The sequence below is a fragment of the Serratia sp. HMSC15F11 genome (assembly GCF_001808215.1).
GTDB classification, from domain to species: domain Bacteria; phylum Pseudomonadota; class Gammaproteobacteria; order Enterobacterales; family Enterobacteriaceae; genus Serratia; species Serratia nevei.
Genome location: NZ_KV792494.1, coordinates 78,205 through 134,196 on the forward strand (window position 1 = coordinate 78,205; position 55,992 = coordinate 134,196).

53 protein-coding genes are annotated in these 55,992 nt (G+C 60.8%); 30 read left to right on the forward strand and 23 right to left on the reverse strand.

What is annotated here, in order from left to right; translation table 11 throughout:
- Positions 1-561: 561 nt before the first annotated feature.
- From HMPREF3138_RS18885 to HMPREF3138_RS18900, 4 genes are all read left to right on the forward strand, one after another.
- A complete protein-coding gene (locus tag HMPREF3138_RS18885; RefSeq protein WP_038878402.1) occupies positions 562-1,209 on the forward strand; it encodes a helix-turn-helix transcriptional regulator in 648 nt (215 codons plus the stop codon).
- Between the two features lie 139 nt (positions 1,210-1,348).
- Positions 1,349-2,536, forward strand: coding sequence for an MFS transporter (locus HMPREF3138_RS18890; protein ID WP_038878400.1), 1,188 nt, complete (start codon positions 1,349-1,351; stop codon positions 2,534-2,536).
- Entirely contained in the window at positions 2,533-3,645 is a 1,113-nt protein-coding gene (locus HMPREF3138_RS18895; protein ID WP_038878399.1) for a class II histone deacetylase, read from the forward strand. Before HMPREF3138_RS18890 ends, HMPREF3138_RS18895 begins: the two co-directional genes overlap by 4 nt.
- A 94-nt stretch (positions 3,646-3,739) precedes the next feature.
- A complete protein-coding gene (locus HMPREF3138_RS18900) occupies positions 3,740-4,546 on the forward strand; it encodes an alpha/beta hydrolase (RefSeq protein WP_038878395.1) in 807 nt (268 codons plus the stop codon).
- A gap of 39 nt (positions 4,547-4,585) precedes the next feature.
- Here the strand turns inward: HMPREF3138_RS18900 and HMPREF3138_RS18905 are convergent, their stop codons facing one another.
- From HMPREF3138_RS18905 to HMPREF3138_RS18915, 3 genes are all read right to left on the reverse strand, one after another.
- A complete protein-coding gene (locus HMPREF3138_RS18905) occupies positions 4,586-4,951 on the reverse strand; it encodes a cupin domain-containing protein (RefSeq protein WP_015376517.1) in 366 nt (121 codons plus the stop codon).
- An 18-nt stretch (positions 4,952-4,969) separates the two neighbouring features.
- On the reverse strand, positions 4,970-6,271 hold the full coding sequence (locus HMPREF3138_RS18910) for an NAD(P)/FAD-dependent oxidoreductase (protein ID WP_038878391.1): 1,302 nt from the start codon (positions 6,269-6,271) through the stop codon (positions 4,970-4,972).
- 101 nt (positions 6,272-6,372) lie between these two features.
- Entirely contained in the window at positions 6,373-7,131 is a 759-nt protein-coding gene (locus HMPREF3138_RS18915) for a helix-turn-helix transcriptional regulator (protein WP_038878388.1), read from the reverse strand.
- Positions 7,132-7,361: 230 nt separating this feature from the next.
- On the opposite strand from HMPREF3138_RS18915, the gene HMPREF3138_RS18920 reads away from it, so the two are divergent.
- Positions 7,362-8,489 carry an iron-containing alcohol dehydrogenase gene (locus HMPREF3138_RS18920; protein ID WP_038878385.1) on the forward strand — a complete coding sequence of 376 codons (1,128 nt, stop codon included), beginning with the start codon at positions 7,362-7,364 and terminating at the stop codon, positions 8,487-8,489.
- Positions 8,490-8,623: 134 nt separating this feature from the next.
- Here the strand turns inward: HMPREF3138_RS18920 and HMPREF3138_RS18925 are convergent, their stop codons facing one another.
- On the reverse strand, positions 8,624-9,553 hold the full coding sequence (locus HMPREF3138_RS18925; protein ID WP_038878382.1) for a LysR family transcriptional regulator: 930 nt from the start codon (positions 9,551-9,553) through the stop codon (positions 8,624-8,626).
- A 135-nt stretch (positions 9,554-9,688) separates the two neighbouring features.
- Here HMPREF3138_RS18925 and HMPREF3138_RS18930 point away from each other — a divergent pair, with 135 nt between their 5' ends.
- The 6 genes from HMPREF3138_RS18930 (at position 9,689) to HMPREF3138_RS18955 (ending at position 17,919) form a co-directional block, all read left to right on the forward strand.
- On the forward strand, positions 9,689-11,029 hold the full coding sequence (locus HMPREF3138_RS18930) for an omega-aminotransferase AptA (RefSeq protein ID WP_038878379.1): 1,341 nt from the start codon (positions 9,689-9,691) through the stop codon (positions 11,027-11,029).
- A gap of 10 nt (positions 11,030-11,039) precedes the next feature.
- Positions 11,040-12,548: a CoA-acylating methylmalonate-semialdehyde dehydrogenase gene (locus HMPREF3138_RS18935; protein ID WP_070559227.1), complete on the forward strand. Its 1,509-nt coding sequence runs from the start codon at positions 11,040-11,042 to the stop codon at positions 12,546-12,548.
- A gap of 259 nt (positions 12,549-12,807) precedes the next feature.
- On the forward strand, positions 12,808-14,100 hold the full coding sequence (locus HMPREF3138_RS18940) for an MFS transporter (protein WP_048233743.1): 1,293 nt from the start codon (positions 12,808-12,810) through the stop codon (positions 14,098-14,100).
- Positions 14,101-14,119: 19 nt separating this feature from the next.
- Positions 14,120-15,298: an amidohydrolase gene (locus HMPREF3138_RS18945; RefSeq protein ID WP_038878371.1), complete on the forward strand. Its 1,179-nt coding sequence runs from the start codon at positions 14,120-14,122 to the stop codon at positions 15,296-15,298.
- Between the two features lie 132 nt (positions 15,299-15,430).
- Positions 15,431-16,807, forward strand: coding sequence for an APC family permease (locus HMPREF3138_RS18950; protein ID WP_038878368.1), 1,377 nt, complete (start codon positions 15,431-15,433; stop codon positions 16,805-16,807).
- A gap of 2 nt (positions 16,808-16,809) precedes the next feature.
- The gene (locus HMPREF3138_RS18955) at positions 16,810-17,919 is read left to right on the forward strand and encodes a DmpA family aminopeptidase (protein WP_038878365.1); all 1,110 of its coding nucleotides are present in this window, start codon (positions 16,810-16,812) and stop codon (positions 17,917-17,919) included.
- Positions 17,920-17,955: 36 nt separating this feature from the next.
- Here the strand turns inward: HMPREF3138_RS18955 and HMPREF3138_RS18960 are convergent, their stop codons facing one another.
- From HMPREF3138_RS18960 to HMPREF3138_RS18980, 5 genes are read right to left on the reverse strand one after another with little or no spacing between them, the layout of a single operon-like run.
- On the reverse strand, positions 17,956-19,206 hold the full coding sequence (locus HMPREF3138_RS18960; RefSeq protein ID WP_038878362.1) for a phospholipase D-like domain-containing protein: 1,251 nt from the start codon (positions 19,204-19,206) through the stop codon (positions 17,956-17,958).
- A complete protein-coding gene (locus HMPREF3138_RS18965) occupies positions 19,199-19,849 on the reverse strand; it encodes a MotA/TolQ/ExbB proton channel family protein (RefSeq protein WP_019454931.1) in 651 nt (216 codons plus the stop codon). The genes HMPREF3138_RS18960 and HMPREF3138_RS18965 overlap by 8 nt, the downstream gene beginning before the upstream one ends.
- 46 nt (positions 19,850-19,895) lie before the next feature.
- Positions 19,896-22,139: a TonB-dependent receptor family protein gene (locus tag HMPREF3138_RS18970; protein WP_070559229.1), complete on the reverse strand. Its 2,244-nt coding sequence runs from the start codon at positions 22,137-22,139 to the stop codon at positions 19,896-19,898.
- A 39-nt stretch (positions 22,140-22,178) separates the two neighbouring features.
- Positions 22,179-22,925 (reverse strand): energy transducer TonB family protein, encoded by a 747-nt coding sequence (locus HMPREF3138_RS18975; protein WP_038878357.1) that lies wholly within the window; start codon positions 22,923-22,925, stop codon positions 22,179-22,181.
- 1 nt (position 22,926) lies between these two features.
- Positions 22,927-23,334: an ExbD/TolR family protein gene (locus HMPREF3138_RS18980; protein ID WP_038878355.1), complete on the reverse strand. Its 408-nt coding sequence runs from the start codon at positions 23,332-23,334 to the stop codon at positions 22,927-22,929.
- 529 nt (positions 23,335-23,863) lie between these two features.
- Between HMPREF3138_RS18980 and HMPREF3138_RS18985 the strand changes: the two genes are divergently transcribed.
- Positions 23,864-24,166, forward strand: a complete 303-nt coding sequence (locus HMPREF3138_RS18985; protein ID WP_033651388.1) for a DUF5862 family protein — start codon at positions 23,864-23,866, stop codon at positions 24,164-24,166.
- A gap of 171 nt (positions 24,167-24,337) precedes the next feature.
- On the opposite strand, the gene HMPREF3138_RS18990 is transcribed toward HMPREF3138_RS18985, so the two are convergent.
- The 3 genes from HMPREF3138_RS18990 to HMPREF3138_RS19000 form a co-directional block, all read right to left on the reverse strand.
- Positions 24,338-25,258 (reverse strand): L,D-transpeptidase family protein, encoded by a 921-nt coding sequence (locus tag HMPREF3138_RS18990; protein WP_038878352.1) that lies wholly within the window; start codon positions 25,256-25,258, stop codon positions 24,338-24,340.
- A 233-nt stretch (positions 25,259-25,491) separates the two neighbouring features.
- Positions 25,492-26,367, reverse strand: coding sequence for a helix-turn-helix domain-containing protein (locus tag HMPREF3138_RS18995; RefSeq protein WP_033652832.1), 876 nt, complete (start codon positions 26,365-26,367; stop codon positions 25,492-25,494).
- Positions 26,368-26,377: 10 nt separating this feature from the next.
- Entirely contained in the window at positions 26,378-26,755 is a 378-nt protein-coding gene (locus HMPREF3138_RS19000) for a hypothetical protein (protein ID WP_038878350.1), read from the reverse strand.
- Between the two features lie 120 nt (positions 26,756-26,875).
- Here HMPREF3138_RS19000 and HMPREF3138_RS19005 point away from each other — a divergent pair, with 120 nt between their 5' ends.
- Complete coding sequence (locus HMPREF3138_RS19005) at positions 26,876-27,697, forward strand: AraC family transcriptional regulator (RefSeq protein WP_019453262.1); 822 nt, start codon at positions 26,876-26,878, stop codon at positions 27,695-27,697.
- 38 nt (positions 27,698-27,735) lie between these two features.
- On the opposite strand, the gene HMPREF3138_RS19010 is transcribed toward HMPREF3138_RS19005, so the two are convergent.
- The 7 genes from HMPREF3138_RS19010 to HMPREF3138_RS19040 all read right to left on the reverse strand — a co-directional run bounded on the left by HMPREF3138_RS19010 (position 27,736) and on the right by HMPREF3138_RS19040 (position 34,968).
- A complete protein-coding gene (locus tag HMPREF3138_RS19010; RefSeq protein ID WP_038878347.1) occupies positions 27,736-28,872 on the reverse strand; it encodes a porin in 1,137 nt (378 codons plus the stop codon).
- Positions 28,873-29,243: 371 nt separating this feature from the next.
- Entirely contained in the window at positions 29,244-30,014 is a 771-nt protein-coding gene (locus HMPREF3138_RS19015) for a 3-hydroxybutyrate dehydrogenase (RefSeq protein ID WP_038878344.1), read from the reverse strand.
- A gap of 12 nt (positions 30,015-30,026) precedes the next feature.
- Positions 30,027-31,418 (reverse strand): GntP family permease, encoded by a 1,392-nt coding sequence (locus HMPREF3138_RS19020; protein ID WP_038878340.1) that lies wholly within the window; start codon positions 31,416-31,418, stop codon positions 30,027-30,029.
- A 45-nt stretch (positions 31,419-31,463) separates the two neighbouring features.
- Positions 31,464-32,387, reverse strand: a complete 924-nt coding sequence (locus HMPREF3138_RS19025; RefSeq protein WP_038878337.1) for a 3-hydroxyacyl-CoA dehydrogenase family protein — start codon at positions 32,385-32,387, stop codon at positions 31,464-31,466.
- Between the two features lie 18 nt (positions 32,388-32,405).
- Entirely contained in the window at positions 32,406-33,590 is a 1,185-nt protein-coding gene (locus tag HMPREF3138_RS19030) for an acetyl-CoA C-acetyltransferase (protein WP_038878334.1), read from the reverse strand.
- Between the two features lie 14 nt (positions 33,591-33,604).
- Positions 33,605-34,258 carry a CoA transferase subunit B gene (locus HMPREF3138_RS19035; RefSeq protein ID WP_038878331.1) on the reverse strand — a complete coding sequence of 218 codons (654 nt, stop codon included), beginning with the start codon at positions 34,256-34,258 and terminating at the stop codon, positions 33,605-33,607.
- 11 nt (positions 34,259-34,269) lie between these two features.
- Positions 34,270-34,968, reverse strand: coding sequence for a CoA transferase subunit A (locus tag HMPREF3138_RS19040; RefSeq protein ID WP_004933280.1), 699 nt, complete (start codon positions 34,966-34,968; stop codon positions 34,270-34,272).
- 168 nt (positions 34,969-35,136) lie between these two features.
- On the opposite strand from HMPREF3138_RS19040, the gene HMPREF3138_RS19045 reads away from it, so the two are divergent.
- Positions 35,137-36,036, forward strand: coding sequence for a LysR family transcriptional regulator (locus HMPREF3138_RS19045; protein WP_038878327.1), 900 nt, complete (start codon positions 35,137-35,139; stop codon positions 36,034-36,036).
- A gap of 7 nt (positions 36,037-36,043) precedes the next feature.
- Here HMPREF3138_RS19045 and HMPREF3138_RS19050 read toward each other — a convergent pair whose 3' ends face one another.
- Both HMPREF3138_RS19050 and HMPREF3138_RS19055 read right to left on the reverse strand, forming a co-directional pair.
- Positions 36,044-36,343 (reverse strand): helix-turn-helix domain-containing protein, encoded by a 300-nt coding sequence (locus tag HMPREF3138_RS19050; RefSeq protein WP_019453270.1) that lies wholly within the window; start codon positions 36,341-36,343, stop codon positions 36,044-36,046.
- Between the two features lie 3 nt (positions 36,344-36,346).
- The gene (locus tag HMPREF3138_RS19055; RefSeq protein WP_038878324.1) at positions 36,347-36,697 is read right to left on the reverse strand and encodes a type II toxin-antitoxin system RelE/ParE family toxin; all 351 of its coding nucleotides are present in this window, start codon (positions 36,695-36,697) and stop codon (positions 36,347-36,349) included.
- A gap of 271 nt (positions 36,698-36,968) precedes the next feature.
- Here HMPREF3138_RS19055 and HMPREF3138_RS19060 point away from each other — a divergent pair, with 271 nt between their 5' ends.
- The 3 genes from HMPREF3138_RS19060 to HMPREF3138_RS19070 are packed head-to-tail and all read left to right on the forward strand — an operon-like array spanning position 36,969 to position 38,778.
- Positions 36,969-37,973 (forward strand): hypothetical protein, encoded by a 1,005-nt coding sequence (locus tag HMPREF3138_RS19060; RefSeq protein ID WP_038878320.1) that lies wholly within the window; start codon positions 36,969-36,971, stop codon positions 37,971-37,973.
- A 3-nt stretch (positions 37,974-37,976) separates the two neighbouring features.
- Positions 37,977-38,369 (forward strand): hypothetical protein, encoded by a 393-nt coding sequence (locus HMPREF3138_RS19065; RefSeq protein ID WP_038878318.1) that lies wholly within the window; start codon positions 37,977-37,979, stop codon positions 38,367-38,369.
- Positions 38,370-38,382: 13 nt separating this feature from the next.
- On the forward strand, positions 38,383-38,778 hold the full coding sequence (locus tag HMPREF3138_RS19070; protein WP_038878315.1) for a hypothetical protein: 396 nt from the start codon (positions 38,383-38,385) through the stop codon (positions 38,776-38,778).
- Positions 38,779-39,202: 424 nt separating this feature from the next.
- On the opposite strand, the gene HMPREF3138_RS19080 is transcribed toward HMPREF3138_RS19070, so the two are convergent.
- Complete coding sequence (locus HMPREF3138_RS19080) at positions 39,203-39,502, reverse strand: hypothetical protein (RefSeq protein ID WP_080213355.1); 300 nt, start codon at positions 39,500-39,502, stop codon at positions 39,203-39,205.
- Positions 39,503-39,747: 245 nt separating this feature from the next.
- Between HMPREF3138_RS19080 and HMPREF3138_RS19085 the strand changes: the two genes are divergently transcribed.
- The 13 genes from HMPREF3138_RS19085 to HMPREF3138_RS19145 all read left to right on the forward strand — a co-directional run bounded on the left by HMPREF3138_RS19085 (position 39,748) and on the right by HMPREF3138_RS19145 (position 54,798).
- Positions 39,748-41,118, forward strand: coding sequence for a glutamine synthetase family protein (locus tag HMPREF3138_RS19085; RefSeq protein WP_038878305.1), 1,371 nt, complete (start codon positions 39,748-39,750; stop codon positions 41,116-41,118).
- A gap of 29 nt (positions 41,119-41,147) precedes the next feature.
- Positions 41,148-41,558 carry a GNAT family N-acetyltransferase gene (locus HMPREF3138_RS19090; RefSeq protein ID WP_038878303.1) on the forward strand — a complete coding sequence of 137 codons (411 nt, stop codon included), beginning with the start codon at positions 41,148-41,150 and terminating at the stop codon, positions 41,556-41,558.
- A gap of 13 nt (positions 41,559-41,571) precedes the next feature.
- Positions 41,572-42,261 (forward strand): trehalose-6-phosphate synthase, encoded by a 690-nt coding sequence (locus HMPREF3138_RS19095; protein ID WP_038878301.1) that lies wholly within the window; start codon positions 41,572-41,574, stop codon positions 42,259-42,261.
- Positions 42,262-42,856: 595 nt separating this feature from the next.
- On the forward strand, positions 42,857-44,467 hold the full coding sequence (locus HMPREF3138_RS19100; RefSeq protein WP_204275924.1) for an ABC transporter permease: 1,611 nt from the start codon (positions 42,857-42,859) through the stop codon (positions 44,465-44,467).
- A 15-nt stretch (positions 44,468-44,482) separates the two neighbouring features.
- Positions 44,483-45,274: an ABC transporter ATP-binding protein gene (locus tag HMPREF3138_RS19105; RefSeq protein WP_038878297.1), complete on the forward strand. Its 792-nt coding sequence runs from the start codon at positions 44,483-44,485 to the stop codon at positions 45,272-45,274.
- Between the two features lie 32 nt (positions 45,275-45,306).
- Positions 45,307-46,389 (forward strand): porin, encoded by a 1,083-nt coding sequence (locus HMPREF3138_RS19110; RefSeq protein ID WP_038878294.1) that lies wholly within the window; start codon positions 45,307-45,309, stop codon positions 46,387-46,389.
- A gap of 585 nt (positions 46,390-46,974) precedes the next feature.
- Complete coding sequence (locus HMPREF3138_RS19115; RefSeq protein ID WP_038878291.1) at positions 46,975-47,754, forward strand: ABC transporter ATP-binding protein; 780 nt, start codon at positions 46,975-46,977, stop codon at positions 47,752-47,754.
- Between the two features lie 112 nt (positions 47,755-47,866).
- Positions 47,867-48,559, forward strand: coding sequence for an MgtC/SapB family protein (locus HMPREF3138_RS19120; protein ID WP_019453282.1), 693 nt, complete (start codon positions 47,867-47,869; stop codon positions 48,557-48,559).
- 27 nt (positions 48,560-48,586) lie between these two features.
- A complete protein-coding gene (locus HMPREF3138_RS19125) occupies positions 48,587-49,471 on the forward strand; it encodes a LysR family transcriptional regulator (RefSeq protein WP_038878288.1) in 885 nt (294 codons plus the stop codon).
- 261 nt (positions 49,472-49,732) lie between these two features.
- The gene (locus HMPREF3138_RS19130) at positions 49,733-51,913 is read left to right on the forward strand and encodes a carbon starvation CstA family protein (RefSeq protein ID WP_038881924.1); all 2,181 of its coding nucleotides are present in this window, start codon (positions 49,733-49,735) and stop codon (positions 51,911-51,913) included.
- Positions 51,914-52,127: 214 nt separating this feature from the next.
- Positions 52,128-52,331 carry a YbdD/YjiX family protein gene (locus HMPREF3138_RS19135; RefSeq protein ID WP_004953088.1) on the forward strand — a complete coding sequence of 68 codons (204 nt, stop codon included), beginning with the start codon at positions 52,128-52,130 and terminating at the stop codon, positions 52,329-52,331.
- A 21-nt stretch (positions 52,332-52,352) separates the two neighbouring features.
- Positions 52,353-53,315: a GTPase gene (yjiA, locus tag HMPREF3138_RS19140; RefSeq protein ID WP_038878279.1), complete on the forward strand. Its 963-nt coding sequence runs from the start codon at positions 52,353-52,355 to the stop codon at positions 53,313-53,315.
- A gap of 580 nt (positions 53,316-53,895) precedes the next feature.
- Positions 53,896-54,798, forward strand: coding sequence for a LysR family transcriptional regulator (locus HMPREF3138_RS19145; RefSeq protein WP_038878277.1), 903 nt, complete (start codon positions 53,896-53,898; stop codon positions 54,796-54,798).
- On the opposite strand, the gene HMPREF3138_RS19150 is transcribed toward HMPREF3138_RS19145, so the two are convergent.
- Positions 54,782-55,780 carry an amidohydrolase family protein gene (locus HMPREF3138_RS19150; RefSeq protein WP_038878276.1) on the reverse strand — a complete coding sequence of 333 codons (999 nt, stop codon included), beginning with the start codon at positions 55,778-55,780 and terminating at the stop codon, positions 54,782-54,784. The two genes, HMPREF3138_RS19145 and HMPREF3138_RS19150, sit on opposite strands and share 17 nt — an antisense overlap.
- Positions 55,781-55,992: the final 212 nt, after the last annotated feature.

Below are 55,992 nucleotides of genomic sequence, written 5' to 3' on the forward strand. Positions count from 1 at the left end.
CCAACCAACCAACCAACCAACCAACCAACCAATAAGAAACTATAGAGCATTTTTATCATATTCTGACAACAAAAATCAGAATAGTGTTCTGAAATATCAATCGAATGCCAGATTTAATCGTATCCATTTCCTCTTTCAACACCATCATTGGGTCCATCGCCCACGACGCCGCCCCTCAATGTGCCATCATGCCCACTCGTGGCAAACGAGACATCAAATGCAATTGCAATCGTTCCTAAGAACGAGACATTCCCTTCCCTAGCATTACCATATCCCAAGGAAAATGATAGAACAGCGACTGGCTGCAAGAAAAAAATCTTTAAGTTCAAAGGAAAAGTATTCGCAGATAGTTAATACATTAACAAATGTACCTTTTCGAAACCGATCAACCATCTAAAAAGCATGACTTTTTATTTGTTATTTATGTATTTTATTGCAACCCACCTCACGTTGTTAATATGTTTTTATTGTGTTGCCAAATTGCTACAACTATGCTTGTATCGTTCATATCTTGACCGCCAACCTTCTCCAGATTGAATGATAAAGGGAGGAACACGAATCATGCACAGCACCGCATCCGATGCCTTTATCAACAGTTGTTTGGCGACCATCACGCACCTGATCCCGGTGTCCGCCGGGGTGTTTTATCTGGTCGATCGCGACCTGCGGCCGGATCACTACATCCTGCACGGCATGCCCGATAAAACGCATCAGCAGTATCTGAACCACTTCCAGCAGATAGATCCGCTGCAGCCGGCCAATTTCCATCGCCAGGACATCACCATGGTCGGCATGAGCCCGGCGGCGATCGCCGGCAACCGCCGCTATTACCACGACTTTATGCTGCCGAACGACATGCGCGACATGACGGAGATCTTCATCCGCCAGCGCAAGCGCATCGTCGCCGGGGTATCGCTGATCCGCGATACGCCGTTCACTGAAGTGGAGCGCGGCCGCCTGCGCGCGGTGCTGCCGCTGATCGAGCTGGCGACGCGCGATCTGCTGCCCGACGGCGAGGCGCAGCTGCTGACAGCCAAAGAGCAAGAGATCGTCAACATGGTGCGCGAAGGCGCCAGCAATAAGCGCATCGCCCTGAAGCTGGGCATTTCGCTGTCCACGGTGAAAACCCATATGCGCAATATTTTCGCCAAAACCGACGTGGTGAACCGCACCGAACTGGTCGCCGGCGGCTTTCTCGCCCACGGTTAACGCCCGATAACGGCCGCCGCTGCCGGCGGCCGGAAAATAATGCCAAAACATATTCGCCATTTATGGCGCGGCCTCCCCCTGCCCGCAATCGGGCCGGGCGGGATATTTCATCGTCACTCAACGCTTGGGGAAAAGGTTTATGTCCAGTGATTCAGTTTCCGCGCCCGCCGTCGGCGCGGCGCTCCCCTGCCCGCCGCGGCTGCTGACCGCCATTATCGTCTTCGCCGCCATCGCGCCGGGCATTCTGATGACCGCCCCCGCCGTGGCCGCCCAGCTCGCCGCACAATGGCAGCTCGGCCCGGCGCAGATCGGCCACCTGTTCTCCACCGAACTCGGCGCCATGAGCCTGGCCACGCTGCCGGCGTGGTGGTGGATCGGGCGCATCAACTGGCGGCGGGTCGCTACGCTGTCGGCGCTGGTGTTTATCGTCGGCAACCTGGCTTCGGCGCTGGTGCAGGATTTTACCCTGCTGCTGCCGCTGCGCTTTATCGCCTCACTGGCGGGCGGCACCCTGATGATCCTGTGCATCACCTGCGCCGCCGGCACCGCCAATCCCAGTCGAGTCTATGCCTTCTGGGTGCTCGGCCAGCTGGTACTGGGCGCGGTCGGGCTGCTGGTGCTGCCGCCGCTGTTCGCGCACTTCGGCCTGATGGCGGTCTACCTGATTCTGGCGGCCATCATGCTGTGCTGCCTGCCGCTCATCCCGGCGTTCCCCAACGGTTTCACCGCCGCCCGCACCGCCCGCAGCGGCCCCGCCGCCTCGCCGGCGCGCAAGCTGTGCGCCGTGCTGGCGGTGCTGACCTTTTACATCAGCCTGAGCGCGGTCTGGACCTTTATCGGCGGCATCGCCGCCGGCGCCGGGCTGTCGCCGGCCCACAGCGGCCAGGTGCTGGCCGTCGCCACCTTGCTAGGCATCGTCGGCGCGGGGGCTGCGGCGCTGATCGGCGCGCGCTTCGGCGGTGGACGCCTGATCGTGCTGGGGTACGCCCTGCTGCTGGCCAGCGTGGCGCTGCTGACGGGCCAGCCCCTGCTGCTGCGCTTTGCCCTGGCCGCTCTACTGTTCAAATTCACCTGGACCTTCGTGCTGCCGTTCATTCTGGCGCGCGTCGCCGGGTTGGATAACGACGGCAAGCTGATGAACGGCATCAACCTGGTGATCGGCGGCGGCATGGCCATCGGCCCCACGCTGGCCGGTTCTCTGATCGAATTTTCCGGCGGTTTCAACGCCTTGCTGTTCGGCGCGCTGGGCTGCGCGCTGCTGTCACTGCTGTTGATTTCGCTGGCTTCACCGCGCGCACCGCGCCGTATAACAGGAGGAGAAAGGTGAAAAGAACAACCGGTTTCTTGTTTGATGAACGCTGTTTCTGGCACAGCACCGGCCTGCACGCCACCACCCTGCCGGTCGGCGGCTGGGTGCAACCGCCTTCGGGCGCCGGCCACGCCGAGTCGCCGGAAACCAAACGGCGCATGAAGAACCTGATGGACGTGTCCGGCCTGTCGCGCCAGCTCACCCTGCTGAGCGCCGAACCGGCGACGGAAGAAGACCTGCTGCGCATTCACCCCGCCCACTATCTGCAGCGTTTCAAACAGGTGAGCGACAGCGGCGGCGGCCTGCTGGGGGAAGAGGCGCCGCTGGGGCCGGGCAGCTATGAAATCGCCAAGCTCTCCGCCGGGCTGGCCTGCGCGGCGGTGGAGGCGGTGCTGCAGGGCGAGCTGGATAACGCCTATGCGCTGTCACGCCCGCCGGGCCACCACTGCCTGCCGGATCAATCGATGGGCTTCTGCTTCCTGGCCAATATTCCCATCGCCATCGAGCGCGCCAAGGCCCGCTATGGCCTCGGTAAGGTGGCGGTGCTCGACTGGGACGTGCACCACGGCAACGGCACCCAGCACATCTATTGGCAGCGCGGCGACGTGCTGACGCTGTCGCTGCATCAGGACGGCTGCTTCCCAGCGGGCTATTCCGGCGAACGAGATCGCGGCGAAGGCGACGGGGCGGGCTGCAACGTTAACGTGCCGATGCTGGCCGGCGCCGGCGACGACGGCTACCTGCACGCCATGCGGCGCATCATCATCCCGGCGCTGGAAAAATTCGAGCCGGAGCTGATCATCGTCGCCTGCGGCTACGATGCCAATGCCCTCGATCCGCTGGCGCGCATGCAGCTGCACAGCGACAGCTTCCGCGCCATGACCGCGCTGGTGCAGGACGCCGCCGACCGGCTGTGCGGCGGCAAGCTGGTGATGGTGCACGAAGGCGGCTATGCCGAATCCTACGTGCCGTTCTGCGGGCTGGCGGTGATGGAACAGCTGAGCGGCGTGCGCACTGAAGTGCAGGATCCGCTGCTGGCGTTTATCCAGCAACAGCAGCCGCGCGACGCCTTCAACCGCTTCCAGCGCGAAGCGCTCGACGAGCTGGCGCGCCAGTTCGGCCTGTAATCCCCTCTTTGCGGGCGCCGCACCCGGCGCCCCTGACAACCTCGCCACCAGCCGCTACGCTGAAGGGCAACCCTACCACCATGAGAACAATAAGATGCCCGAACAAACCGTCAGCTTTATCAAAGGCCGTCACGGCGCCATCGCCGTGCACGACTGGGGAAACGACCAGCCGCGCTATCTGGCGCTGCTGATACACGGCTACGGCGAGCATCTCGGCCGTTACCAATACGTGGCGCGCACGCTGCAGGCACAGGGCGCGCGGGTGTTTGGCCCCGATCACCTCGGCCACGGCCTGTCGCAGGGCGAACGCGTGCTGATCGAAGATTATGACGCCGTGGTCGACGACGTGCAGCGCGTGGTCAGCCATTTCCGGCAGCAATACCCCACCTTGCCGCTGGTGGTGATCGGCCACTCGATGGGCGGCATGATCGCCACCCGCTACGTGCAGCGCTACGGCGAGGAGGTGCGTGCGCTGGTGCTGTCCGGCCCGCTGCTCGGCGACAGAACGGCGATCTCCGATCTGGCCGAACTGCCGACGATCCCCGACGCGCCGCTGGATACCGCCACCTTGGCGCGCGATCCGGCGGTCGGCGCGGCGTATCAGGAAGATCCGCTGGTGTGGCACGGGCCGTTCAAGCGCCCCACCCTGCGCGCCATGCAGCGGATCCTCGCCGCCATCAACGCCGGGCCGGGCTTCGGCGCGCTGCCCACGCTGTGGATCCACGGCGACGACGATCGGCTGGTGCTGATGAGCGAAACACAAACCGCGCTCGCTCGTCTGCGCGGCGACGATTTCGAGCGGATGATCAATGCGGGTGGGCGGCACGAGAGCTTTAACGAAACCAATAAGGATCAGATCCTCAAGCGGGTGACCGATTTTACTGCGCGGGTGTTAGGCTAAGGCGCTCCCCCTCAGCGGGCCGAGGGGGGCATGACGGCGTCAGCCTTCGACGATGGCGAGATAGTGTTTGACGAAGCGATCCGAGGTGATGTCCCAGCGCACCGGGGTACCCTTCTCGACGAACCAGGAATCGCCGGCCTGATACTGCACCGATTCGCCGGTGCGTTCGTTGGTCAGGGTCGCGCTGCCTTCCCACACCGTGGCGTGCTCGGCGAACGGATACTCCATCACGAAGCTGCCGCGGGTGCAGCTGAACACGCCGCAGTTCAGGTTGTCGGTCGGTTCGCCGAAAATGCTGGCCACGCCGACGTTTGGCGTGCCGGCGATCACCGTGGCGCCCAGGTTGCTGACGCTGCCGATCTCCAGCAGTTCCGGCAGCGGTTGTTTAAGCAGTAACGGTTTCATGTGATTCTCCTCTGAGGGTTAACGGCGGCCTTTCCAGTAGCCGGATGTCTGGTGCCAAACCTTACCGGCGGTGGTCATCACCCGCCGCAGCTTGTCCTTGCCGAAGATGTTGACGTGCGGGATCGAGCTCATCAGATCGTAACGATCGGATCCTTCGCTCATGCCCTCCGCCAACACCTTGCACACGATGTGGCTCGGCGTCACGCCGAAGCCGGAGTAGCCCTGTACGTAAAACACATTATCGCGATCCGGCAGCGTGCCAATCTGCGGGAACAGGTTGGCGCTGCAGCAGAGCGGGCCGCCCCAGGCCAGATCGATCTTCACGTCTTTCAGGTACGGGAACACCTTCAGCATCAGGTTGCGGTTCCAGGCCTTGAGATCCGACGGGAAATATTCGATCAAGCGGGTGGCGCTGCCGAACAGCAGCCGGTTTTCGTTGGTCACCCGGTAATAGTCGATCACCGGGCGGATGTCGCTGTAGGCGCCGCGGATCGGGCTGATCTGGCGGATCAGATCGTCAGACAACGGCTCGGTGGCCAGCTGGAAAGCGTAGGTATTGATGGTCTTGCGGTAGATCTGCGGCTCCATGCCGTTGAGGAAGCCGTTGCAGGCCCACAGCATCTTGTTGGCGCGTACCGAGCCCATGGCGGTACGCACCGTGATGCGCGGGCCATACTCCACGTTGAGCACGCTGCTGTTCTCGAAGATTTTCACCCCGTAGCCGCTCAGCGCCTTGGCCTCGCCCAGCAGCAGGTTGAGCGAATGCACGTGGCCGCCGCCCATGTGTTTCAGCGCGCAGGTGTAAGCGTCGGAGCCCACCACCTGCTTCACCTCCGCCCCGGTGTAGAGCTCAATCTCCTCCTGCGGCGCTACCGCCTTGAATTCCTTCAGCCAGCCGCGCAGGGTCTTCTCCTGGCGCGCGTTGCTGCCGAGATAGCCGTAGCCGAAGCAGAAGTCGGCGTCGATGTCATATTTCTTGATGCGCTCGCGGATAATGCCGGCGCCGAGGTTGCTGATTTTGAAGATGGTTTCCAGCCCGGCCGGGCCAACGTGGCGCTTGATCTTCTCCAGATCGTGGCCGATGCCGGCCATCACCTGGCCGCCGTTGCGCCCGGTACCGCCGTAGCCCAGATAGCGGCCTTCGAGAATGGCGATGTTGGTGATGCCCCTCTCAGCCAGCTCCAGCGCGGTGTTGATGCCGGAGAAGCCGCCGCCGATGATCACCACGTCGACGTCCAGATCCTCTTCCAGCGTCGGGAAGCGCAGATCGTATTTTTTGGTCGCCGCGTAGTAGGTTAAGGACTCGATTTCGTTGTTCACTGCCGCACTCCCGATTGCCTATGCCATGACATCGGATTATCGGGAGCCGGCAGCCGTGCCGCTATGTCCCCTTAGGGACATTCGCTACAAAAAATTAACATTCACGCGCTGCGGCGCTGCGGGGCGGTCAGCAACAGGCTGAACAGTTCGGCCTGCGAGCCGATGTTCAGCTTGCCGTAGATGTTCTTGCGGTGATTTTTTACCGTGCCGAGGCTGATGAACAGCCGGTCGGCAATCTGCTGCGAACCGCAGCCAGCGAGGATCAGATCGACGATCTCGCGCTCGCGCGGCGTCAGCAGATAACGCGCCTGCGCGCCATCGTCGTTCCCCGTGTCGGCCTCCGCCGGCGCCGCCACCACTTCGCCGTGCAGCCGCGCCACGCTTTTCACCAGCGTCAGCGCGCTGCGCAGATCCGCACGCTGCGGGTAGCGCACCGCCACCGTGCGGCACGCCGAGCCGAAGAACACCCCCAGCCCGCGCTCCGGCGTCAGCTGCAGCAGCACGCCGGCCTCATCGTGCCAGCCGGTCTTGCGATAAAAATTACGGTAATAGTCGCTGTGATAAAACCCGCAGGGTGCCAGCTGGCGCAGCGTGAGCACCTCGCCTTCGCCGCCGTCGTTCAGCGCGCGGTAAAACGGATCCTGCAGATAGGCGCCCTGTTGATAGATCTGGTTAACCGCATCGCTGTTTTCCCGTTCGGTTTTGATCAGGCAGCGCGGCGGCCGGCCACGTTCGAAGGCATAGACGATGGCGTTGTCGAAGGCGAAAAACCCTTCCAGCCAATTCAACAGGCTGGGATAAAAGCGCGGGCTGGCCACCGCATCGATCACCGCAGACAAGCGTTCAACCTGAATATCCATACCCGCCTCGCCATTATTAATACATTAACAATCTACCGATTTCGGATGGGGGTTGGCCGCATGGCAGCCAGTACTGTTAAAAAAAGCATCCGGCGCGCCGAAATGCAAGAACGCGATCGTTTACATGTTAAACAACTCACAAGTTGCCGCAGCGGGGAAAGCGGTGGCCGCTCCGCGCCCGCTGGCTTATGCTGTGGCATCGCGCCCTGCAACGCCGCCAAGGAGACCTCATGTCCGTCAGCCACATCATCGCCAACCACCAGACCTGGTTCGGCCACGGCAGCATCCAGCAACTGCCGCCGCTGCTGCTTGCCGATCCGCAGCCGACGCTGCTGTTCAGCTGCCGATCTTTTCTCAATGGCCCGGTGTACGCCGGCCTGCGCGAGTCGCTGGCGCCGCTGCTCATCGGCACCGAGATCGTCAGCCACGAGGCGTCGCCGCAGGAAATAGACGCCTGGGTGGCGCGCTGGCGCGGCCAGGCGCGGCGCGTGGTGGCCATCGGCGGCGGCAGCGTGCTGGATGCCGCCAAGGCGTTCTCCGCGCTGGTGGAGCATCCGCTGCCGACGCTGCGCTATATGGAAAAAGTGGGCGACAGCAAAATCAGCGGCGCCACCCTGCCGCTGATCGCCATTCCTACCACCGCCGGCACCGGCAGCGAGGTGACGCAGAACGCGGTGATCACCGACACCCAGGTCAGCAAAGTGAAGGCCTCGCTGCGCCACAATAACTTCGTGCCGCACACCGCCATTCTCGATCCGCAGCTGCTGGCGGGCGCGCCGGACAAGGTGCTGGCCTACTGCGCCATCGACGCTTTCACCCACCTGTTCGAGGCCTATCTGTCGAAAACCGCCGGCGCCATGACGCGCGACATGTCGCTGAGCGGCATCCGCCACTTCCTTGCGGCCTGGCCGGCGCTCAACCGCAGCGACGCGGCGCGCGAAGCGATTATGCAAGCTTCGTACCTTGGGGGGCTGACGCTGAGCGCCGCCGGGCTGGGGGTCATTCACGGCATCGCCGGCGAGATCGGCGCGCTGCGCGACTACCACCACGGCCAGGTCTGCGGCCGCCTGCTGCTGCCGTTCCTTGCCCTGCTGGAAAGCAGCGAACAGCCGCAGCAACGCGCGCTGATGGCCGAACTGGCCGCGCGCCTGTACCCGCACTGGCAGGGCAGCCCAGAGAGCTACCTGACCGATTTCATCACCCGCCACGCCATCGCGCCGTTCTGGCAGGACGATTTGCCGATTTCCAGCCAGGAATTGGCGGTGGCGCTGGAGAAATCCAACAGCAAGAATTCCTGGATCGACTATGCGCCGGCACAGCGGCAACGGATGATCGAAGAGGCGTTTCGCGTCGAATGATTATATAATCAGATCAACGCACTAGCAGGAGTAAGGAAATGGGCATCATCGGCTGGATCTTCGCCGGCATCGCGGTCGGCATCCTGGTCGGCGCGCTGATCAGAATCTTCGGCAAGAAGAAAGAGCAGTAAGCGTCACGCTGTTCCGTGGGCCGCCAGCAGGCACTCATGGAACAGCTTCACCACCCGCTGCGGCACCGGCGAGCGGCGCAGCACGCTGGAGTATTCGCAGTGATAGCGGAACAGTGCCGGTTTGATCGCCCGCATCATATTCTGCGCCACGAAAAACGCCGCGTAGTGATCGGGTAAAAAGCCGACGTATTTGCCGGACAGGATCAGCGTGGCGATCGACTCCTGCGCGAACCCCGTCGCCTTGCGATGCAAATGTTGCTGCAGGCTCAGTTCCATATTCGGCGAATGGTAGCCTAATCCGGCGAAGGCATAATTGTGCAGCAGATCCCAATTTAATGTTTCATGGGGGGCGGAAAATAATTCATGCTGCGCGCCGCAATATAAGAACATCCTCTCACTGAATAACGAATGATAAGATAAACTTTCCGCGCTGCGGTGCATGGGAATAACGCCAACCTGAAATTGCCCGTCAATGACGCCGCGTTCAATGGTATTAATCGGCTCCACGTACATTTGCAAAGAAACCTCCGGCGCACGCTCGCTGAATAACGCGATGGCCCGGCCGATCTGCGCCTGCGGATTGCTGACCGTATGATCGAATATCGCCACGTGCAGCTGCCCGCCCATGCGCTGGTGCACCTCGTCCACCCCGCGCCGGAACGCCTCGGTGGCCGCCAGCAGGTTGACCGTTTCCTGGTAGATCAACAGCCCCTCGTCGGTGACCGCAAAGCCCTCGCGCCCGCGCTGGCACAGCGTCAGGCCCAGCCGCTGCTCCAGATCCTTGATGTGCTTGCTGATGGTCGACAGGCTGATGTTCAGCTCCAGTTCGGCGGCGCTCATGCCGCCGCAGTCGACCACGGCCTTGAATACCCGCAGCAAACGCAGATCCATATCCGACAATTGCCCTAACAGCGCGCGCTTTTTTACTTGCATAAAACCTTAAGTAAGTTTCGACATATGATTATTCACAGTAGAGAACAAGCGGTACATAGTCAATTTCGCACAACAATTCGTTAACAACTCGGTTTATTTCATTAATCGCTCTTATTTTCCTGTTCGGAGGAAAACATGGCCGCTGAAAATCACCCGCTAAATAGTCTCGATGCTGAAGGGTTAGAAGCCCATTGGATGCCTTTTACCGGTAACCGTAATTTTAAAGCGCAGCCGCGCATCATTACTCAAGCCGCGGGGGCGTATTACACCAGCCATGACGGCAGAAAGATTTTCGACGGCCTGTCCGGATTATGGTGTTGCGGATTGGGGCACGGCCGGCAGGAAATCACCGACGCCGCCCAGCGCCAGCTGGCGACGCTGGATTACTCGCCGGCGTTTCAGTTCGGCCACCCGCTGTCGTTCGAACTGGCCAACAAGATCAAGGCACTGACGCCGGCGGGGCTGGATTACGTGTTCTTCACCGGCTCCGGTTCGGAAGCGGCGGACACCTCGCTGAAAATGGCGCGCGCTTACTGGCGCGCCAAAGGCCAGGCGGGCAAAACCTGCTTTATCGGCCGGGAAAAGGGCTATCACGGCGTTAACTTCGGCGGTATCTCGGTCGGCGGCATCGCCGGCAACCGCAAGACGTTCGGCGCCGGTGCCGAGGCAGACCACCTGCCGCACACCCTGCTGGCCGGCAACGCCTTTTCACGCGGCATGCCGCAACAGGGGGCAGAGCTGGCGGAAGAGCTCAACCGCATCATCGCGCTGCGCGACGCCTCAACGATCGCCGCGGTGATCGTCGAACCCTTCTCCGGCTCCGCCGGGGTGATCGTGCCGCCGGTCGGCTACCTGCAGCGCCTGCGCGAAATCTGTACCCAGCATGACATCCTGCTGATCTTCGACGAAGTGATCACCGCCTTCGGCCGCTGCGGCGCGATGACCGGCGCCGAGGCGTTCGGCGTCACGCCGGACATCATGAACATCGCCAAACAGGTGACCAACGGCGCGCAGCCAATGGGCGCGGTGGTGGTGCGGCCGGAGATCTACCAAACCTTCATGAACGGCGGCGAGCCGGACTACCAGCTCGAATTCCCGCACGGCTACACCTACTCAGCCCACCCGGTCAGCTGCGCGGTCGCGCTGGCGACGCTGGACATCCTGCAGCGCGAACAGATGGTGGAGCGCGTACAGGCGCTGGCGCCCTACTTCGAGCGCGCGGTGCACAGCCTGCAAGGGGCCAAACACGTCGCCGACATTCGCAACATCGGCCTGGCGGCCGGCATTACGCTGACGGCGCGGCCGGGCGAACCGGCGCGGCGCCCCTTCGAGGCGGCGATGCGCTGCTGGGAAAGCGGATTTTATGTGCGCTACGGCGGCGACACCCTGCAGCTGGCGCCACCGTTCATCAGCAGCGAAGCGCAGATCGATGCGCTGATCAACGCCGTGGGCGACGCCCTCAACGCCACCGAATAAGGAGAGAACCATGACCATTCCCCATTGGATCAACGGCGAGCCCGCCGCCGCCGGCGAACGCAGCCAGCCGGTTTACGACCCGGCCACCGGCCAATCGGCGCAGGAGGTACAGCTGGCCGACCGCGCCACGGTGGAGCGCGCCATCGCCGCCGCCGAACAGGCCTATCCCGCCTGGCGCGACACCCCGCCGCTGAAGCGCGCGCGCATCATGATGAAGCTCAAGGATCTGCTGGAACAGCACGCCGACGCCATCTGCCAACTGATCACCGCCGAGCACGGCAAGGTGCTCAGCGACGCCCTGGGCGAACTGCAGCGCGGCATCGAGAATATCGAATATGCCGGCTATGTGCCGGAGCTGCTGAAGGGCGAACACAGCAAAGAGGCCGGCCCGGGCATCGACAGCTGGAGCGAGTTTCAACCGCTGGGAGTGGTGGCGGGCATCACGCCGTTCAACTTCCCGGCGATGGTACCGCTGTGGATGTGGCCGATGGCGGTGGCGTGCGGCAATACTTTCGTGCTGAAGCCTTCCGAGCGCGTGCCTTCCGCCGCGCTGTATATCGCGCGGCTGGCGGCGGAAGCCGGGCTGCCGCCGGGGGTGCTCAACGTGGTCAACGGCGATCGCGAAGCGGTGGAGACGCTGCTGCATGACGGGCGCGTCAAAGCGATAAGCTTCGTCGGCTCGACGCCGGTCGCAGAGCACATCTACCACACCGGCTGCGCGCAAAACAAACGGGTGCAGGCGTTGGGCGGCGCCAAGAACCACGCGGTGGTGCTGCCGGACGCCGATATCCCCGGCGCGGTCGGCGCGCTGATGGGGGCCGCCTTCGGCTCCTGCGGCCAGCGTTGCATGGCCATCCCGCTGGTGGTGGCGGTGGGCGACGGCACCGCCGAAGCGCTGATCGCCGGGCTGCGGCAACAGATGGCCGCCATGCGCGTCGGCCCCGGCAGCGACAACCGCAACGACATGGGGCCGCTGGTGACCCAACAGCATTATCAGAAGGTAAAAGGCTATATCGATCAGGGCGTGGCCGAAGGCGCCGAGCTGCTGGTGGACGGCCGCGAACTGAGCGTGATCGGCGCAGACGGCCGCCCCAGCCAGGGGTATTTCCTCGGCCCGACGCTGTTCGATCGCGTGACGCCCGGCATGCGCATCTATCAGGAGGAGATCTTCGGCCCGGTGCTCGGCGTGGTGCGCGCGGCGTCGCTGCCGGAGGCGATGGCCCTGATCGACGCCCACGAATACGGCAACGGCACCTGTCTGTTTACCCGCGACGGCGAAGCGGCGCGCTACTTCTCCAGCCGCATCCAGGTCGGCATGGTGGGGATCAACGTGGCGCTGCCGGTGCCGGTGGCCTACCACTCGTTCGGCGGCTGGAAACGCTCGCTGTTCGGCGATCTGCACGCCTACGGCCCGGACGCCGTCAGGTTCTACACCAAACGCAAGACCGTGACCCAGCGCTGGCCGGCCTCCGGCGATGCCCGGCGCGCCAGCTTCAGCTTCCCATCGGGGCAGGGGTAACCTGTTCTCCCATTTGTGAATTCAAATACATAAGAAGGATACAAACACCAATACCAGGGAACCCCTGACTTCCACTAGCGCAGTGTCATAAGAACCGAGTCGCCAAACACATGCCATCGCCGTTGCTCCTGCGTGATGTCTTGGCGACTAACAATAATTTACTGATGTGTTAATGGAGACTTTCATCATGCACCAGCAACCTGACCCTCCGCAGTTTAAAAATAGCATGGGTATTCACGATGCTGCAGGGAGCCGCGCCATGCCGTGTGCTCATGATCAGATTGAGCTGACAACCCAACCCAATAACTATCGATTGATCATGGCAGCCAGCCTGGGGAACGGGCTGGAAATCTTCGACTTCACGGTTTACAGCTTTTTTGCCATGGTCATCGGCAAATTATATTTCCCCAGCGATACCGCCTACGGCTCATTGCTGATGGCAGTTGCCGTCTTTGGTGTGGGTTTTGTCATGAGGCCTTTGGGCAGCGTGTTACTGGGCGGTTATGCCGACCGCCAGGGCCGCAAAGCCGCGATGCTGGTGACTATCATGCTCATGGGCATCGGTACCGCACTCATCGCGTTCGCGCCGACTCACGAGCAAATCGGCTGGTTGGCGCCGGTGCTTATCGTCATTGGCCGTCTTTTACAGGGGTTTGCCGCCGGGGGGGAGGTCGGGTCAGCGACCACGCTGTTGCTGGAGTCCGCCGGCGCCAATCAGCGCGGATTCTTTGTTAGCTGGCAGTCTATCAGCCAAGGGATTGCCGCCCTGTTTGGCGCTTCACTAGGCTTGTTATTAACCTCCAGTTTATCTGAGGAATCGCTTTACAGTTGGGGTTGGCGTGTTCCCTTCATCATCGGCCTGCTCATCATCCCAGTCGGGGTCTATATTCGTCGCCATGTTGAAGAAACCTTTATTGGTGCTCAACAGAACGAAGGGAATGCTGCCCACCCCGCGCAGCAAATGCTGACGAGCTACCGCCGCGATTTAATTCTCGGCGTGATGATAATCATGTCCGGTACGGCGATGATATATATCGTACTTTTCTATATGCCGACTTACATGATCCAAACCCACCACATTGCCGCTCCCATCGCTTATTTGTTCAGTTGCCTCGCCGCCGTCATCCAGGTGATTTCGGTTTACTTCGCAGGACGCTATGTCGATCGGTTCAAGAATCATAAAAACGCCATGATTTTCTCCATTGTGGCGGGCATCGTCATGGCCTATCCCACCTTTTGGTTTCTCGGCATGGCTGATTCACTCTGGCTGGCCGTCGCATGCCGTCTGCTGCTGATTGTCGCATTGGGCATCAATATGCTTACCAGTACCCTCCTGATCGTCGAAGCGCTACCTCGGCCAGTCAGGGCGACCGGTATGTCAATGATCTACGCACTGGGCGTGACGCTGTTTGGCGGCACAGCACAGGTCGCGGTGACCTGGCTGCTCAGTGTCACCGGCAACCCCATGGCACCGGCATGGTACCTGATCGGTATGTTGGCCATCAGCCTGATCGCCACCTGCTTATTCAAGCAACGTGACTATGAACAATGATAAATAAGGAGTTGGCAGCATGATCGATTGGAAACAACATTGCGTTCCCGGCCTGCTTGATTCTTTTGAAGAAATGCGGCGCATACGGCAGGATATTCATCAACATCCTGAATTAGGTTACCAGGAACATCGCACCAGTAAGATAGTCGCAGATTACCTGGCGCAGTGGGGATATAAAGTGACCTGCGGCCTTGGCGGTACCGGTGTGGTCGGCACGCTCAAGGTGGGAAAAGGAGAGAAATCCCTCGGGCTGCGAGCCGATATGGATGCGTTGCCGATGAGCGAAGCCGAGGGATGTCCGTATGTCAGTCGCCACGCTGGCGTCATGCATGCCTGCGGCCATGATGGGCATACGGCGACCCTACTGGCCGTTGCCAGGCATTTGGCACAAACCCGCAGCTTTTCGGGCACGCTTAATCTTATCTTCCAGCCGTCCGAGGAGAGCGGTGCCGGCGCAGAAGCGATGTTGCAAGATGGGCTAATGGACATCGCCCCTTGCGACATGCTGTTCGCCTGGCATAACTACCCTTCCCCCACGCTGCAATTCGGTCAGATGAGTATCGGCATGGGGGCTGTCATGGCCTCAGTAGACAGCCTGCACATCCATATCACAGGCAAAGGCGGTCACGCCGCCTCACCGCATTTTACCTGCGATCCGATCGTTGCGGCCGGCGCCATGATCCAGGCGTTACAAACCATCATTGCACGCAACGTCAATCCATTTGACTGTGCCGCCGTCAGCATTACCAGCATTCATGCCGGTACCAATTTCAATGTGATCCCCGGCGAATTGGAAATGAAGCTTTCGTTGCGTAGCTTCGATAAGCAACAGCGGCAACTGATAGTCACCCGCGTCAATGACATCGTGCAGCATCAGGCCGCCTGCTTCGGCGTCAACGCAAAAATCAGCGAAGCGGCCATAAGTTATCCGTCACAGATCAACCACGAGGAGCCGACACGCCTGGCTCGGGCCGTAGCGGTGCAGCATTTCGGGGCCGGCAACGTGGTTTTAGATCATCCTCCCATCCTCGCCGCCGATGATTTCGCCTTTATGGCTCAACGAGTGCCGGCCTGTTACATCAACATCGGCGCCGGTGACTCAGCGCCGTTGCATAACACGCATTACGACTTTAACGATGCGCTGATACCGGTCGCCGGGAGTCTATTGGTTTATCTGACACAGGCGCAATTACGTTGATACACCATGCCGGGGTGCTCACTATAAAACGTCCGAGACTTCCCCGGCATTTCCGCGCGCTCCATTTGATTCCTGCGTACAGCCTGTGCAGCAAAACAATAATTCACCCAAGCGTTAATGGAGTAGTTCCCAATGAAAGAGTCCGCCCCTGAACACACCTTCAAAGGCAATCTCAGCGTCCTCGACGTGGTGATGATCACCGCGTCCGGCGTGACGCCGGCCAGCTCCATCTTCGTCATCGCCCCGCTGGCGATCGCCAGCGCCGGCAGCGGCGCCTTTCTGTCGTTTCTGATCGCCGCCTGCGTCGCCGCCGCCATCGCGCTGTGCTATGCCGAGCTCGGCGCCGCACACCCCAGCGCCGGCGGTGAGTACAGCATCATCAAGCGCCTGTTCGGCACCCTGTGCGGGTTGCAGACCTACCTGTTTATCCTCAGCGCCTCGCTGTTCGTGCCGGCGGTGCTGGCCACCGGCGCGGTGCCCTACCTGAACACCGCGCTGGGCACTCAGTTCGACGCCTCGACCGCCGGCATGCTCACCGTGCTGGTCGGCGGCATCTGCGCCATTTTCAACATCAAGGCCAACGCCCTGCTGACCGGCGCCTTTCTGGTGGTGGAAGTGGCGGTGCTGGCGCTGATCGCCTGGCTCGGCTTCAGCCACCCGCATCAGAGCACGGAGATCCTCACCGCGCCGGTGATGCTGGACGCGCAGGGCAGCCTGGCGCCGGTGTCGCTGCCGCCGATCGTCGCCATGGTCGGGGTCGCGCTGTTCTCCTACAACGGCTACGGCGCGGCGGTGTACATGGCGGAAGACATGCGCGAACAGGGCAGGCCGATGGCGATCGCGATCATGCTGACGCTGGTCATCGTAGTGCTGGTGGAACTGGTGCCGTTCACCGCCCTGCTGATCGGCTCGCCGTCGCTGACCGAGATGGCCAAACAGGCCGATCCGGTCGGCTATGTGGTCACCCAGCTCGGCGGCCCGACGCTGGCGCGGGTGGTAAGCGGCGCGATTTATCTGTCGGTGTTCAACGCCATCATCGCCATCGTGGCGCAGTTCAGCCGCATGATGTTCGCCAGCGGGCGCGACGGTTTCTGGCTGCCGACGTTTAACCGGGCGCTGAAAATCATCCACCCGCGCTTCGGCACCCCCTGGATCGCCACCCTGCTGTTCGGCGTGCCGTCGGCGCTGCTGGCGTTTTGCTCCGATCTCGAATCGCTGACCTCGTTCACCGTGATCCTGCTGCTGCTGGTGTACATCATCATGGCGGTGGCGGCGCTGATCAGCCGCCGTCGCCGCCACTTCCACCACCCGTACCTGATGCCGCTGTGGCCGCTGCCGGTGGTGGTGGCGCTGCTGTGCTGCCTGTACGTGCTGTGGACGATTTTGATCGCCAGCAGCCTGAAAGACTTTATTATCATTGCCGGCATTATCGGCTTCGGGCTGGCGCTGAACCATCTGCGCGGCCGCCAGACGGCGCCCCTCGCCGCCCCCTCAATAGAAGGAGAATAACCATGACGCAGCGCGCTCAGGATCTGGGCATTATCATCGGACAGGGCACGCCCGGCCCGCTGAACGCCATCACCGACGTGCCCGGCGTGCGCGTTGGCCATGCCAGCATTCATGCCGATTTGGCGGACGGGCGCAGCGTGCGCACCGGCGTGACGGTGATCGAACCGCGCCCCGGCTCCGCCCGCCACGCCCCCTGCTTTGCCGGCGTGCACGTGCTGAACGGCAACGGCGACGCCACCGGCCTGGAATGGGTGCGCGAAGCGGGCCTGCTGACCAGCCCGATCGCCTTCACCAACACCCACAGCGTGGGCGTGGTGCGCGATGCGCTGATCGCGCTGGAGCGTGAAGCGCTGCCCGCGAGCGACAATGCGGTGTACTGGAATATGCCGGTGGTGATGGAAACCTTCGACGGCCTGCTCAACGACATCAACGGCTTTCACGTCAAGGCCGAGCACGTGCGCCAGGCGCAGCAGGCGGCCCGGGGCGGCTTGCCGCAGGAAGGCGCGGTCGGCGGCGGCAGCGGCATGATCTGCCATGAATTCAAAGGCGGCAGCGGCACCGCGTCGCGCCGCTTGCCCGCCGATCAGGGCGGCTGGACGGTGGGCGCCATCGTGCAGGCGAACCACGGCAAGCGCGAATCATTGCTGGTCGGCGGTTACCCGGTAGGCCGGCATCTGGGGCATCTCCCCTCGCCGTTCACGCCGCAGTTGCCGCATCCCGGCATGGGCTCCATCGTGGTGGCGCTGGCGACCGACGCGCCGCTGCTGCCGCACCAGTGTGCGCGGCTGGCGCAGCGCGCCAGCATCGGCATCGCCCGCACCGGCGGCGGCACCGAGGACTCGAGCGGCGACATTTTCATCGCTTTCGCCACCGGCAACGACGGCCTGCCGCCCGCCGACTACGCCAATAAAGGCGCTTTCACCACGCCGCTGCGCATGGTGAACAACGACTACATTTCGGCGCTGTTCGCCGCGGCAGCGGAAGCGGTGGAGGAAGCGATCGTGAATGCGTTGCTGGCGGCCAATACCGTCAGCGGCAACGGCCACCGGGCGGAAGGGTTGAGCGCCGAGCAGCTGGTGACGGCGCTGGAGAAGGCCGGCTGGCGACGGTAAAAACACAGGGCGCGGGGATTAACCGCGCCCTGCTTATCAGGATTCGCCGCCCGGCTTGGGCTGCGGGTAGTCGTAATCCAGCCGCAACGGTTCGGCGTAGACGCTGTTCCACAGCTGTTGGTACAGCTTGTCCAACCGCCCGCTCATCGCCGCGCTGTGCATCACCAGCTCCAGATTGCGCGAGTTGTCCAGATAGCCGCCGGTCCAGTTGCTGGTGCCCACCCAGGCAATCTCATCGTCGATGGTCATCAGCTTGCTGTGGATCACCCGGGCAAACGGAATGAAGCCGCTGCTGGCCGGTGGAATGGTCACCACTTTGATCTGCACGTTCGGCACCAGCGCCAGGCTCTTCAGCCAGGCGATATCCGGCTTTTTGGTGTTCCAGTTGGCCACCATCAGCTCGATCTGCACCCCGCGCGCCGCCGCGCTGCGCAGCGCGTTGTCGATCACCGCATAAAAGGGGCGGCTGCGTTCGGGGCCGAACGACAGCGGTGCGTAATCCATCACCTGCACCCGCACCCGCCGCTTGGCGCCGGCCAGCAAGCGCGGCAGCTCGGCCTGCGAGTCGATCACCCCCGCCGGGTTGTAGGCGCGCGGGCTGGCCACCAGATAGTTGCCCTGCGTCGGCGCCGTCGTCGGCGAATCGGGCAGCGGCGGCACCGGCTTATCCTGCGCCAGCAGCGCCTGCGCCTGCCAATCCTGCTCGAAGATCGCCTGGATCTGCCCCACCACCTTGGCGTCGCTGATGCGCAGCCCGGTTTCGTGAATATGCTCCAGCGCGCGCCAGTCGAAGTTCTGGCTGCCGACGAACGCCTGTTCGCCGTCCACCAGCAGATACTTGGCGTGCAGGATGCCGCCGCTCAGCTTCTGGTAAGGAATAATGCGCAGCTCCAGATTGGGGATCGCCTTCAGCTGTTCCAGCGTCTCGGCGGTAGAAATGCGAATGCCCTTATCTTCCACCAAAAAGCGGATTTTCACCCCGCGTTCGCCGGCCGCCTTCAGGTGCTGCAGCACGCCATCCAGCAGCGAACCGTCCTGATTCGCCACGTAGAACTGCCCCAAATCGATGCGGGTTCTCGCCGCGTCGAACATCTCGCGCCACACCTCGGCGGTGTTGCGTAGGTCGTCGGCCTGCAGCGCGGTTTCCACCGGCGCGGTGTACACCAGCTCGTAGCCGGGAATCGCAAAACGCGCCGCAGCGCTCTGGCTCAACATCAACAAACAACCGCCCCACAATGCCGTATAAAGGCGGCCGAGCGGCCGCCGTACTGGATGGCCATTAGGCATAGCGCGGCGCTCCGCTGTCAACCCATTGTTCGCCGCTGCCGCTCTCCGGGCGGCTGGCCGGTTGGCCGGCGCGGATCAACAGCACCTTCAGCAGTTCGTTGATGCGCTCCATGCGGCTCTGCAGGAAGTTGTTGGCCACCAGGCACAGCAGCGCGATGGCGATGCCGAGGCCAGTGGCATACAGCGCGGTGCCCATCCCGGCCGACACCAGGCTCGGCTCGGACACCCCCGAGGCGGCCAGCGCCTTGAAGGTTTCGATGATCCCCATCACGGTGCCCAGCAGCCCCAGCAACGGCGCGGCGGTGACCACGGTTTCCAGCAGCCACAGGCCGCGCGCCATCGGCGGCTTGCTCAGCAGGTACTGGGCGTCGATCAGATCGCCGATCGCCTCGCGGTCGCCGGCGCGGTGCTTCTGCGCCAATACCGGCGCGATCACCGCCATCGGCAGGCTGTTGCGCTGGGTCAGCTCGTCAGGCAGATCGGCGGCGCGACGCACGTCCGGCGTCAGCGCCTGCTCCAGCCGGCGCGCCTGGCGCTGGGTATAGGCGAAGTACAGCGTGCGTTCGATGATGATCACCAGCGCGATCGCCAGCGCGGCGTACATCACGTAGAAAATAATGTCGTGCAACAGATTGGCGTCCATACAGGGCTCCTCTTCCCCGCCGCCCGTCAGGCGGCGGGATATTCAGTTAAAAGGTGGCTTCCAGCGAGACGCTGAAGGTGCGTTCTTCGCCGACGTTGTAATACGGCGTGCTGGCCTTCACGCCGCCGTAAGGCGCCGCGTTAAAGGTGGTAGTGCGCACCGAGGTCAGGTATTCCTTGTCAAACAGGTTGCTGATGCCAAAGCGCAGCGCGGCGCTTTTGACGATTTTCTTGTCCACCGGCAGATGCACCCCCGCCGCCAGATCGAACACCGTGCGGCCGCCGATCTTCTCGTCGTTGGTCAGATCGCCGTAGAACGAACTGACGTACTTGCCGCTGACGCTGCCGTAATACAGCCCGTCGTCATAACCCAGCGTCATGTTCAGCAGGTTTTTCGGCACGTTCGGCACCTCTTTGCCGGAGGTCGGCAGCGGCAGCCCGCCGTTGCTGACAATGTCGCTCTTCTGCTTCGACTCGGTGTAGGTATAAGAGGTGTAGTAGTTGAAGTTATGCGGCAGTTGGCCGCTCCACTCCAGCTCCAGCCCTTTGTTCTCCACGTTGCCGATGTTCATCATCTCGTAGTCGCCGGCCGAGTTGGTGGTGGAGATTTGGCGATCGCTGTAGCGCATGTAAAACAGCGTGGCGCTCAGCAGCATGTCTTCCTGCTGGAAACGCCAGCCCAGTTCGTGGTTCCAGCTCAGTTCCGGCTTGGTGCTGAGCGAGTCGCCGACGTTGTACAGCACGTAGTTTGGCGGCGTGCGCATGTTGCGCGTCAGGTTGTAGAACACCTGGTTTTCCTGATTCACCTTATAGCTGGCGCTGAAGTTCGGCAGGAATTCATGATAGGTGGCTTTGCGCTTCTCCGGCACGTTGTACAGGCTGCCGCGGTTGTCCCCTTTGCGCTCCACGTACTGATAGGCCAGGCCGCCGACGAAGGTCCAGTCCGGCGTGGCGAACCAGGTGTCCTGCAGCCACACCTTCTGCGCCGGGGTGATGGTGTACTGGTTGCGCCCCTGAACGGTGTTGCCGTTGGCGTCCTTCACCTGATCGGATCCGCCCGGCTGGCCCCAAATCTGCGACGGGTTACCGTCGCCCTTGATGCTGATGAACGGCTGGGTCTGCAGCTGACGCGCGCGCTCATACCAGTAGCCGACGTCCAGGCTGTGCTGCTCGTTGATGTCCCACTTCAGCTTGGTGGTGATGTCAGGCCGCCAGGTTTGGGTCCACGACGGGCGGTAATAGGTGTTGGATTTCAGGTTGCTGAGATCGTACTGCCCGGCCTTGCTGGAGGTGTTGGACAGCACCGACGCCGTCTGGCCGTTGAAGCTGCCGCCGTTGCCCCAGTAGTAATACGGCTGCAGAGTCAGCGACAGGTTATCGCGCAGCTGCAGCTTCTGGGTGAACGACAGCGTGAAGTTTTCGAACGGGTTGCGTTCAATCTTGTAATACTTGTTCAACTGCCCTTTGTTGTTGTACTCCGGCGTGGTGGCATAGTCGGTGTCACGGCCGTCGTTTTCGAACTGCGCCTTGCTCAGGGTGTTGTAGTTGGTGTTGTTCTGGCGGTTGTACTTCATCACCAGATTGCTGCTGTTGCCGTTGCCGTCTTCATACAGCGAGTTCATCTCGAACTTGTCGGAGTACAGCCGCCCCTCGCCGCGCCACTTCTTCGCTTCGGTGTGCGAATAGGAGAGCCAGTTGCTGAAGCCGTTGTACTCGCCGGTGTCCAGGCGGGCGAAGGTTTTGCTCAGGCTGTTGCTGCCCAGCGTTTGCTTGACGAAACCGCCGAAGTCTTTCGCCGGGCGGCGCGTTACCAGGCCGATGTTGCCGCCGCTGGAGCCGATGTGCGGGCCGTCCGCTTCGGAAGAGCCCTGGGTGACGAACACCTCTTCCAGGTTTTCCGCATCGCCCAGCAGGTTCGGGTATACCGCGTAGTTGCCGGAGTCGTTGATCGGGATGCCGTCCATCGACAGGCCGATCTGATCCGAGTTCATGCCGCGCATGGTGTAGTCCACGCCGCTCAGGCCGCTGGCGTCATTGCTGTTGACGTTGAGGCCCGGCGTGAACTTCAGCTTGTCGATGGCGTTGGCCGCCGACGGCATTTTATCCATCGCCTCTTTGGTGACGGTGGAACGCGCCTTGGCGCTGTCATCCTGCACCATCATGCCGCCGCCGAGCGACTGCCCCTTGACGCTGATGGTGCCGACATCGGTGGCGTCGGCCGCCAGCGCGGCACCCGGCAGCATCGCCGACATCACCGCCAGATAGATCCCAGAACGATTAAACGATTTCATTGTGTGCATCCCATAAAAATCAAACGATTAACCCTTGCGCTAAGGCGCCTGATAATTGAACGTTGCGGTAAATCTTTTGGTTGTTTGCCCGGCGAACGCCTCGCTCGGGAACGGCTTCACTGAACTGATGCTTTGCAGGCTGCTCATCGCCGCGCGGTTCAGCAGCATGCTGGCGGCTTTGTTGGCGATGCCGGAAGAGAGCACCCGCCCGCTGCGATCGACCTCCAGCCACACTTCGACGTTGCCCTGCGGGCGCTCGAGCGAGGCCTGGCGACCGCTCGGGTAGCGCTTGCGCTGTTCCAGCTCGCGGCGCAAGGCCAGCAGATAGCCGTTTTCAATCGCCTGCGCGTTCACCTTCGGCGCCACCGGGGCGGCCGGGGCGGGCTGCGCCGCCGGTTTGCTGACCAGCGCGCGCGGGGCGGCAGGCGCCGGCGTCGCTTTAGGCTTCTCTACCGGTTTGGCTTTCTCCTTCACCGGTTTGGGTTTGGGCTTCGGCTGCGGTTTCGGCACCGGCTTGGCTTCCACGATCGGTTCCGGCGCCGGCACCACCGGTTCGGGGATCGGCTCCGGCTCGGGCGGAGGCGGTTCGGGCTGGGGGTCCGGCGGCGTTTGCGGTTGGGGTTCAGGCGCCGGTTCAGGCTCCACCAGCGCCAGTTCGATGGCGGTTTCGTCGTAGCGCGGCTGGATCTTCAGCGCCGCCTGCTGGCTGGCGAACAGCAGGCAACCGGCGACAATCAGCGCCGGCAGCCAGCTGAAAAGATGACGTGAGCGATAGAGCAGATACATGTCACAGCTTCCGTGTCGCGATGGAGACGGAGAGAAAACCGCCCTGGCGCAGGTTGTCCATGACCGCCACCAGCCGCTCGACCGCCACGCCCTTGTCGCTGTTGACGATGATGGTGGTGGTCTGGTTGGCCTGCTGCTGTTGCTTCAGCGTATTAACCAACGCGTCGAGCGCGATCGGCTGGCCATCCAGCTGCAGCTGCTCGTCGGCCCCCAGCGTGACGATCGCTTTTTTCTGCGGTTTCAGCTGCTGCGCGCTGCCGGCAGACGGCAGCTGCGTTTTCAGCCCGAGCGCCGGAATGACGTTCAGGCTGATCAAGACGAAAAACACCAATAAAAACATCATCACGTCGATCATCGGGATCAGCTCGATGTGCGCTTTATTCTTTTTCGGTTCGTTCCAGTTACGCATGACACTCCCTCCCAAAAGCGAAGCAGCCAATATAGGAGGGGTTTGTTTACCTTTTGTTACGCTTGTGTGATCTTATTTTCACAGTGTGGATTTTTTGCGAGAATTCTTTCAATGACGGGAGGCGAGCGCGGAGATATAACCCATTAATTAGTTATAGTTTTTAATGGAATAATCACAGGGCGGACGCATTCGCCTAACGGGTAACAGAGCCTGAAATGTGAAAATAGTGACAGCCACAGCGGACCCACGGCAACGACAAGAGGAAATCGCCTCAGCCCGTCCGCAATAAGGGCATGATGGGTTCTCCAGTGATATCGCCTTTTTTAACCAAGAACATTCTCAACCCCTGTCATAAAAATATCGACAAAAAATAAATATTCGCATATATAACCAAACAATATTTCTCATTGGATATATTATTGCCAACAGATTATCAGCTGTTATATTTTTAAAGTGAAATAGCGCTACGGCGTTATTTTCGAATTTAATCAAACCCACTAAGTCGCCCTTTTATTTATAAGGATTGTATATGAAAGTACTTAGTCAATATGAAGAACAGTACGTTAGCGGTGGCGATCTGAACGCGGCCTGGGATGGGCTGCTGGACGGCGCTATGACCGGCGCGCTGATTGCAGGCAAATCCGCAGGCGCAGGTGGCTTTATTGCCGGTGCCGTCGGCCAACTGGTCGGCACCCTCATCGGCGGCGTTGCAGGCGGTGTGGGGCTGGGGCTTTATGGCCTGACGCATACGCAGCAGGAAGTGGCGGACTACGCAAAACATTTCCGTGAAACTATCGGCTCCACCTCGACCTCAGTCGGCGGCAGCCTGTAATAGAAATAAAATGGCCGCCGACACGGCGGCTATTTTATTTCTGACGCGCGGGGAATAAAAAACCGTTAATCACGGTGACGCGCCCGGCGTAAATATCCTGACAGCACTTCAGGCCATAAAAAAAGACGCCCGCAGGCGTCTTCTTGGCATTGTCACTGAAGCCCGAGGCGATCAGTTCACTTTCACCGGCATACCGGAACGGGCCTTGATCGCCGCGTCCACTTCGCTCTGGTTGACGCCGGCGTCCATCAGCACTTTGCCGACCGGCGCGGAGATGGTCAGCGGCACCGGATCTTTCGATTGCAGCTGCTCTTCGTTGGCCGACAGCGGGTTGTGCACTTCCACGTAGCGCGAGCCGTCCGGTTCGACGGTGGCTTTCATCGGTTCGTTGATGAACTGCACGCGGGTGCCGACCGGCACTTTCTCGAACAGGTACTTGATGTCGTCGGCGCGCAGACGCACGCAGCCGTGGCTCACGCGCAGGCCGATGCCGAAGTTGGCGTTGGTGCCGTGAATCGCATACAGGCGGCCAACATACAGCGCATACAGCCCCATCGGGTTATCCGGGCCGGCCGGGAACACCGCAGGCAGAATTTCACCGTCGGCCGCATATTCGGCGCGCATCTTGGCGGTCGGCGTCCAGGTCGGGCCGTCTTTCTTGCGTTGTACGGTGGTGGTCCAGTTCAGCGGGGTGTCTTTACCCAGCTGGCCGATACCGATCGGCAGCACCACCACGGTGTTGGACCCTTTCGGGTAGTAGTACAGACGCATCTCGGCGCTGTTGATGATGATGCCTTCACGCGGCGCGTCCGGCAGGATCAGCTGCTGCGGGATGGTCAGGGTGCTGCCGGCCTTCGGCAGGAACGGATCCACGCCCGGGTTGGCCTCCAGCATGTTGCTCAGCCCCATCTGATACTGGGCGGCGAAGCTTTCCAGCGGCAGTTTGCTGTCTTCCGGTACGGTGATTTGGATATTCTCGCCCACCAAACGGCTGTCTTTTGGCGGCAGCGGGTAGACGACGGCGAAGGCAGCCTGGCTGAATGCAACCAGTGCCGTAAACAGGGTTAATAACGCGCGAATGCTCATTTTCATCTTCGTGTTGGTCAAGGCCACTGGCGATTATGGATATCGGTTTCTACGGCCACTTTACCCCGTTGCATTTCAGCCGGCAGCCAACGGCGCTGCGGCCTGAAAAACCAGGGGGGATTTGACCGGATGCGCATTATATGTGCACATCAATCAAAGTGTGAACCATTACCGATGTAATATCGCAATTTTTTGTAACCTGACGCGCCACGAAGGCGACTTTTTGCGAGAACCGCCGCCTAACCGGCGGCGGCCAACGCTTCCACCCGCCGAATAGGGATCAGATATTCGCAGCGGATCGCCGCGCCGCCGAGCGGGCAGCTGCCCTCCTGCGCCGGGTAGAAACGCTCGATATCCTGCCCCGGCCGGCGGACGGCGTTCATCTGCGGCATCGCGGTGTCGTACAGCCGCACGATAAAGTTTTGTAACCCTTCCGCCTGCCCTTGATAGGTGAAGCGGGCATACTCCCCCTGTTCGATAGTCACCCGCTCCCCCATCGCCCCTTCGTCCGGCAGAGCGGCGGTATAGGCCATGCGCGGATTACCCCGGCGTTGCCTGTCAACCTCCAGACTGGTGAGGCCGTATACCACCTCCGGCAGCGCCTGCGGCTGCAGCAGCTGCCGCCAGGCGTGGCGGCGCAGCTCGCACTTGGAAGCCGCCAGCTGCCCCAGCGTAAAGCTGCGGCGCTGGGTGTTGCCCACCAGCTGCATGGCGGGCAGCGTCACGATGTCGGCCTGCGGCAACGGCGTTTCGGTCAGCCGCAGCGGCGGCTGCAGGCCGTAGCTCGACCAATCCTGGCTGCGGCGATAGCTGGCCGGCGGCAGACCGAACTGTTTGCGGAAGCAACGGGTGAAGGTCTGCTGCGAATCGAACTGGTAAGTATCGGCGATGCAGGCCACGCTGGTGCCGGTCAGGCGCAGTTCGCGCGCGGCGGCGGTCAGCCTTCTGCGGCGGGCGTAAGTGCCGAGAATATGGCCGGTATGTTGCTTGAACATCCGCTGCAAATGCCACTTGGAGTAGCCGGACTTGGCGGCAATGTCGTCCAGCGTCAGCGGCTGATCCAGGCTCTGCTCGATCCAGGCCAGCAGCTGTTCAATCACCTGTTGCTGGTGCATGGTATTCCCCTTATTTTAACAATAACGTCTGCGCCAATACCCGCCCTGCGGCTGCATCGGCGGCCACCAGCACCGGATAACCCCAGAACTTGGCGCCGTATTCGGCGAATTCTTCCGCCGCCGCGCGTTTGGCGTCGTCCGGTTCCAGCATGATCATGCCTTTCACCCACAGCTTCAGCGCCTCGCGGTTATCGCGTTTCCACAGCGCGACCTGGGTGCGGGCATCGCGGTCATGTTCTTGTTCTTCATCGCCGACGCTGCGGTCGGTCATCAGGACAAAGGGTTCGGCGCGCGCCAGCAGCGCGCTGAATTCGGCCAGTTCGGCCTGGGTATCGCGCCCGTTTTGGCGCATCCATACCAGCGGAAAATCGGCGGTATCCAATGACATAATCAGTTTCCTCAGGAAAGGGTGTAGGACTGGCGCTTACTTTATCGGCACCGGCGCTAGACCACATTGCGCAATCAGGACATAATACTTTTCAATTCCGCCAAATTGAGAATTGTTCTCATGAAAGTACAGATCCCCCGCCACTGTCTGGATATCGATCAGGTGCCACGCCCGCTGTTTGCCCTGCAAGGTTCGACCCTCGAACAGGACTGGGAAGTGGAGCCGCACCGCCATCAGAAGGCGCAGCTGATCTACACGGTACGCGGCATGATCCGCTGCGAAGTGGAAAACGGGCTGTGGCTGGTGCCGCCGCAGTGCGCGCTGTGGATGCCGGGCAACGTGTTGCACAACGCCCAGGGCGCCGGCTCCACCGAGGCCTACTGCCTGTTCGTCGATCAACATGCCGCCGCCGGTCTGCCGCAAAACTGCTGCACGCTGTCGGTCTCGCCGCTGCTGCGCGAGCTGCTGCTGCAGGCCAGCACCTTCGAGCCGCTCTACGACGAACAGGGCGCCGAAGGGCGCCTGACGGCGGTATTGCTGGACCAGCTGGCGGCCGCGCCGATCGAGAACCTGCATCTGCCGGTGTCCGACGACGCGCGCATTCGGCAGTTGACCGAAGGCATGCTGAGCAGCCCGGCGGACAAATCCACCCTCGGGCAGTGGGCGCAGCGCATCGGCATGAGCGAGCGCTCCCTCAGCCGCACCTTGCAACAGCAGATGGGTATGAGCTTCGGCCACTGGCGGCGCCAGCTGCACGTCATGCTGGCGCTGCAGCGCCTGACGCAGGGCGAGAGCGTACAGACGGTGGCGCTGGATCTGGGCTACGAGAGCGCCAGCGGCTTCGTCACCATGTTCAGAAAGGCGGTAGGCAAACCGCCGGCGCGCTACCTGGCGGAGCGCAACGCCTCTGGAGAGACCCTGGGCGGCGCAATTACCATGTGAAAAAGCCGGCGCAGGCGCCGGCTTGAAGCAGGTGAGAATCAGAAGTCGTAGAACACCGTAATCCAGGTGGAGTCCGGCTCGTTGTCGCTGCTGTTGGCCAGCGTGCGCTCCACATACACCGACAGACCGTAACCGATGGTGGTGCCCGCGCCGAGGTAAACGTGGTTGGCGTGATACGCCTCGTCACCCTTCAGCCGCAGCGAGTCCGCCGCCACGTAAGGCTGGATCGATTTGAGGAACGGCTTGTCGATATTGAAGGTGTAACCGACGAAGCCTTCCAGCCCGTAGCCGTCACCGGCGAAGAAGTGCGACAGCGTGCGCTGGCGGGTGCTCGGCACATAGTCTTTGTAGTAGCTGGCGGTGCCGACGATGTACCAGTTGTTCGGCTGCCAGGTTAACGCGGTGCCGGACAGCTGCTGGTGATAATCCTTTTCGCTGTACAGATTGTCTTTGATCTTCGCGTCGGTATAACTGTAGGCCGCGCTGAAGGTGAAATCCTTCGTCACCTTGTAATCGAAGCCCAGCCCGCCCCCGCCCTTGCGGCGATAAATCAGGTTATCCGCGGTGTGCAGATCGTCTTCCGGCAATAAATAGTTGGCGTACAGCGTTACCGGCCCGAAATCATTGGTGTACTTGATGCTGTTTTTCGGTTTATTGCCGCCGTCGTAGTCGCCGGAAATACCGATGCCGGTGCCACCCGCATGGCCATCGTTATCCCAGACGTCGCTTTTGATGCCGACCACCGAATAATAGATGCCGTATTGATGGCCGTAGGTCAGGGTGCCGTAACGATCGTCTTTGAAACCGGCGTACAGCTGGCGCTGATAGTCGCGCTTGCCGTCTTCGTTATAGTGCCCGTCCCAGCTGAGCGCATGCGCCAGATCGACGCCCCACTCGTAGTAGCCGATGATCGAAGTGTCCTGCGTCAGCGCATAGTCGCCGCTGAAGCGAAAACGCGTGCCGCCGTCGTGGCCATTTTTGTCATAGCCCGGCTCCGGGCCGTTATTGAAGATCCACTCGGGGCGAATACTGCCGCCCACTTTTATACTGAGCGGCGCCAGCAACACATTGCTCTGCGGGTTTTTATCCAGAATGGTGATCTCGGCCTGTGCGCCGGCGGATAACGCCGACAGCAAGACGCCGCCAATGAATATTGGCGTTGTATTTTTTCTCATTATTACCCCTGCCCGAAAAAATTATTGTTATAAACACGGTGGTCTTAAGCCACGCAGAAATAATTAACCGATGTGAACAGCGCACGCAAGATATAAAGATTCACGCCATAACCTGTCATTATTTCAGGTTGGATTTAATTTCAGCAAAAACGTGTTCATATGTAACGCAGAGAAAAATAATGTAATAACCGCAGCACGAAATAAACCAATCCGCACGTTTCACCCAAAATAAACCGGCGTGATTATCCGGGAATAAAAATAGCAAATAACAAATAAATATTATTGCCGCAGATAAACCGTCACGCAGGGGAATTAACTGATGGCGGGAAATAACGACGGAGCGCGTTGCGCGCTCCGAGAGAGAGAATTCACTACTGCGCCAGCCAACCGCCGTCCATGTTCCAGGCGGCGCCGCGCACCTGCGCCGCCGCATCGCTGCACAGGAACAGCGCCAGCTCACCGAGCTGCTCTGGCGTAACGAACGCTTGCGAAGGCTGCTTCTCCGCCAACAGCTCATCGCGCGCCCGCTGCGGGTCGGTCCCGGCGGCAATGCGTTTGTCGATCTGCTGCTGCACCAGCGGCGTCAGCACCCAGCCGGGGCAAATGGCGTTGCAGGTGACGGGCGTGCGCGCGGTCTCCAGCGCCAGCGTCTTGGTCAGCCCCACCACGCCGTGCTTGGCCGCCACATAGGCCGACTTGTCTTTCGACGCCACCAGCCCGTGCACCGACGCCACGTTGATGATGCGCCCCCAGTTGCGCTCACGCATCCCCGGCAGCGCCAATCGGCAGGTGTGGAACACCGCCGACAGGTTGATGGCGAGGATGGCGTTCCATTTCTCCACCGGGAACTGATCCAGCGGCGCCACGTGCTGAATGCCGGCGTTGTTCACCAGAATATCCACGCCGCCGAACTCGCGTTCGGCATACTGCATCATGTCCGCTATCTGGGCCGCATCGCCGAGATCGGCGCCGTGATACCCCGGCGCGGCGCCCAGCCGCGCGACCTGCGCTTGCGCCTGCTCCACGTCGCCGAAGCCGTTGAGGATCACGCGCGCGCCGGCGGCGGCCAACACGGACGCTATCCCGAGGCCGATGCCGCTGGTCGAGCCGGTCACCAGCGCGGTTTTGCCTTGTACACTCATGGTATCGCTCCTTTAAACAATGCCGGTCAGGTAGAACACGCCGATCACGAACAGCACCGCGGCGCTCTTGATCAGGGTGATGGCGAAGATGCCGCCATAGGCCTGCCGGTGGCTAAGGCCGGTGATCGCCAGCAGGGTGATCACCGCGCCGTTGTGCGGCAAGGTGTCCATGCCACCGCTGGCCATCGAGGCCACCCGGTGCAGCACCTCCAGCGGAATCTGTGCCGCATGGGCAGCGGCGATAAAGCTGTCGGACATCGCCGCCAGCGCGATGCTCATGCCGCCGGAGGCCGATCCGGTGATGCCGGCCAACAGGGTGACGCTGATCGCTTCGTTCAGCAGCAGATTAGGGATCGCCGACAGCGCCTGCGACAGCACCAAAAAGCCCGGCAGCGCGGCGATCACCGCGCCGAAGCCGTATTCGGAGGCGGTGTTCATCGCCGCCAGGATCGCGCCGCCGACCGCCGTCTTGCTGCCTTCCGCCAGCCGGCCGCGAATATTGCGAAAGCCGAACACCACCACCAGCAGAATACCCGACACCAGCGCCGCTTCCACCGCCCAGATGGCGGTGATCTTCGCCACGTCGGTGGCGATCGGCTTGGCCAGCCCCGGCAGCGTCAGCTCGTGGCTGGCGCCGTACCACTGCGGGATCCAATGGGTGAAGCCAAGGTTGAATACCCCGACCAAAATCAACGGCAGGATGGCGATCAGCGGGTTCGGCAGGTTGATGTCGTCCGGGGTTTCCGGCTCGTTCAGCAGATCGGTGCCGTACCCTTCTCCCTTCAGCTGCGCTTTGCGCCGCTGGCGTTCAAGATACAGCAGACCGACCGCGATGATGAACAGCGAGCCGATCAGCCCCAGCCAGGGCGCGGCCCAGGCATTGGTGCCGAAGAAGCTGGTCGGGATGATGTTTTGGATCTGCGGCGTGCCGGGCAAGGCGTCCATGGTGAAGGAGAAGGCACCGAGCGCCACGGTGGCCGGGATCAGCCGCTTGGGGATACCGCTCTGGCGAAACAGCTCGGCGGCGAACGGATAGACCGCGAACGCCACCACGAACAGCGACACCCCGCCGTAGGTCAGCAGTGCGCACACCAGCACGATCACCGGAATGGCGTGACGCCGGCCGAGAATGCGGATCGCCGCCGCGACGATCGAACGGGAGAAGCCGGACAGCTCGATCAGCTTGCCGAACACCGCCCCCAGCAGGAACACCGGGAAGTAGAGCTTCACGAAGCCGACCATCTTCTCCATAAACAGCCCGGTGAAGGTCGGCGCCACCGCGCCGGGATCGGTCAACAGCACCGCGCCCAGCGCGGCGATCGGGGCGAACAAAATCACGCTGTAGCCGCGGTAGGCGGCCAGCATCAGTAATCCCAGTGCTGCCAGGGCAATCAAAACGCTCATCGGTCACCTCAGTATCGTTGTTATTGTCAGGTACGGAGTGCGAAATTACGGTTTCAGCGCAAAGCGCAGCTGATGCGCCCGTCGCCGTTGAATGCGTTCCCTGCGTGCGTCATCCCAAAGATAAAATCCCCGGCCGCTGCGCTGGCCGGTATCGCCGCGCTGCAGCCGCTGTTCCACCAGCGCCATCATCTCGTCGCCGGTCGCCAGTTCCGGGAACAGGTGGCGGGCGATGTCCGCCACCGTCGGCAGCCCGGTCATGTCGGCGGCCTCCAGCGGGCCAACCATGGCGTAGCGCCGCCCCAGCGAGGCGCGCATCACCTGATCCACCACCTCGGCGCTGGCGATGCCGCTGTGGACGATGTGCAGCGCCTCGCGCAGCACCGCAAACTGCAGCCGGTTGCCGACAAACCCCGGCGCGGCGCGCTCCAGCAGCACCGCCTCCAGCGCCATCCCGCCGAGCAGCGCCTGCACCGCCGCCAGATGGCGCGGCTCGGTGGCGCGGCCGGGCACGATCTCCACCAGCGGGATCAGGTGCGGCGGGTGCCAGAAGTGGGCGATCAGCAGGCGCTGCGGGTGGGTCATGCGCGCCGCCAGCTCGTCCGGCGGCAGGCCGCTGGTGTTGCTGGCAATCACCGCGTCGTCGGCGATCAGCCCTTCCAACTGCTCATACAGCGCGTGCTTCAGCTCGAGCCGTTCCGGGATCGCCTCGATCAGCAGCCGGGCGCGCGCCACGTCGTTCAGCTCGCCGGTCACGCGCAGGCGCGCCAGCGCCGCGTCGCGCCCAGCGTTATCAAACTGCCCGACGTCGCTCAGCTCGGCCAGAATGCCGCTCGCCACCGCCGGCGCCTCCACCCGGCGCTGCGGATCCGGGTCATACAGCAGCACCTCATGGCCGTGGCGAATAAAGTGGGTGGCGATGCCCACCCCCATCAATCCGGCGCCCAGTACCGCATAGTCAGATGACTGCATCGTGCCCTCCTCGGTTGTTTACGGGCGCTCTACCGCCAGCGCCACGCCCTGCCCGCCGCCGATGCACAGCATCGCCAGCCCCTTGTTCACCCCGCGGCGCTGCATTTCGTACAGCAGCGACACCAAAATGCGGCAGCCGGACGCGCCGATCGGATGCCCCAGCGCGATCGCTCCGCCGTTGACGTTGACCCGCTCCGCATCCCAGCCCAGTTCTTTGCCCACCGCCAGCGCCTGCGCGGCAAAGGCTTCGTTAGCTTCGATCAGATCGACCTCCTCCAGCCGCCAGCCGGCTTTCTCCAGGCAGCGGCGCGCGGCCGGCGCCGGGCCGATGCCCATGATCGCCGGATCGACGCCCGACGAAGCGTAACCGGTAATGTGCGCTAGCACCGGCAAGCGCAGCGCGGCGGCTTTTTCCGCGCTCATCAGCAGCACCACGGCGGCGCCGTCGTTGAGCGACGAGGCGTTGCCGGCGGTCACCGTGCCCTCTTTGCGAAACGCCGGGCGCAGCCGCGCCAGCGCCTCCAGGCTGGTATCGCGCGGCTGTTCGTCGTGCTTAACAAGCAACGCTTCGCCCTTCGGCTTCGGCACCGTCACCGGCGTGATCTCCCGCTCGAACCGCCCGGCCTGCTGCGCCGCCTGCGCCTTCTGCTGCGAACGCAGCGCAAAGCTGTCCTGCTCGGCGCGGCTGATGGCGTATTTCTCCGCCAGGTTCTCGGCGGTGATGCCCATGTGGTAGTCGTTGAAGGCGTCCCACAGGCCGTCGTGGATCACGCTGTCCACCATCTGCGCGTGACCGAGGCGCAGACCGGCGCGCGCGCCGGCCATCAGGTAAGGCGACTGGCTCATGCTCTCCTGGCCGCCGGCGATCACCGCCTCGGCGTCACCGCTGCGGATCGCCTGCACCGCCAGATGCACCGCCTTCAAACCGGAGCCGCACACCTTGTTGATGGTCAGCGCCGGCGTCGTCACGGGCAGCCCGGCATTCAGCGCGGTCTGGCGCGCCGGATTCTGCCCGCAGCCGGCGGTCAGCACCTGGCCGAGGATCACTTCATCGATCTGCTGCGGCGCCACCCCGCTTTGCGCCAGCAGACCCTGCACCGCCGCCGTGCCCAGTTCCACCGCCGTCAACGGCGCCAGCGCGCCGTGAAAACTGCCGACCGGCGTGCGCGTCGCCGCCACGATCACCACTTCACGTTGTTGCACATTCACCTCCTGTCTCAGAAACGCATTTCCGGCACTTGCTCCGGCACGATCAGGCGGCCGGCGGTTTTGGCGACAATCTCCGCCACGCTGACGCCCGGCGCGCGCTCGCGCAGCACGAAGGCGCCGTCTTCAATTTCCAGATAGGCCAGATCGGTCAATACCTTGCGGATGCAGTTGGCGCCGGTCAGCGGCAGCGTGCAGCGCGGCAGCAGCTTGGACTCGCCGCCCTTCGAGGCGTGGGTCATCACCACGATGATGTTCTCCGCCCCCGCCACCAGATCCATCGCGCCGCCCATGCCTTTGACCATCTTGCCGGGGATCATCCACGAGGCGATGTTGCCCTCGACGTCCACTTCAAACGCCCCCAGCACGGTCAGATCGACATGGCCGCCGCGGATCATGGCGAACGACTGCGCCGAATCGAAGATCGACGCGCCGATACGCGCGGTGACCGTCTGCTTGCCGGCGTTGATCATGTCGGCGTCCAGCTGCTGCTCGGTCGGGAACTCGCCCATCCCCAGCAGGCCGTTTTCCGACTGCAGCATCACGTCCATGCCCGCCGGCACGTAGTTGGCCACCAGCGTCGGGATGCCGATGCCCAGGTTGACGTAGTAACCGTCCCGCAGCTCTTGTGCCACGCGCTGCGCCATTTGTTCACGGGTAAGCATGCAAATTCTCCTTATGCCCGCAGGGTGCGTTGTTCGATACGCTTTTCGAAGGTGCCCTGAATCAGCCGGTCGACGTAGATGCCGGGGGTGTGGATCGCCGCCGGATCCAGCTCGCCCGGTGCGACGATCTCTTCCACTTCCACCACCGTGATGCGCCCGGCGGTCGCCATCAGCGGATTGAAGTTCTGTGCGGTGTGGCGGTAGATGACGTTGCCGAAGTGATCGGCCTTCCAGCCTTTAACGATGGCGAAATCGCCGGTGATGGCGGTTTCCATGATGTAAGGGCGGCCGTTGAACTCGCGCACCTCTTTGCCTTCGGCGATCGGCGTGCCGTAACCGGTGGCGGTGAAAAACGCCGGGATACCGGCGCCGCCGGCGCGGATCTTCTCCGCCAGCGTGCCCTGCGGCGTGAGATCCACCTCCAGTTCGCCGCTGAGCGCCTGCTGCTCGAACAGCGCGTTTTCGCCGACGTAAGATCCCACCACCTTGCGGATCTGATGGGTTTCCAGCAGCCGCCCGAGGCCGAACCCGTCGACGCCGCAGTTGTTGGAGACCACCGTCAACCCGCGCACGCCGCGCCGGCGGATCTCTTCGATCAGGTTTTCCGGGATGCCGCACAGGCCAAAGCCGCCCGCCAGCACCGTCATGTTGTCCGTCAGGCCTGCCAGCGCTTCCTGGTAGCTGCCGACGCGTTTGTCGAGCCCTGCCATATCGTTGCCCCTGCATGTTGCGGCGCAGGGCGAAATGCCCTGGCTTGCGTGAGGGCATCTTCAGGTCACAAAAATGATTTGTTAATTTTGTTTTTATGTCGCATTCATTTAGAATTTTTATCAATAATTCGTTAACCGACAATTAACAAAGAGTTAACGCCAGCCAAAATGAAAATGAGCATCAAACAGTTACGCGCGTTTTTAGCGGTAGCTCACACTCTGAACTTCGCCCAGGCCAGCGAGCGGCTGAATATTTCTCAGCCGGCACTCAGCCTGGCGATCCGTGGGCTGGAGGACGCGCTGGGCGGGCCACTGCTGCTGCGCACCACCCGCCGGGTGACGCTGACGCCGGAGGGGGAAACCTTCTTTCCGATGGCACGCCAGCTGCTGGCGGATTGGGACAACGCGGAAGAGGCGATGCGCCAGCGCTTCACCCTGCAGATGGGCAAGGTGGCGATCGCCGCCATGCCGTCGTTCGCCGGCAACCCGCTGCCGCCGATCCTCAAGGCGTTTCGCGATCGCTACGCCGGCATCAACGTGGCGGTGCACGACGTCATCAACGAGCAGGTGTTTGAAATGATCCGCGAAGGGCGGGTGGAGATGGGCATCGCCTTCGAGCCGGAGCCCAGCGACACCCTGCACTTCACCCCGCTGTGCCGCGATCGCTTTCTGGCGGTGGTGCCGAAGGATTCGGCGCTGGCGCGCAAGGCGCAGGTAAGCTGGAAGGAGCTGCTGACGCTGGATTTCATCACCCTGCAGCGGCCATCGGCGGTGCGGCTACTGCTGGAGCAGGAGCTGGCCCGCAGCGGACGAACGCTGGAGGTGGCGTTTGAAAGCCACCAGCTGGTGACGGTCGGGCGTATGGTGGCCAACGGTCTCGGCGCCAGCGCGGTGCCGGCGCTGTGCGAGAAACAGATGGATGAGCTGGGGGCGGTCTGCGTGCCGCTGATCGGCCCGATCATCGAACGGCGCGTGGGCCTGATCCGCCTGGCGCAGCACCAACTCTCTTCCGCCGCGCAGGCTCTGGCGACGGTGATCGAACGGGAAATGGCGGGGAGCGGTGGGTAGCCTGCGCTTAAACCGTAAACCCGACGTGCTTGCCGCCCGGCAGCTCAACGTCCAGGCGCAGCGTGCCGCCCATCGCTTCCACGTAGCGTTTCAGGGTCGAAATCTTCAGCTCATTGCCGCGCCCTTCGATGGCCGCGACCGAAGGCTGGGAAATGCCCAGCGTTTTCGCCAGTTCCTGTTGGGAAATATTCAGCGCTTCCCGCAGCTGATGCAGGTGCGCTTCAAACAGCATCTCTTCGGCCATTTCCTCGATGCGCCGGCGGCTCTCCGGGGTGCGGGAGGCCAGCAGTTGCTTTAGGGTGCTCATGGATTACTCCTTGAAATAACACATCAAATATTGGGTGAACTGCGCATCCGCGATGGGCAGCATCACTTTATAAAACCGCTTCTCATTACCCGTTTTGTCGCCCGCACACAGCACAATCGCCTGCCGCGCCGGATCGAAGGCGAAAAAAGCGCGAATCGGCCGCCCTTTGTGCTGAATACGCAGCTCTTTCATGTTGGGATGCAACGAGCCTCTCAGCACGTCGACAAAAGGCCGCCGAAGAGAAGGCCCTGCACGCTCGAGCATCACCAGCGCGGCCAACACCTTTTCCTGCGTCGATTCATCCTGTTCACAGAGCCACCGATCAAACTCTTCCGTTGTCATTACCGTCCACATGGCATCTCCTGATTATAGAGTACAATCTATGACAAGACGATAGACCGGAATATATAATTTTCTCCAGACCGCCGCTGGCGTTTTGCCTGGCAACTCGCAAAAGAAACCGATAGGACACCATTCAGCAATTCAATCGAAAAGAGGAAAGGAGTGGCAGATTTAGCGAAATACCGCTGTTTTCAGATGATTCTCCGATCGAGAGCGTGAGCCAGAACCTGTTACCACCCTGTAGAAAATGTTAAGTTTTCTAAAAATAAGGAGGCTTTTCGACATGGAACAGAAGTCCAGCAGCATCGCACCGGGCTATTGCATCGCCCAACAAACCGGCTCGCTCGCCTTCCACGCTAACTACCTGTTCGGTGGCAAGCCATCGGAAGCGGCACGCTTTTTTATGCAGCTCAATGCCGATACGCCGCTGGTTCAACCGGGGCAAATGCTGATCGTCGCCGATCCGCGCAATCATCATCAATCTACGCAGATCGCCGCCCTGATGCAGGCCAAGAGCCGCACCAGCAAAGCGGTGAAAGCCGGTGACAGCGATTTCTCTGCCTTCTTGCACCGCAATTACGCCGCTATCGCCGCCTTCACCAGCTATGGGGAAACGGTCGTCGGGCTGGCTTCGGATGCCGGAGAACGCTACTTCAGCCAGATCAAAAATATCCTGGTCGAGATTGAAAAAACCTACCAAAATCAGTTCCGAGCGAGTGGCGCGTTGATTGGCACCCAGTTTCAGGTGGAACGAGCGCGGCTGTTCGGTACATTAAAACCGTTACTGAATCGCCTTACTCGTGCTCAACTCAATATGAAAGAGTATGCGCAAATCAAACACGCGCTGGGGCTCTCCAGTAAATCGCTGGTGCATGAATGGAGCACCGCCGGCGTCGGCGCCATCAAGGGTTATTCGAACTACGTCGACAGCGCCAGCCGGGCGGCCAAGTTTATGAAAGCCGGCGGCTGGATCGGCATCGGATTGAGCGGGCTGAATACCACCAACGAGGTCTACAATGCCTGCACCACCGGTCGCGAACAGGAGTGCGCCAAGATCGCGGTGAAGGGATACAGTCATTTTGCGGCAAGTACTGCCTTCGGTATCAAAGGCGGCGAATTAGGTGCCGCTGGGGGAATGTTACTATGCGGAGTTGTATTAGGCGTCGCCACTGGTGGCGTTGGGTCGTTAGCATGTGGCATAGCGGGTGCGGCTGCTGGTGGAGCCGCCGGTGGTTGGCTCGGTGGTTCTTTATCTGATACGGCTACAGGTTTTATTTTTGGTGACTGACTCATGAAAACAGCATCACTTATTGCAGCCGTGCTGCTCTTACTTTGTTGGCTTGTTCAATATATTTACTCTCGTCGCTATAAACGTGAGTTCGATGTTTTTTATCAACGCTATACCCAACAGGGCCACTTTGTCCCTGCTCACGTCGCGATTGCCGATGGCCTTGGCTCTTTAGGTACTTCCATCAAAGTCCAATGGTTCAGATGGATCCTTTGCGGCAAGAAAATCAAGGTGAAGAAAAACCAATATCTTCCCGCCAAGACCTATGAATTTGTTCGTCTTTCATCATCCGAACGCTTGCAGACCTGGATGAAAAACAACGGCACGCTTTTGGCGCTGGAAGGCGTGCTCTTCATCATGGCATTGATCTTTATGATAATAGCGAGAATATCGTGATTCAGGCTACTCAATGAAAACCATTGTCATATTATGCTTAACGCTGCTGGTTTTAAGCGCCTGCATCCAGTTCATTGGTTACCGTCGCCATAAACAAGAGTTTGATGCTTTCTATCAACGTTACGCCGGCAGCGGACATTTTATTCCGCCCTACGTCGCCTTTGCCGATAGCCTCGGCATGCTTGGAACCTCATTGAAAGCACAGTGGTTTCTTTGGATTCTGAAAAGGAAAAAAATAAAAATAAGGGATCAAGTTTGGCTCGATGCGAAAACCTACGATTTCGTGCAAAAAACCGCCTCTCCTGAGCTACAGAAGTGGCTGGCGATGGATTTTATACTTTTGCTCGTAGAGGCCATTATTACCACCGTGGGCTGTATTTTTATTTATCTCATTAAAATCAACGTATAAAAATGATCAATTATATTGATCCCTACATAAAAGAGATAAAACTCTTAGTGGTATTACTATTCTTTCTTTGCCTTCTTACCGCTATTATCCAATTTATTTACTATCGACTTCATAAAAAAGAGTTTGTTCTCTTTTATCAACACTATGTGGTGAGTAAACACCCTGTTCCACTTTTTGTCGTGATAGCGGACAACCTTAACTTCATCGGTGTTTCACTAAAAGCCCAGTGGTTTCGTTGGATTTTGAACAACCGGAAATTAAAACTGACTCGCAACGTTTGGCTAAGCCCCAAAACCTACGACTTCGTTCGAACTGCTTCATCACCAAGGCTACAAAGTTGGATCCGTAATGATTTCAGACTATTAATGATACAAGGAGCACTCTTAGTCATCATGTGTCTCCTGAACTATCTCCTGAAGTCGGTCTAATCCCCCTCCACCGCCTGCACCGCCGCCTTCTGCGTGGCGCGCTGATATAAGCACAGCTCCCTGCCCGGCTTGTTTTTCATAAACGGCTGCGGGTAGCGCCCGCCGATAAACAGCGCCGAATAGCCGACGTCATCACCGTAGTGAATAATATCCCCTTCCACCCTGGCGTTTTTTAGCCCGCTGGCTTTCAGGCAGGCGGCGCGCATCGCCCTTTCGCTCTTAGCCCACGCCTGTGGGGAAGACGCGGTGGCGTTGAACGCGGCCAGCGCGGCGATAAGCAGCCCTATTCTCTTCATCATTGCCTCTCCTTCAACGGCCCGTCTCGCCAGTATAGACCGTGCCGGCGCGGCCAACCCGCCAACGCCGCCGCATTCTTTACGGCATTTTTATTCCGCGCCCCGTTAACGTTACGGCGTTTTTACAGACAGTTTTTGCCGCCGCAGATACCCTTTTCACATCGCCGCTATGGCCTCACAAGAGAGTTGTCCCATGCGTTTATCCCTGCCTCTGGCCGTGATCGGTCGCCGTTCTGGAGCGCGCCATGCATGCTAATATCATCGGCTTCAATCCGCTGTTGGCGGAGCTGCCCGCTTCGCCAACGCGCGCCTTCCACAAAGAGCTGGAACACTACCTGCAGCGCTATCCGCAGACCGAACAGCTGGATATTTATCTGCACGATCTGAACGGCCAGCTGCGCGGCAAGCGGCTGCCGATCGCCGAAGCCTTTGGGCTGGAAAAAGGCTGCTACTTCCCGCTGTCGATCTACGCCCTGGATCTGCACGGCCGGGTGATTGAAGAAAGCGGGCTGGGGCAACGGGCGGGCGAGCCAGACCGCTTGTGCCTGCCGGTGCCCGGCACGCTGCGCCCCTGCGCGCGCGATCCCGAACGCCACGCCCAGCTGCTGCTGACGATGCAAAACGCCGACGGCGGCGCCTGCGAGCTGGAGCCGCGCGTGGTGCTGCAACGGGTGCTGAAGCGCCTGCACGAGCGCAACTGCTTCCCGGTGGTGGCGGCCGAACTGGAGTTCTACCTGCAGGATCCGCAGCACCCCGCCGAGGCGGAAACCTACCCAACGCAGAGCTTCGCGGTGGATGCGCCCGAGCGCCACCATGCGCTGCTGAGCGACATCGAACGGCACGCGCGCCTGCAAAACCTGCCGTTGACCGGCGTGGTGGCCGAAGCCGCCTCCGGCCAGTACGAGCTGAATCTGCATCACAGCCGGCGCGTGCTGGAAGCCTGCGACCAGATCATGGCGCTGAAACGCCTAACGCGGCAGATTGCCGAGCAACATCACCAGCACGCCTGCTTTATGGCCAAGCCCTGCGCCCACGCCGCCGGCAGCGGGCTGCATTTCCACATCAGTTTGCAGGACGAGCACGGCGAGAACCTGCTGACCGGCGCGCCGGGCGAACTGAGCGACAACATGCAGCAGGCGATGGCCGGCATGCTGGCGCTGATGCCGGCGTCGATGGCGATCCTGGCGCCCAACATCAACGCGTTCCGCCGCTTCCGCCCCGGCATGCACGTGCCGCTGCGCGCCTCCTGGGGCCACAACAACCGCACGGTGGCGCTGCGCCTGCCCTGCGCCGACAGCGCCAACCAGCGCATCGAATACCGCCTGGCCGGCGCCGACGCCAACCCTTATCTGGCGCTTGCGGTGATGCTCGGCGGCCTGCTGCACGGGCTGGAAAACTCGCTGCCACTGCCGCCCGCCGCCAACGGCTGCGAGAGCGACAACGCCGCGCCCTTGCCACTCGGCCAACAGGAGGCGCTGGCGCTTTTCCGCCACAGCGATCCGCTGCGCGAGCTGCTCGGCCCGGCGTTCTGTACCCTGTGGCACACCTGCAAAAGCGCCGAACTGCGCCGCTTCGAGGAACAGGTCACCGCCGCCGAACTCGGCTGGATGCTGTAACCACCCGGTTCATTAACCTAAGGATAATCATGAATATGCAACCGCAACGGGCGCCCGTGCAGCCGCTACTCTGCTGGCGCAAAGGCGTTTTTCATATCAGTACCGATCGGCAGCTGTTGGATATCGAGGCGATCCAGCGTTTTCTCAGCCTGCCGGATCGGACGGCGGCCGAGCGCCTGGTGCACCACGGCCTGTGCTTTGGCTTGTACCGCAAGCGCCACCTGCTCGGTTTCGCCCGCATGGTGACCGATTACGCCACCTTCGCGTCGGTGAGTGAACTGTTCGTCAGCGCCGAATACCGCGGCGTCGGGCTGGGAAGCTGGCTGACGCGCTGCTGCCTGGCGCATCCGGCCTTGCGCGGCCTGCGCGTCACGCTGCCCGCTCTGCAAGCGCCCTGGCGCGCCGATGGTTCGGCGCACGCCCTGCGCGCCCTTCACTGATAAGGAGGCCCCCATGTCTCGTTTGGTGCTGATTTCCAACAAGCAGTGCGACGGTAAGGATCTGGCCTGCGCCGGCCAGACGCTGGCGGCCGACGCCGAGCCAGGGCTGTGGCTCGGCTGGAACGGCGACGTGCAGAATTTCGCGCAGCGCCCGATCAGTTGCCGCCAACGCGCCGGTTACGATCAGGTGACCTTTCCGCTGTCGATCGAGGAGTTTCGCCGCCACTATCAGGGCTATTACCACGACGGCCTGTGGCCGGTGTTCCACAACCAGCCGGAGAAGGCGCATTTCACGCAGGAAAACTACCGCGCCTACCGGCAGCTGAACCGCCGGTTTGCCGATATCGCCTGCGAGCACCTGTGCCCCGGCGACATCGTCTGCATCGACGACTACCAGCTGCTGCCCTGCGCCCAGGCGCTGAAGGAGCAAGGGCTGCTGAACGCCTGCGCGTTCTTCTTCCACCTGCCGTTCCCGTCGGCGGCGCTGCTGCGGCGCATCCCGGAACATCGCCAGCTGATCGCCTCGCTGCTGTTCTACGATCTGATCGGCTTTACCACCACCGACGATCGCAACGCCTTTCTCAGCTGCCTGGCGGCCGAGTTCCCGCTGGAGATGCTGCCCGACGATCAGATCCAGGCCAACGGGCATATTTTCGCCACCGGCATTTTCCCCGCCGGCATCAACGGCAGGCAGGTTTATTGATTTACGGCGGCGCGCCCCCTTCAGGCGCGCCGTTTTATTTCGCCGCGATTTATTTTTACCGCCTTTATTGCCATCACCATGCGTTATTTCATTTTCCGGATATAGCGATTAAAAAATGAATATTTATCCTGTTACACATCAACCGTAAAAACCCTATTCCGCCAATTGCTTTTTATTAGTGAAACACATTACCCTCTCCCTGCCATATTTAAACCGAGGAGGGCCCCATGGGCGATGAAAGTTTTAGTTTTACGCTAATGCTATTGGGCGTCTTTCAGTAATGCCATCCAGGTTGCATTCTGAAAGACACGGAATGCGGCAACCGCTCCCCTTCTGACGGCCTTTCCCGCTCTGCCGGCCCACCCATCGCCCCGCTGCGAAAACAACGTCTGTCTCAACCGCTACGGCGGTATTTATCTGGTGTCGCCGGGCATATTCCCCGAGCGCCGACGGATTTCTTATGGGAAAAATAAGGTATTGCGTTATGCAAAATAACCGGGGTACATCTATTTTCAGAAAGTGTTATTTAAACGACTTTATCGTTATCGCCATCGGTGTTTTTTTCATTGCCTTTTTTATTCGTGCCTGGGGTGACATGCACGGTGACTTCAATGAACAAAACGTCTCTGCCATCAGTCTTGATGCCTGGAACCTGCTTTATTATTCGCTCAGAACCAGCATGCGCTTTCTCCTCGGCATGGCCTGGTCGCTGCTGTTTTCTGTGGTATTCGCCGTGCTGGCCGCGCGCTATACGCCGCTGCGCCGGGTGATCCTGCCCTTCGTCAACTTTATGGAGTCGGTGCCGCTGGTGGGGTTCCTGACCTTCACGACCGTGTATTTTCTCAACCTCTACCCGCACAGCGTGATGGGGCTGGAGTGCACCGCCATCTTCGCGGTGTTTACCGGCCAAGCCTGGAACATGATGCTGACGCTGTATCAGACGCTGCGCATCGTGCCCAAGGAGCTGGATGAAGCCGCACGCAGCTTCAATTACAACCCGTGGCAACGCTTCTGGCGGCTGGAATTCATCTATTCGGTGCCGGGCCTGCTGTGGAACGCCATGGTGTCGCAATCCGCCGCCTGGTTCGCCCTGGTGGCCTCCGAAGCCATTCCGGTCGGCGATCGCTCGGTCGAACTGCCCGGCGTCGGCTCCTACATCGCCGAAGCGCTGGCGCAGCAAAACGTGCCGGCGATCCTGTATGCGATCGTCGCGCTGGCCGCCAACATCGTGCTGCTCGATCAGCTGGTTTTCCGCCCGCTGGTGCGCTATACCGCGCGCTTCAAATACGAAGACGTCACCACCAGCCGGCCGCTCGGCAATCCGTGGTTCTACAACAGTCTGGCCTTTTCGCACGTCGGCGCGGCGCTCGGCCGCACGCTGCGCGCGCTGGCTGACCTGTGGCTGTTCAAGCTGCCGCGGCTGTGGTACGCCCTCGGCCTGCACCGCCTGTTCAGACTCGCCGCCAAGGGAAACTGGCTGTGGCGCAGCCTGTGGTATCTCGGCGTGGTGCTGGCCTGCGTCTGGTTCGGTTACCGGCTGTGGGAATACTTCCCCAAACAGTACTTCGCCATGCTGCCGGAATGGATGTTGCTCACCACCGCGCGCGTGGCCGCGGCCATGCTGCTCAGCGTGGCGATCTTCACGCCGCTGGGGGTGTGGATCGGCATGAATCCGCGGTTGGTGAAGATCTTCCAGCCGATCATCCAGATCCTGGCGGCCATTCCGCCCAACATTTTCTACCCGCTGATCGCCGCCTTCATCGCCATTTATCATCAGGATCTCGGCTGGTGGGCCATCCCGATGATCATGCTGGGCACCCAGTGGTACGTGTTGTTTAACGTGATCGCCGGCGTTTCCGCCATTCCAACGCAGATCACCGAAGTCAGCGAAACCTTCGGGCTGCGCCGCTTCCGCTGGTGGCGCTACTACATGCTGCCGGCAATTTTCCCCTACATCGTGACCGGCATCATCTCCGCCGCCGGCGGCGCCTGGAACAGCGCCATCGCCGCCGAGGTGATCCAGTGGGGCAGCACCACCCTCAGCGCCACCGGGCTGGGCGCGTTCATTTCCGTGGTCACCGACGCCGGCAAGAACCCGGAGTCCGCGCTGGGCTGCGCCGCCATGTGCGCGCTGGTGGCGCTGTGCATCATCTTCGTCTGGCAACCGCTGTATCGCATCGCGGAAACCAAATTCAAATATGACTGATCAAGGGGGAACCACATGGTGACTCAAGAGGTAATTATCAGCGCCCGCCGGCTGAACAAGACGTTTATCGGCGAAAACAAGCGCCCCAAACCCGTGCTGCACGACGTGACGCTGACCGTACACGCCGGCGAGTTCGTCACCATTCTGGGGCAATCCGGCTCGGGCAAGTCCACGCTGCTGCGCATGCTGGCCGGGCTGATCCCAGCGGACAGCGGTACGCTCACGCTGGCGGGCAAACCGGTCGACGGCCCGAGCGCCAACGTCGGCATGGTGTTTCAGTCCTACGCGCTCTATCCCTGGCTAACGGTGTACGACAACATCGCCTTCGGGCTGCTGGCGCAACGGCTGCCGCCGCAGACGATCGCCGAGCGGCTGGGGGCGCTGCTGCGCCTGGTGGGCCTGACCGGCTATGAGCACGCCTGGCCGCGCGAGCTCTCGGGCGGCATGCGTCAACGGGTGGGCTTCGCCCGGGCGCTGGCGGTAGAGCCCGACCTCTTGCTGCTGGACGAACCCTTCTCCGCCCTCGATATCTTTACCGCGCAAAAACTGCGGGGCGACCTGCTGGCGCTGTGGGGAGACAACCGGCTGCGCACGCGCGCCATGGTGATGGTGACGCACGACGTCGAAGAAGCGGTGCTGATGTCCGATCGGGTGCTGATCCTGGACGCGACCAGCAAACGGATCGACGACGAATTCAGCGTCAACCTCCCGCGTGCGGCGCGCAACCGGGAAAGCCTGCGGCACCTCACCGATCGGATCCGCAGCTGCCTGTACAAAAAAATCGCGCAAGCGCAATCGGCCGGTTAACTGCCCTGTTTTCATCCACTTGGGGAACTGAAATGAACCATAAAAGCGTGCTGATGACGCTGCTCATCCTGCTGCCGGCCGCCGCCAGCGGCGCGGAAATCATCAATAAAGACGGCAATAAACTGGATCTGTACGGCCAGCTGAACGGCGTGCATTACTTCAGCAGTGACGCCGACAATAACGGCGACCGCTCCTATACCCGCTTCGGTTTCAAAGGCGAAACGCAGATCGGCGACGCGCTGACGGGGTATGGGCAGTGGGAATATCAGGCAGGGCTCGATCAGCCGGAAAGCGCCGGACCGGGCGACAGCTATACCCGCCTGGGCTTTGCCGGATTGGCGTTCGGCCACTGGGGCAGCCTGGATTACGGCCGCAACTACGGCCTGCTGTATGACGTGGCCGGCTGGACGGACGTGCTGCCTGAATTCGGCAACGACAGCTACGAAGCGGCCGACAACTTTATGACCGGCCGCGCCAACGGCCTGCTGACCTACCACAATCGCAGCCTGGGCGGCCTGGTCGACGGCCTGGATCTCGGCCTGCAATATCAGGGGAAGAATCGGGGGGACGACGCTCAACGGGCGAAGGATATCCAGACGCAAAACGGCGATGGCTACGCCTTTTCCGCCACCTACGACACCGGCGTGGGGCTCAACGTTGGCGCCGCCTACGCCAACTCTGCGCGCACGCTGGCGCAACAGCGCTTCGGCCTGGCTGACGGCGATCGCGCCCGGGCCTGGACCCTGGGGCTGAAATACGACCAGGACAACCTCTACCTGGCGGCAAGCTACGCGCGTACCGAGAACATGACCTACGTCGACGGCGATCGCTACGCCAGCTTCGCCCCCCGCGCGGACGCTATTGAGGCGGTCGCGCAGTATCACTTCGATTCCGGCGTCACGCCCTCGCTGGCCTACCTGCAAACGCGCGGCCGCAACCTGCCCGGCATTGGCGACGCCGATCTGGTCAAATACCTGGATCTGGCGCTGAATTACAGCTTCAACGCCAACATGTCGACCTACGTGGAGTACAAACTCAACCTGCTGCAACGGCAGAACGCCGTCGGCACCGGCGCCGACGACATCGTCGAAACCGGCATCATGTATCAGTTCTGATCCCCATCCCGGCCGGAGGACGCTCTCCGGCCGGTTCATGATTTAACTTTCGCCCGCCCCCTTATTCTCTCGTTTAACTCAGGTTTATATTTCCATAAAATGATGCCTATATTCATTCTGGCACTTTCTGTTTACGCCCCGTTTAATGAATAAAGAAAATCTTTCCCGCATTCATATTAAATTACATTTTGCCGCCATAATTCGGCGTAACCACATTGAATAACAGGCTATGGCACGCGTATTATGGCCACACGAAAAATAACGGGAGAATGATATGGACGGCGACAGTTGGTTGTTTATTTTATTGTTGGAATCGCTGAGGTCACAGGAGCAATAGTCATCCCATTGCATCCTGAAAGTGTCAGGATATGAGTCAGTTACAGCATCCCTTCGCTTTACCCTTCAGCCTCTGGCCTCCGCGCATGCCGCACCGGCACGCCCGATGGGCTAACCCCTCCAGCATAAGCGTATTAACAGTCCGATAACGGTCAGGCTTATTTACACCCGCATTTATTTTACGCCTGCCCGGCGATAAATATCGGCCCTTTTTCCATGCTCATATTTTTAATTGGGTGGAGACGGATCATGATGGTAAAAAAAACCACGCTGCTGACGGTCAATAACGTCAGCAAAAGCGTTCAGCCTACCGGTAAAGAAAAACGTCTGGTGCTGAATGAAATCAATTTGCGCCTTTACGACAACGAGGTCGTCAGCATTTTGGGGCAGTCCGGCTCGGGCAAATCCACCCTGCTGCGCATGCTTTCCGGCCTGATCGCGCCGGATCTGGGCACCGTGATGCTGGGGGATAAAAAAGTCTCGGGGCCGAATCCGCAGATCAACATGGTGTTTCAGACCTTCGCCATTTTCCCGTGGCTGAACGTCTACCAAAATATCGCCTTCGGGCTGCAGGCGCAGGATCTGCCGCCGCAGGTGGTCGAAGCCCAGACGCTGAAAATGCTCGATCTGGTCGGGCTCACGCCCTACCGCGACGCTTACCCGCGCGAGCTTTCCGGCGGCATGCGCCAGCGGGTCGGCTTCGCGCGCGCGCTGGCGGTAGAACCGATGCTGCTGTTGCTGGACGAGCCCTTTTCCGCGCTGGACGTCTATACCGGCGAACACCTACGCAGCGATCTGCTGCGTATCTGGAGCATGCGCCAGATCAAAACCCGCTCCATCGTGCTGGTGACCCACAGCGTAGAGGAAGCGGTGATGATGTCTGACCGCATCCTCCTGCTGGGCGCCGGCACCCTCGACGGCTGCTATCACATCACGCAGCGCCGCGAGGCGCGCACCCGCGAGGGGATGCAGCCGCTGACGGACAAAATCAGCGAGACGCTCAGCCGGCAGATCGCCGCCGTGCACTGAGCGCCGCCCTGGCCTGGCGGGACGGAACCCCGCCAACTTAACTACCTGTTTATCAAGAGTTACCCCACCTCGGGTGGCTCATGATAAGCGGATAATACATCGAGTTATTATCATGCATTTCATTCATACACTGCTGACGCTGCTGACCGCGTCCGTCCTGGGCGCCGCCATCGGCTACGAAAGACAGTTCCGCCAGCGCACCGCCGGGCTGCGCACCAACACGCTGGTGGCCACCAGCGCGGCGATCTTCGTCCATCTGGCCATGACCATCGACGGCAGCGGCGGCGCGGTGCGCGTCATTTCCTACGTGGTCTCCGGCGTCGGCTTTCTCGGTGCCGGAGCCATCATGAAGGAAGGGATGAACATCCGCGGCCTGAACACCGCCGCCACGCTCTGGGGCTCCGCGGCGGTCGGCGCCTGCGCCGGCTGCGGCCTGTACGGCGATGCGCTGGCCGCCACGCTGTTCGTGCTCGCCGCCAACACCCTGTTGCGCCCGCTGGTCAATATGGTCAACAAACAGCCCTTCAATGACGTTAACGGCGAGTCTACCTACCAGATTTGCGTCATTGCCTTCGAGCATGAGCAGCGTGAGGCGCTGGCCAAATTCAAACAGGTGCTGCAAGGGGAAAACTGCTTTATCTCGCATCTGGATATCGAACCCTTTGGCGACGACGACGTGGAGATCACCGCCACGCTGATGCCGGCCTCCGTCACCACGCCGGTGCTCGACCAGACCATCAATAAATTGCTGAACGACAGCATGATGAAACAGGCCTATTACAGCCGCATCGCCGGCTCCGGCTGATGCCGTTCACTTCCAGGGAGATCAACCATGAAAACCATGCCAAAACTGGCGCATCTGACGATGTTCAAAGACATTGTCCACTGTGGAAGCTTGCACGAGGCCGCGAAAAAGCTGGCCATCTCGCAGCCGACGCTCAGCCGGGTGCTTAAAGAGCTGGAAATGACCATCGGCGCGCGGCTGCTGGAGCGCAGCAACCGCGGCGTGCGCCTGACGGCGGTCGGCGAGCTGTTTTACCGGCGGATAGACGCCGCCACCAATCAGTTGCTCAACGCGTTTGACGAGCTGCGCGGCCTGAGCGCTGACGGCGAGAAGCGCCTGCGGGTGGGGATGAGCGTCGATCCGCTGCTGTGCTACTTGCCTCAGGTGCTCGAAGGCTTCAACCGCCGCTACCCGCATACCCGGGTGACGGTGGTGGAAGACGGCCCGGAAGGCCTGCTGGCCCGGCTGCGAAACTGCGAGCTGGATTTGGCGGTCAGCAGCCTGAACGGCGCGGCGGGCGGCGCCGATCTGGCCATGCAGGCGCTGAAAAGCGAGCGCTTCTCGCTCTATCAGGGAGGCGATCTTACCGCAGCCGGGCAGCCGCCGGCCGAGGCCAAATGGGTGGTGCCGCGCTCCTGCTCGGTAGGGCATGCCGCCATCCGCGAGATCGCCGAACGCTACACGCCGCACGGCCAGATCGTCGAGACCGACTCCTTTCTGGCGACCTGGTGCCTGGTCAGGCAGCAAGGCTATATCGCGCTGCTGAGCGATCGGGTGGTCGCACACTACGCCCCGCAGCTGCACCTGCAGAAAATCCCGACGCACGAGATCGACATCAGCGCGCGCTTTTACGTCTTTACCCGCCATGAGCCGGCCACGCCGCCGCTCAGCGCCGCGTTTATCCACCTGCTGCAGGCCATGCAGACGGTTTGAGGAGACAGGCTGCTGCCCGCCGGCGGCCGACTCTCTGGCTCAGGCCGCCAACCGCTCACCCCGCCAATCCAACCGTTCACCCGGCGAATCTGACCGCTGACCGAAATACGCCTGTCTTCCCCCCTTACCCCCGGCGATGATGAGCTGTTCCTAAACCCGCCTTACCTCGGGAAAGACGCTACTGCTCACCGCGCCACTCTGACATCTCTTACAAGCGGATGAGTTCATTCATATTTTGCAGACTGGAATTAAGGATACCTCATGAAACGAGAGGGGATTTTAAAGCACATTCCGTGGATGCTGCTGGGGATACTCGGCGCAGCCTGCCTCGGCGTGGTGGCGCTGCGCCGCGGCGAACACATCAGCGCGCTGTGGATCGTCGTCGCTTCGGTGGCGGTGTATCTGGTGGCCTACCGCTACTACAGCCTGTACATCGCCACCAAGGTGATGAAGCTGGACGCCGGCCGCGCCACTCCGGCGGTGGTCAACAACGACGGCCTGAACTACGTGCCGACCAACAAGAACGTGCTGTTCGGCCACCACTTCGCCGCCATCGCCGGCGCCGGGCCGCTGGTGGGGCCGGTGCTGGCCGCGCAGGTCGGCTACCTGCCCGGCACGCTGTGGCTGCTGGGCGGCGTGGTGCTGGCGGGGGCGGTGCAGGACTTTATGGTGCTGTTCATCTCCTCGCGCCGCAACGGCGCCTCGCTCGGTGAGATCATCAAAAAAGAGATGGGGCCGATACCGGGCACCATCGCGCTGTTCGGCTGCTTCCTGATCATGATCATCATCCTGGCGGTGCTGGCGCTGATCGTGGTGAAAGCGCTGGCGGAGAGCCCGTGGGGGGTGTTCACCGTCTGCTCCACCGTGCCGATCGCGCTGTTTATGGGCATCTACATGCGCTACCTGCGCCCCGGCCGCGTGGGTGAAGTGTCAATCATCGGCATCGTGCTGCTGGTGGCCGCCATCTGGTTCGGCGGCGTGGTGGCGCACGACCCGTACTGGGGCCCGGCGCTGACCTTTAAAGACACCACCATCACCTTCACGCTGATCGGCTACGCGTTCATCTCCGCCCTGTTGCCGGTATGGCTGATCCTGGCGCCGCGCGACTACCTGGCCACCTTCCTGAAAATCGGCGTGATCGTCGGGCTGGCGATCGGCATCGTGATCCTCAACCCTGAGCTGAAAATGCCGGCGGTGACCCAGTTCGTCGACGGCACCGGCCCGGTGTGGAAAGGCACCCTGTTCCCGTTCCTGTTCATCACCATCGCCTGCGGCGCGGTCTCCGGCTTCCATGCGCTGATCGCCTCCGGCACCACGCCGAAGCTGTTGGCCAATGAGACCGACGCGCGCTTTATCGGCTACGGCGCGATGCTGATGGAGTCCTTCGTCGCCATCATGGCGCTGGTGGCGGCTTCCATCATCGAGCCGGGCCTGTACTTCGCCATGAACACCCCGCCGGCGGCGCTGGGCATCACCATGCCGGATCTGCACCGCCTGGGCACCGAAGACGCGCCGATGATCATGGCTTCGCTGAAGGACGTGACCGTGCACGCGGCGGCGGCGGTCAGCTCCTGGGGCTTCGTCATCAGCCCGGAACAGATCCTGCAGACCGCCACCGACATCGGCGAACCTTCAGTGCTGAACCGCGCCGGCGGCGCGCCAACGCTGGCGGTGGGCATCGCTCACGTGTTCCATCAGATCATTCCGGGCGCCAACATGGGCTTCTGGTACCACTTCGGCATTCTATTCGAGGCGCTGTTCATCCTGACCGCGCTGGACGCCGGCACCCGCTCCGGCCGCTTTATGCTGCAGGATCTGCTGGGCAACTTCGTGCCGTTCCTGAAGAAAACCGACTCGCTGGTGGCCGGCATCGTCGGCACCGCCGGCTGCGTCGGGCTGTGGGGCTACCTGCTGTATCAGGGCGTGGTGGATCCGCTCGGCGGCGTGAAGAGCCTGTGGCCGCTGTTCGGCATCTCCAACCAGATGCTGGCCGCCGTGGCGCTGGTGCTGGGCACCGTGGTGCTGATTAAGATGAAGCGCACCCAATACATCTGGGTGACCGTGCTACCGGCGGTGTGGCTGCTGATCTGCACCACCTACGCGCTGGGGCTGAAGCTGTTCAGCGACAACCCGCAGCTGGAAGGCTTCTTCTTCCTGGCCGGTGAGTACAAACGCAAGATCGCCGAGGGCGGCGCCGAGCTGAGTGCCCAGCAGATCGCCAACATGAACCACATCGTGGTGAACAACTACACCAACGCCGGGCTGAGCATTCTGTTCCTGCTGGTGGTGTACAGCATCATCTTCTACGGGGTGAAAACCGCGTTGGCGGCGCACAAGAACCCGAAACGCACCGACCAGGAAACGCCTTACGTGCCGGTGCAGCAGGCCGCGCACGCCGACGGCGTAACTGAGGGGGAGGTCAAAGTTTCGACCCAGCATTGATGTGATTTAACGGATACCCTGCATAATGAAATCAGTTATGCAGTACCGACATGAAAGCTAACCGGTACCCAAAGGATTTCGGGCCGCAGCAAGGCGGCAAGTGAGCGAATCCCCAGGAGCTTACTCAAGTAAGTGACTGGGGTTCGGGAGTGCAGCCAACACCGCTGCGGTTCGAAAGACGAAGGGTAAGCAGGGTATTTGGGAGAAAGGAACTATGTTCGGAAATCTCGGCCAGGCGGGGAAGTATCTCGGGCAGGCGGCGCGCATGTTGGTGGGCGTGCCTGACTACGATACCTACGTCCAGCACATGAAAGACAACCACCCGGACAAGCCGGTGATGACCTATAAAGAATTTTTCCGCGAGCGCCAGCAAGCGCGCTACGGCGGCGACGGCAAAGGCGGCATGCGCTGCTGTTAACCCGCAGTCACAAGGATCCGTATGAAACCCATCGCAGTCACCATCCTGACCGGCTTTTTGGGCGCCGGCAAAACCACCCTGCTGCGCCACATCCTGAACGCCGAACACGGCTATAAAATCGCGGTCATCGAGAACGAGTTCGGCGAAGTGCCGATCGACGACGCGCTGATCGGCGATCGCGCCAGCCGCATCACCACATTGAGCAACGGCTGCATCTGCTGCAGCAAGTCCAACGAACTGGCGGACGCGCTGCTGGATCTGCTGGACGGCGTCGACAGCGGCCGGCTGGCGTTCGACCGGCTGATCATCGAATGCACCGGCATGGCCGATCCCGGCCCGATTACCCAGACCTTTTTCTCGCACGAGATCCTGTGCGAGCGCTTCCTGCTGGACGGCATCATCACCCTGGTGGACGCGGCGCACGCCGACCAGCAGCTGAGCCAGTTCAGCATCGCTCAGGCGCAGGTGGGCTACGCCGACCGCCTCCTGCTGACCAAAACCGACGTGGCGCCGGACTGCGAGGCGCTGATCCAGCGGCTGCAGCGGATGAACGCCCGCGCGCCGGTCTACCAGGTGACGCACGGCGACATCGATTTAAGCGTGCTGTTCGACATCGAAGGCTTTACGCTGAACGACAAGCTCAACCTGACGCCGCCCGCCCCGCTGTTCCGCCGCATCCCGCAGCCGCAGAGCGACATCCGCTCGATCGTGGTGACGCTGGAGCGCCCGCTGCCGCTGATGCAAATCTCCGACGTGATGGAAGGCCTGCTGCTGGAATACGCCGACAACCTGCTGCGCTACAAAGGCATTCTGTCTATCGAAGACGAGCCGCGCCGCCTGCTATTCCAGGGCGTGCAGCGGCTGTATAACGCCGACTGGGATCGGGAATGGCTGCCAGAGGAAGAGCGCAAGAGCACGCTGGTGTTTATCGGTGTGGATCTGCCGGAGGAGGAGATTCGGGGCAGGATTGGAGGACTGGGGTAAGTAGGGTTTGACTGTTGGGGCCTGTGGGTGGGCTCCAACGACTTGCCTGCGTTTGAGCCGTTCCCACTTTTGCTCTGCCTTTCGTTACCACCTAGCAAAAAACGCTCAAGCGGCGGCCAGTTTTAGCGGGCCACCGCAAGCAGCACGTATACCCCCCCCTTCGGTGATTATTTATTCGCATGATAGCGAATAGCACTGAAGAACGCGCCGATACTAGTCATTATCCATTTTAAAATAGAGAATAATTTTAAAACGAGGCTACATAATCCTCTTTTTTACGCAACCCATAGCCCCTCCCTATGCAAGGCATACTGTGCTTCTTAAGATGTTAAAATAACAACCTGGTGTAATAGAACGACACCTGCTCGTATATTCTGAAATGAGGATAATCGCTCAGCAAGCCCAGGTAATATTATCTATTTCTCAAAAAGTGAAGGTAAACGGCGGCGGTAGTGACGCATTACGCTAATATACCCAGCAAACGCAGGCCACCTATTTCAATTAAGAAATACTTTTTGGCAACTGCCGCTTAAGACAACGCGCCGTTTTTTCACGAATAAATAAGGTGACTAGATAAACCATGCGTAAAGAACTGGATTTGAAAATGCTCTATTTCTTTCGTGCTCTCTATCTGAGCGGCAATGTCTCTTCGGCTGCCGATCAGTTAGATCTGAGCCAACCTTCGGGTAGCCTGCTGCTTAAGCGCTTGCGGGAAGAGTTTAACGACACGCTGTTTGTCAGGGTCGGACAAAAGATGGCGCCCACACCAGGTGCGCAGCAGGCATTTGCCACCATATCTACGATTTTAGATCTGCTGGATAATCAGCTCATGAGCTCATTGCCTTTCGATCCCCGCACCAGTCAGCGAAGCTTTACCATCGCAATGGCTGATATAAGCCAAATTGCTCTGGTTCCCCGCCTGCTTGATATATGTAAACGCCAGGGGGCCACCCAAATTAAATTTGCCATCAGGCATATTGATGACAATATTTACTCCGCGCTAGAGTCCGGCGACGTAAACCTTGTAATCGGTTATCTAATCGATATTCCGGAAAGTTTTTACCAACAGAGGCTGTTTGATGAACACTATGTTTGTCTGAGCAGCACGACACATCCGCGTATCAGACAAGCACCAACACTGGCGTCATGGCTTAAAGAACAACAGGTCATGGTGCAGTGGGACGGTACCGGGCATGCAGAGATGGAACGCTATCTGGCACGCAGTGGCATTCAACTGCGCACTAAAATGCTGCTCCCTAGCTTCTTGGGCGTGGGAAACATTGTAGCCAGTACTGAGTTGCTGGCGACGGTTCCCGAACAAGTTGCCACCTGGTGTGCGGCGGCATTTTCATGTGTTGCCTGGCCATTACCCATGCCCTGCCCCTCTTTCACCATTCGCCAGGTATGGCACCAGAGATATCATCACGACCCGGGTCTGATCTGGCTACGCCAACAATTAGCTCAACTCACTCAGGCAGGGTGAAGACTCGACGGGCATTACCGTACGCAATACTCTGTTTAACATCGGCGTCCAGGATTAATGGATCGAACCAATCAGCCGCCTGGCACATATCCTCATAAGGATAATCAACAGAAAACATGACCCGATCCTTTCCCATCACTTCAATGGCGTTATGCAGGGCACTGGTCGTGAAGTGACCACTCGTCGTGACGTAGAAATTATTCGTCAGGTAATCCGTTAAGGGGTGCTGGTTGATTCCCAGACCGATGCCCTCAAACTGTTTTTCCAGACGATGAGCCGTGCGCGGTAACATAAATGTCAGCCCCTCCCCAAGATGCCCAAGGATAATGGTAATATTCGGATAGCGATCGAATAATCCACTCATCATCAGACGAATCGCGTGTACTGCGGTTTCCGTTGCAAAACCCCAGGCTGAACCGACCAAGCTTTCATAGCCGCGATAAATTCCACAGGCGGCAGGCAGTGGCTCCCTGGGGTGCAGATAGACAGGCACATTAAGTTCACTCACTTTCTGCCAAAATACTTCTACCGCAGGATCATCCAAATAGCGCCCCTCCTCGGTGCCGTTCATATTGGTATAACCGTTGATCAATGCCCCCTTCATACCCAGCTTTTTCACCGATCTTTCCAGTTCATCCGCAGCCGCCTGAGGATTTTGTAGCGCCACCGTCGCAAAAGCACTGAAACGATCGGGATGAGGCTGAACAAAATATTCGGCAATATAATCGTTGGTGCGGGTTACGAAATGAGTTGCCGCAGCAGCATCAAGAATCGACTGCGCCCCCGGCGATGTCAGTGACAAAATAGCATGACGAATGCCACAAGCATCCATATCCTTTAAGCGCAGTTCGGTTTCCAAAAGGCGTTTTTCAACATTATCCATATAATGACGGCCATTTCGCAGCGCTTCGCTTTTTGAATCCCACAAGCGATTATTTTCCTGGGTAGAAACATGTTCTTCTAAAGCAATTTTACCTTTCATGAGTGATACCTCGCATTCGGGATGACATTCCAGAGACTACGACGAGTTACGCCTGTCGGCTATATAGCAAAACTGATAGCCATCATTAAAATTCTATATAAAAGAACTGCATTGCCGGCTGTTTTAACCATCTCGATCTCAGCGGTGTTAACGCCTCAAAACTCGTAGACCTGGCCGCCCTCTCTGCCGAATAGGCGGAAGGGCGATGCCAC

Excerpts from the sequence above, each read along its gene's own strand:
- HMPREF3138_RS18885 (WP_038878402.1), top strand. The coding sequence starts at position 562 with ATGCACAGCACCGCATCCGATGCCTTTATCAACAGTTGTTTGGCGACC.
- HMPREF3138_RS18890 (WP_038878400.1), top strand. The coding sequence starts at position 1,349 with ATGTCCAGTGATTCAGTTTCCGCGCCCGCCGTCGGCGCGGCGCTCCCC.
- HMPREF3138_RS18900 (WP_038878395.1), top strand. The coding sequence starts at position 3,740 with ATGCCCGAACAAACCGTCAGCTTTATCAAAGGCCGTCACGGCGCCATC.
- HMPREF3138_RS18905 (WP_015376517.1), bottom strand. The coding sequence starts at position 4,951 with ATGAAACCGTTACTGCTTAAACAACCGCTGCCGGAACTGCTGGAGATC.
- HMPREF3138_RS18915 (WP_038878388.1), bottom strand. The coding sequence starts at position 7,131 with ATGGATATTCAGGTTGAACGCTTGTCTGCGGTGATCGATGCGGTGGCC.
- HMPREF3138_RS18920 (WP_038878385.1), top strand. The coding sequence starts at position 7,362 with ATGTCCGTCAGCCACATCATCGCCAACCACCAGACCTGGTTCGGCCAC.
- HMPREF3138_RS18925 (WP_038878382.1), bottom strand. The coding sequence starts at position 9,553 with ATGCAAGTAAAAAAGCGCGCGCTGTTAGGGCAATTGTCGGATATGGAT.
- HMPREF3138_RS18930 (WP_038878379.1), top strand. The coding sequence starts at position 9,689 with ATGGCCGCTGAAAATCACCCGCTAAATAGTCTCGATGCTGAAGGGTTA.
- HMPREF3138_RS18935 (WP_070559227.1), top strand. The coding sequence starts at position 11,040 with ATGACCATTCCCCATTGGATCAACGGCGAGCCCGCCGCCGCCGGCGAA.
- HMPREF3138_RS18940 (WP_048233743.1), top strand. The coding sequence starts at position 12,808 with ATGCCGTGTGCTCATGATCAGATTGAGCTGACAACCCAACCCAATAAC.
- HMPREF3138_RS18945 (WP_038878371.1), top strand. The coding sequence starts at position 14,120 with ATGATCGATTGGAAACAACATTGCGTTCCCGGCCTGCTTGATTCTTTT.
- HMPREF3138_RS18950 (WP_038878368.1), top strand. The coding sequence starts at position 15,431 with ATGAAAGAGTCCGCCCCTGAACACACCTTCAAAGGCAATCTCAGCGTC.
- HMPREF3138_RS18955 (WP_038878365.1), top strand. The coding sequence starts at position 16,810 with ATGACGCAGCGCGCTCAGGATCTGGGCATTATCATCGGACAGGGCACG.
- HMPREF3138_RS18960 (WP_038878362.1), bottom strand. The coding sequence starts at position 19,206 with ATGCCTAATGGCCATCCAGTACGGCGGCCGCTCGGCCGCCTTTATACG.
- HMPREF3138_RS18965 (WP_019454931.1), bottom strand. The coding sequence starts at position 19,849 with ATGGACGCCAATCTGTTGCACGACATTATTTTCTACGTGATGTACGCC.
- HMPREF3138_RS18970 (WP_070559229.1), bottom strand. The coding sequence starts at position 22,139 with ATGAAATCGTTTAATCGTTCTGGGATCTATCTGGCGGTGATGTCGGCG.
- HMPREF3138_RS18975 (WP_038878357.1), bottom strand. The coding sequence starts at position 22,925 with ATGTATCTGCTCTATCGCTCACGTCATCTTTTCAGCTGGCTGCCGGCG.
- HMPREF3138_RS18980 (WP_038878355.1), bottom strand. The coding sequence starts at position 23,334 with ATGCGTAACTGGAACGAACCGAAAAAGAATAAAGCGCACATCGAGCTG.
- HMPREF3138_RS18985 (WP_033651388.1), top strand. The coding sequence starts at position 23,864 with ATGAAAGTACTTAGTCAATATGAAGAACAGTACGTTAGCGGTGGCGAT.
- HMPREF3138_RS18990 (WP_038878352.1), bottom strand. The coding sequence starts at position 25,258 with ATGAAAATGAGCATTCGCGCGTTATTAACCCTGTTTACGGCACTGGTT.
- HMPREF3138_RS18995 (WP_033652832.1), bottom strand. The coding sequence starts at position 26,367 with ATGCACCAGCAACAGGTGATTGAACAGCTGCTGGCCTGGATCGAGCAG.
- HMPREF3138_RS19000 (WP_038878350.1), bottom strand. The coding sequence starts at position 26,755 with ATGTCATTGGATACCGCCGATTTTCCGCTGGTATGGATGCGCCAAAAC.
- HMPREF3138_RS19005 (WP_019453262.1), top strand. The coding sequence starts at position 26,876 with ATGAAAGTACAGATCCCCCGCCACTGTCTGGATATCGATCAGGTGCCA.
- HMPREF3138_RS19010 (WP_038878347.1), bottom strand. The coding sequence starts at position 28,872 with ATGAGAAAAAATACAACGCCAATATTCATTGGCGGCGTCTTGCTGTCG.
- HMPREF3138_RS19015 (WP_038878344.1), bottom strand. The coding sequence starts at position 30,014 with ATGAGTGTACAAGGCAAAACCGCGCTGGTGACCGGCTCGACCAGCGGC.
- HMPREF3138_RS19020 (WP_038878340.1), bottom strand. The coding sequence starts at position 31,418 with ATGAGCGTTTTGATTGCCCTGGCAGCACTGGGATTACTGATGCTGGCC.
- HMPREF3138_RS19025 (WP_038878337.1), bottom strand. The coding sequence starts at position 32,387 with ATGCAGTCATCTGACTATGCGGTACTGGGCGCCGGATTGATGGGGGTG.
- HMPREF3138_RS19035 (WP_038878331.1), bottom strand. The coding sequence starts at position 34,258 with ATGCTTACCCGTGAACAAATGGCGCAGCGCGTGGCACAAGAGCTGCGG.
- HMPREF3138_RS19040 (WP_004933280.1), bottom strand. The coding sequence starts at position 34,968 with ATGGCAGGGCTCGACAAACGCGTCGGCAGCTACCAGGAAGCGCTGGCA.
- HMPREF3138_RS19045 (WP_038878327.1), top strand. The coding sequence starts at position 35,137 with ATGAAAATGAGCATCAAACAGTTACGCGCGTTTTTAGCGGTAGCTCAC.
- HMPREF3138_RS19050 (WP_019453270.1), bottom strand. The coding sequence starts at position 36,343 with ATGAGCACCCTAAAGCAACTGCTGGCCTCCCGCACCCCGGAGAGCCGC.
- HMPREF3138_RS19055 (WP_038878324.1), bottom strand. The coding sequence starts at position 36,697 with ATGTGGACGGTAATGACAACGGAAGAGTTTGATCGGTGGCTCTGTGAA.
- HMPREF3138_RS19060 (WP_038878320.1), top strand. The coding sequence starts at position 36,969 with ATGGAACAGAAGTCCAGCAGCATCGCACCGGGCTATTGCATCGCCCAA.
- HMPREF3138_RS19065 (WP_038878318.1), top strand. The coding sequence starts at position 37,977 with ATGAAAACAGCATCACTTATTGCAGCCGTGCTGCTCTTACTTTGTTGG.
- HMPREF3138_RS19070 (WP_038878315.1), top strand. The coding sequence starts at position 38,383 with ATGAAAACCATTGTCATATTATGCTTAACGCTGCTGGTTTTAAGCGCC.
- HMPREF3138_RS19080 (WP_080213355.1), bottom strand. The coding sequence starts at position 39,502 with ATGAAGAGAATAGGGCTGCTTATCGCCGCGCTGGCCGCGTTCAACGCC.
- HMPREF3138_RS19085 (WP_038878305.1), top strand. The coding sequence starts at position 39,748 with ATGCATGCTAATATCATCGGCTTCAATCCGCTGTTGGCGGAGCTGCCC.
- HMPREF3138_RS19090 (WP_038878303.1), top strand. The coding sequence starts at position 41,148 with ATGAATATGCAACCGCAACGGGCGCCCGTGCAGCCGCTACTCTGCTGG.
- HMPREF3138_RS19095 (WP_038878301.1), top strand. The coding sequence starts at position 41,572 with ATGTCTCGTTTGGTGCTGATTTCCAACAAGCAGTGCGACGGTAAGGAT.
- HMPREF3138_RS19100 (WP_204275924.1), top strand. The coding sequence starts at position 42,857 with ATGCACGGTGACTTCAATGAACAAAACGTCTCTGCCATCAGTCTTGAT.
- HMPREF3138_RS19105 (WP_038878297.1), top strand. The coding sequence starts at position 44,483 with ATGGTGACTCAAGAGGTAATTATCAGCGCCCGCCGGCTGAACAAGACG.
- HMPREF3138_RS19110 (WP_038878294.1), top strand. The coding sequence starts at position 45,307 with ATGAACCATAAAAGCGTGCTGATGACGCTGCTCATCCTGCTGCCGGCC.
- HMPREF3138_RS19115 (WP_038878291.1), top strand. The coding sequence starts at position 46,975 with ATGATGGTAAAAAAAACCACGCTGCTGACGGTCAATAACGTCAGCAAA.
- HMPREF3138_RS19120 (WP_019453282.1), top strand. The coding sequence starts at position 47,867 with ATGCATTTCATTCATACACTGCTGACGCTGCTGACCGCGTCCGTCCTG.
- HMPREF3138_RS19125 (WP_038878288.1), top strand. The coding sequence starts at position 48,587 with ATGAAAACCATGCCAAAACTGGCGCATCTGACGATGTTCAAAGACATT.
- HMPREF3138_RS19130 (WP_038881924.1), top strand. The coding sequence starts at position 49,733 with ATGAAACGAGAGGGGATTTTAAAGCACATTCCGTGGATGCTGCTGGGG.
- HMPREF3138_RS19135 (WP_004953088.1), top strand. The coding sequence starts at position 52,128 with ATGTTCGGAAATCTCGGCCAGGCGGGGAAGTATCTCGGGCAGGCGGCG.
- yjiA (WP_038878279.1), top strand. The coding sequence starts at position 52,353 with ATGAAACCCATCGCAGTCACCATCCTGACCGGCTTTTTGGGCGCCGGC.
- HMPREF3138_RS19145 (WP_038878277.1), top strand. The coding sequence starts at position 53,896 with ATGCGTAAAGAACTGGATTTGAAAATGCTCTATTTCTTTCGTGCTCTC.
- HMPREF3138_RS19150 (WP_038878276.1), bottom strand. The coding sequence starts at position 55,780 with ATGAAAGGTAAAATTGCTTTAGAAGAACATGTTTCTACCCAGGAAAAT.